Raw genomic sequence first — 55,312 nt, 5'->3', positions numbered from 1 at the left:
GCTGACCGCGGCGTTGATCGAGGACGCCCGGTCCGCGGGCATCGAGGTCCTCACCCTGGACGCCCGGGGCGACAACACCCACGCCCTGGGCCTGTACCGCTCACTGGGCTTCACCGAGTACGGCCGTCTGCGCGACTTCGTGGCCGTCGGGGACCGCCGCTACGACAAGGTGTTCCACATGCAGGACTTGCGCGGCCGGCGCGCGGCCCGCAGCGGCGCAGCCCCTTACGGGCAACGCCCCGGCTGCGCGTAGAGCGCGATCCGGGCGCCGCGGACCTCGTCCGTCGAGCAGAGGTCGAAGTGCGAGGCCAGCGTCTGGCGTTTGACCGCTTCGCGGGGGTACGGGTCCAGCGGCTGGCCCGCCGGATCCAGCAGGGCCACCACCCGGGGGGCGTCCACCAGGCGGGTCCAGATCTCCGGGGTCGCCAGCTCCGTGCCCTGGAGGCTGTGCGAAGCCGCCGGGGTGCGGGCCAGGGCCAGGTCGCGCAGGGTCCCGTACAGCTGCGGCGAGGACAGCAGCCACTCGCGCCGCCGCGACGGCATGAACAGCACCGCGTCCCCCGGCCGGGCCCGTTCGCGGACCGCGGCGGCCACCGCGAGCACGTCGTCCTTGCGGCTCTCCGGGGTCCGCAGCCACGCCGACCACCACCCGAACGGCACCAGCAGGGCCGCCACCAGCAGCCACGGCCACCACCCCCGCGCGGCCGCCAGCCGGGTCCCCGCGAGCAGGGCGAGCCCGGCCAGCGCGTAGAGCACGTACCGGTCGACGTACCAGGGGTGGACGAGCGAGACCGCCATCAGCAGCCCGGGCGGCAGCAGGGCGAGCGGCACCGCCACCCGTACGAGCTCGCGCGGCACCGAAGCGCCCCGCGCGAGCAGCAGCACCGCGACCGCGACCACCCCGTACGCCGCCCAGTCCTGCCAGCCCGGCCGGCCGAGCCAGCCCAGCTGCTGCTCCGCCTGACGGGCGCTCACCACCGCCAGCGGCAGCAGCAGGGCCGCCACCACCGCGGCGCTCCACCGCCAGCCGCGCGAGCGCCAGGCGGTGACCCCGTGCGCGAGCAGGGCCAGTACGGCGAACTCGTGCAGCCAGCAGCCGAGCAGCAGGACCGCGCAGTACGCGACCCACCGCTCGCGCAGCAGCAGGTACGTCGCCCACACCACGGCCGCCGCGACGAGGGCGTACGAGCGGCCCTCCTGGGCGTACATCTGCACGGGCGGCAGTACGGCGTAGGCCACGCCGGAGCACAGGGCGGCCCGCTCCCCCGCGAGCCGGTGGGCGACGGCGGCCACTCCGGCGGCCGCGAGGGCGGTGGCGGCGACCGAGGGCAGGCGCAGCGCCCACAGGCCGCCGGCCTCAGGCCCGCCGCCGTCCCAGACCTGGAAGACCGCGTGCATCAGCAGGTAGTACAGGCCGTGTACGGCGTCGACCTGCCCGAGCAGGTCCCAGATCCCGCCGAGCGGCCGGTGCGCGACCTGCCAGGTGACGGACTCGTCGCGCCACATGCTGCCGCGGCCGCCCGCGCCGCGCTCCAGGCCCCAGAGGCCGAGGAGGAGGGCGAGCAGCGGCGGCAACCAGCGCCAGGCGGCGGTGCGGCGGATGTCGTCCTCCTGGTGCTTTCCGTACGGGGGGTGCCGACTCCATACTCGGGGGTCCGTCCGAAAACCTGCGGGGGTGGGGTGTGCGCGCGTTACGAGCGGTGGCGGCGGTGCTGCTGGGTTCGGTGCTCCTGAGCGGGTGCGGTTCGGGGGGCGGCGGGTCGGACGCCACGCCGAGCGCGAGTCCCTCCTCCGGCGGCGGCAATACTGCGTCCGCTTCGGCGCAGGCCTCTCCCGGACCCGGTTCGAGCGCGACCGCCGAGCCGCCGGGACAGCAGCCGGCGGGCACGCCGTCGGCCTCGTCCGCGCCCGTGCCCCCGGCGCCGTCCTCGGCGCTGGAGCGCCTGGTCACGGTCACCCGGAGCGGCGGGCTCGCCGGGAGGACGAGCACTCTCCTGGTCAAGGGCGACGGCTCGTGGACCCGGCTCGACGGGCAGGCGCGCCCGGCCGGCACCGGGAAGCTGCCGGAGGACCGGGTCGAGAAGCTGCGCGCCGCGCTCCGGCAGGCGGACTTCGCGCACCTGCCCCGGGTCCCGAGGGGCGGGGCGACGATCTTCGACGGGTTCACCTACGCCTTCGTGCACGGCGGCTACGAGGTGGCCGCCGAGCAGGGGTCGCTGACGCCGGGCCTGCAGGGCGTGCTGGACGAGCTGCCCCCGTTCGAGGCGGGGTAGTCCGGCCCGGGGCGGCCGCGGCCGGGGGTGGCTGCGGCCGGGCCGGACCGCTTTGACTTTGCCCGGGCCCGGCCGTTGACTGAGGGAAGAGCGACCACGGCAACAGAGGTCCGCCGGGGCGCGCGCGAGAAAGGTCGCGGCCCATGCATCGCAGACGTTCGAATGTGGTTGCGCGCACGCTCCCCGTTCTCGCCGCGCTCGCCCTGTCCCAGGTTCTCGCCGTGGGGGGATCCACCGCCCAGGCCTCACCGCCTCCGGCCGGGGCCGCGGTGGCGGCTGGTCCGGATTTCACCTGCCCCACCGGTGACGGCCCCCATGGGCCGGGCTGCCGCAAGGAACACCGCGAGGGTTGTCCTCCGCTCCGACCGATCCCCGATGACCCGCCGGCACCGCAGGTGCCGCCCGCACCGCAGGTACCGCCCGGCGCACGAGCGCACCAGCACACCCGATGACGCAGCAGCCGGCCTAGGGGGTGGCCGGCAGGCCCGTTCCCGACGTCGAGATCCCGCGCAGCTGCCGGTCGAGGTATCCGTGCAACCGGGCCGGCATGTCCACGGCCTCGGGGGCCAGGACCCACTGGATCTGCAGGCCGTCCATGACGGCGAGGGTCTCGCGGGCGACGGCCTCGCAGTCGGTGCCGGGCAGGAGCTCGCCCCGGGCGACGCCCGCCTCCAGCAGCCGGACGTTGTGGGCGAGCACCCGGGCGTAGCGCTGGGTGAAGTACTCGTGCGCGGGGTGGCCGGGGTTGCCCGACTCGCCGACGAGCGTGTTGTACATCCGGACCAGCCCGGGCCGGCGGGCGTTGTCCGCGGCGAGGGCGACGACGGTGGCGTAGTACCCGGCCACGGACTCCTCCGGCCCGCTGAACAGCCGCTCCACGTCGTGCTGCTCGCTCTGCGCCAGTACGGACAGGAGCAGGTCCTCCTTGCTGCGGAAGTGGTGCAGCAGCCCGCCCTGGGTGATCCCGCAGTCATGGGCGATGCGGGCCAGCGAGGAGGCGTGGAAGCCCCACCGCGCGAAGTGCTCCACCGCGGTGTCGAGGATCTTCGCGCGGCGGGCGTCGCCCACCGCGTAGGTCCCGCGGCCGGCGGCCCTCGGGGCGGCCCGCTCCTTGTCCTGTGCCATGCGGCCCACCCTAGGGGGTGCCGTTTCCGGCCTCTCGGGGGCGTGATTCAGGTCACTTTTCCAAAACCTAGTGGGTACATGGTTTTCGCGCTTACGGTGAGCACCCTCCGCCGGACCGCACCCAGGAGCCGTACGCCGATGAACGCCACGCCCGACGCCGTCCCCCCGTACAAGGACGCCGCCCTCGCGGTGGACCTGCGGGTGGCGGACCTGCTCTCCCGGATGACGCTGGAGGAGAAGGCCGGCCAGCTCTTCCACTCCATGCTGATGATGAATCCGGACGGCACCCCGGTCACCGAGACCGACGGCTCGATGCTCCCGTTCACCACGCCCGAGCTGGTCGGGGAACGCTTCATCAGCCACTTCAACCTGCTCGGCACCCACGGCGCCCGCGAGATGGCGCAGTGGCAGAACGCGGTGCAGGAGATGGCCGCTGCCACCCGGCTCGGCATCCCCGTCACGCTCTCGACCGACCCGCGCCACGCCTTCACCGACAACGTCGGCGCCTCGTTCAACGCCGGCGCCTTCTCGGCCTGGCCGGAGGCGCTCGGCCTGGCCGCGATCGGCGACCCCGAGCTGGTCTTCCGCTTCGCGGACACCGTCCGCCGCGAGTACCTGGCCGTCGGCTTCCGCGTCGCCCTGCACCCGCAGATCGACCTGGCGAGCGAGCCCCGCTGGGCCCGCCAGACGGGCACGTTCGGCTCGGACGCGCAGCTGACGGGAGAGCTGGTGCAGGCGTACGTCCGCGGGCTCCAGGGCCCGCAGCTCGGTCCCGAGTCCGTCTCGGCGATGGTCAAGCACTTCCCGGGCGGCGGCCCCCAGAAGGACGGCGAGGACCCCCACTTCGCGCACGGCAAGGAGCAGGTCTACCCGGGCGGGATGCGCGAGCACCACCTGGAGCCGTTCAAGGCTGCGATCGCCGCCGGCTGCGCGCAGATGATGCCGTACTACGGCCAGCCGATCGGGACGGACTGGGAGGAGGTCGGCTTCGGCTTCAACAAGGGCGTGGTCACGGGCCTGCTGCGCGAGGAGCTCGGCTTCGAGGGGATCGTCTGCACCGACTGGGGGCTGCTCAACGACGCGTCGATCTTCGGCGAGGTCCACCCGGCGCGGGCCTGGGGCCTGGAGCACCTGACGGTCGCCGAGCGGGCGGCCCGCGCGCTGGCCGCCGGGGCCGACCAGTTCGGCGGGGAGCAGTGCCCGGAGGTGATCGTGGACCTGGTCCGCTCGGGCCGGATCGCGGAGTCACGGATCGACGTGTCGGTGGCCCGGCTCCTGCGGGAGAAGTTCGTGCTGGGCCTGTTCGAGAACCCGTACGTGGACCCGGACGCGGCGGCGCAGACGGTGGGCCGGGCCGACTTCGCGGCCGCGGGGGCGGCGGCCCAGCGCCGCTCGCTCACGGTGCTGACCAACCGCGGCGGGCTGCTGCCGGCCCCCGGGCGCCCGAAGCTGTACGTGCAGGGCGTGGACGAGGCCGTCGCCGCGGGGTACGGCGAGGTGGTGTCCGAGCCGGGGGCGGCGGATCTGGCGGTGCTGCGGCTGCGCACCCCGTACGAGCCGCGGGAGAACGTCTTCGAGTCGTACTTCCACTCGGGCTCGCTGGCCTTCGCGGAGCCGGAGCTGTCGCGGATCCTGGCGCTCCTGGACGCCGTACCGACGCTGGTCTGCATCAACCTGGAGCGGGCGGCGGTCATCCCGGAGATCGCCGAGCGGGCGGCGGCGCTGATCGCGGACTACGGCGCCGAGGACGCCGCACTGCTGGACGTGGCGTTCGGCCGGGCCGTGCCCGAGGGGCGGCTCCCCTTCGAATTGCCGCGGTCGATGGCGGCGGTGGAGGCCTCGCGGCCCGATGTGCCGAACGACACCCTCGACCCCGTGTTCGAGCACGGACACGGGCTGGCCCTGTAGGGGGTCGACAAAAGCGCGCGGTGGCCGACGATCACCGCGCACCGGGTGGCCGTGCCGTGGGGGGACGGCCACCCGGCATCACCGCCCATATCCCCATTCCCGCCATAATCGGAACCGTCGCTTCCGCCGTTTTCCCTGTCTGAACCCCGCATAGCCGCAGGCCGGTGGCTCCTCTACGCTGCACCCCTACCACGCGGATCTTCAGGGGCGGGAAATGGAACAGACACACACCACCCACAGCGGCGCCGCGGCCACCCCCGGCGCTCAACGGCGCGTGCTCGTGGTCGAGGACGACCGCACCATCGCCGACGCCATCGCTGCCCGGCTGCGCGCCGAGGGCTTCCAGGTGCAGGCCGCCTTCGACGGCCCGGCCGCCGTCGCCGCGGCCGAGAGCTGGCAGCCCGAGCTGCTGGTCCTCGACGTGATGCTGCCCGGCTTCGACGGCCTCGAGGTCTGCCGCCGGGTCCAGGCGCAGCGACCGGTGCCGGTGCTGATGCTCACCGCGCGCGACGACGAGACCGACATGCTGGTCGGGCTCGGGGTCGGCGCGGACGACTACATGACGAAGCCGTTCTCCATGCGCGAGCTCGCGGCGCGGGTCCACGTCCTGCTGCGGCGCGTGGAGCGGGCCACCCTGGCCGCCACCGCCCCGCGCGGGGCCACGCTGCGCCTGGGCGATCTGGAGATCGACCACGCGCAGCGCCGGGTCCGGGTGCAGGCCGAGGACGTACACCTGACGCCGACCGAGTTCGACCTGCTGGTGTGCCTGGCGGGCACCCCACGGGCGGTGCTCTCCCGGGAGCAGCTGCTCGCGGAGGTGTGGGACTGGGCCGACGCGTCCGGGACCCGTACGGTCGACAGCCACATCAAGGCCCTGCGGCGCAAGATCGGGGCGGAGCGGATCCGTACGGTCCACGGCGTCGGGTACGCCCTGGAGACCCCGGCCCAGGCATGAGCGGGGGGCGCCCGCCGGGAGGGCTGAGGCCGTTCTCCCCGTTCTCGATCAAGACCAAGCTGGGCACGCTCGTCGTGGTCTCGGTCTTCATCACGACGGGGCTGCTGATGGTGGCCCTGCGCACGGACACCGAGCTGCGGTTCATCACGGTGTTCTCGGTGATCGCCTCGATGCTGATCACCCAGTTCGTGGCGCACAGCCTGACGGCGCCGCTGGACGACATGACCCGGGTGGCCCGGGCGATCTCCCACGGGGACTACACGCGCCGGGTCCGCGGGGCCGGGCGCCGCGACGAGCTGGGCGACCTGGCCTCCACGATCAACCTGATGGCGGACGATCTGGAAGCCGTGGACCGGCACCGCAAGGAGCTGGTCGCCAACGTCTCGCACGAGCTGCGCACGCCGATCGCGGCGCTGCGGGCGGTGCTGGAGAACGTGGTGGACGGGGTCTCGGAGGCCGATCCGGAGACCATGCGGACGATGCTGAAGCAGACCGAACGCCTCGGCCGGCTCGTGGAGACCCTGCTGGACCTGTCCCGGGTGGACAACGGGGTCGTCCCGCTGAAGGCCCGCCGCTTCGAGGTGTGGCCGTACCTGTCGGGGGTCCTGAAGGAATCGGGCCTCGCGGCCGCCGGCCGGCCGGGCCTGCTCTCCGGCTCCGGCGGGCACACCCGCAACGACGTCCACCTGCACCTGGACGTGTTCCCGCCCGAGCTGACGGCGTACGCGGACGCCGAGCGCCTGCACCAGGTCGTGGCGAACCTGATCGACAACGCGGTCAAGCACAGCCCGCCGCACGGCCGGGTCACCGTCCGCGCCCGGTCCGGGGACGCGCCCGGCAGTCTCGCGCTGGAGGTCCGGGACGAAGGCCCCGGCATACCGGAGGCGGAGCGGCACCGGGTCTTCGAGCGGTTCAACCGGGGCAGCGCGAACGGCGGCGACGGAGGCACCGGACTGGGCCTGGCCATCGCCCGCTGGGCCGTCGGCCTGCACGGAGGGCATATCGGAGTGGCCGAATCGTCACGCGGCTGCCGGATCCTCGTCACCCTTCCGGGCAGCTCTCCGGCGTCACATTGACGTAGGGTTCGAGTGCGTAGGACATGATCTCGGCCACACGTGCCCGGGGTCCGTCAGGGGTGCGAAGCCATGGGGGCCGCAACCACGGTGCCCCCTACCCGAACCAGGCTGGTTTCCCGCCATTCAGAGCGGCGAAACCCGCCGTTCGGTGTGACCTACATGACGTAAGTCCCGCCCGGTCTGCATCCAGCGGCCGGGGAGGCGTAGCCTTTATTCCCGCTGTCCATACCTTGTGAAGCGGAAGAGGGCGGTTGCCGCCGTGTCGCCACAGTCCCCCAGTAACTCGAGCACCACGACCGAAGCAGAGGGCGGGAAGACCCCTGCCTCAGGCTTCGGCGCCAATGAGTGGCTCGTCGACGAGATCTATCAGCAGTACCTCCAGGACCCGAATTCGGTCGACCGGGCCTGGTGGGACTTCTTCGCCGACTACAAGCCGGGGGGCGCTGCGTCTCCGGTGAAGCCGGACGAGCCCAAGAAGTCCCCGACGACGGACGGCGCCTCCGCACAGGCCGCCCCTGCCGTCGCCCCGCAGGTCTCCGACGCCGCCGCCACGGGGGCGGCGAGCGCCGCCGCGCCCTCTCCTGCCGCCGCGCCCACGCCTGTGTCAGCTCCTGCCCCTGCTCCTGCCACCCCCTCTGGTGCCCCTGCTGTGACTGTCACCTCCCAGGCCCAGGCCGCCGCACCGGCCGCCGCCGCCCCCCAGGCCCCGGCTCCGGCCGCCGCCGCCCCCGTCGCCGCCCAGAAGCCCGCGCCCGCTGCCGCGCCCGCCGCCGAGGCCCCTGCGGGCCCCGAGCTGGTGACGCTCCGCGGCCCGGCCGCCGCGGTCGCCAAGAACATGAACGCCTCCCTCGACGTCCCGACGGCCACGTCCGTCCGCGCCGTCCCGGTGAAGCTGCTGTTCGACAACCGCATCGTCATCAACAACCACCTGAAGCGCGCCCGGGGCGGGAAGATCTCCTTCACGCACCTGATCGGCTACGCGATGGTGCAGGCCATCAAGGCCATGCCGTCGATGAACCACTCCTTCGCGGAGAAGGACGGCAAGCCCACCCTGGTCAAGCCGGAGCACGTGAACTTCGGCCTCGCGATCGACCTGGTGAAGCCGAACGGCGACCGCCAGCTCGTCGTCGCCGGCATCAAGAAGGCCGAGACCCTCAACTTCTTCGAGTTCTGGCAGGCGTACGAGGACATCGTCCGCCGCGCCCGCGTCGGCAAGCTGACGATGGACGACTTCACCGGCGTCACCGTCTCGCTGACCAACCCCGGCGGCCTGGGCACCGTCCACTCCGTGCCCCGCCTGATGCCCGGACAGTCGGTCATCATGGGCGTCGGCTCCATGGACTACCCCGCCGAGTTCCAGGGCACCTCCCAGGACACCCTGAACAAGCTGGGCATCTCCAAGGTCATGACCCTGACCTCGACCTACGACCACCGGGTCATCCAGGGTGCGGCCTCCGGCGAGTTCCTGCGCATCGTCGCGAACATGCTGCTCGGCGAGAACGGCTTCTACGACGACGTCTTCGAGGCCCTGCGCATCCCGTACGAGCCGGTCCGCTGGCTCCGGGACATCGACGCCTCGCACGACGACGACGTCACGAAGGCCGCCCGCGTCTTCGAGCTGATCCACTCCTACCGGGTCCGCGGCCACGTCATGGCCGACACCGACCCGCTGGAGTACAAGCAGCGCAAGCACCCCGACCTCGACATCACCGAGCACGGCCTCACCCTGTGGGACCTGGAGCGCGAGTTCGCGGTCGGCGGCTTCTCCGGCAAGTCGATGATGAAGCTCCGCGACATCCTCGGCGTCCTGCGCGACTCGTACTGCCGCACCACCGGCGTCGAGTTCATGCACATCCAGGACCCGAAGCAGCGCCGCTGGATCCAGGACCGCATCGAGCGCCCGCACTCCAAGCCGGAGCGCGAGGAGCAGCTGCGCATCCTGCGCCGCCTGAACGCGGCGGAGGCATTCGAGACCTTCCTGCAGACGAAGTACGTCGGCCAGAAGCGCTTCTCCCTGGAGGGCGGCGAGTCCGTCATCCCGCTGCTCGACGCCGTCATCGACTCGGCCGCCGAGGCCCGCCTCGACGAGGTCGTCATCGGCATGGCCCACCGCGGCCGCCTGAACGTCCTCGCGAACATCGTCGGCAAGTCGTACGCGCAGATCTTCCGCGAGTTCGAGGGCAACCTCGACCCGAAGTCCATGCACGGCTCCGGCGACGTCAAGTACCACCTGGGCGCCGAGGGCACCTTCACGGGCCTGGACGGGGAGCAGATCAAGGTCTCGCTCGTCGCCAACCCCTCGCACCTGGAGGCCGTGGACCCGGTCCTCGAGGGTGTCGCCCGCGCCAAGCAGGACGTCATCAACAAGGGCGGCACGGACTTCACCGTCCTGCCCGTCGCCCTGCACGGTGACGCGGCCTTCGCCGGCCAGGGCGTCGTCGCCGAGACGCTGAACATGTCGCAGCTGCGCGGCTACCGCACCGGCGGCACCGTCCACGTCGTGATCAACAACCAGGTCGGCTTCACCGCCGCCCCGGAGAGCTCGCGTTCCTCGATGTACGCGACCGACGTGGCCCGCATGATCGAGGCGCCGATCTTCCACGTGAACGGTGACGACCCGGAGGCCGTGGTCCGCATCGCGCGGCTCGCCTTCGAGTTCCGCCAGGCGTTCAACAAGGACGTCGTCATCGACCTCATCTGCTACCGCCGCCGCGGTCACAACGAGTCGGACAACCCGGCGTTCACGCAGCCGCTGATGTACGACCTGATCGACAAGAAGCGCTCGGTGCGCAAGCTGTACACCGAGTCCCTCATCGGTCGCGGCGACATCACGCTGGAAGAGGCGGAGCAGGCGCTCCAGGACTTCCAGGGCCAGCTGGAGAAGGTCTTCGCGGAGGTCCGCGAGGCCGCCACGCAGCCCGTCGGCGCCCCGGTGGCCCCCGCGCAGACCGCGCAGGAGTTCCCGGTCGCGGTGAACACGGCCGTCTCCCAGGACGTCGTCAAGCGGATCGCCGAGTCCCAGGTCAACGTTCCGGACCACGTCACCGTGCACCCGCGTCTGCAGCCGCAGCTTCAGCGCCGCGCGGCGATGATCGACGAGGGCACCATCGACTGGGGCATGGGCGAGACCCTCGCCTTCGGCTCGCTGCTGATGGAGGGCACCCCGGTCCGGCTGTCCGGCCAGGACTCCCGCCGCGGCACGTTCGGCCAGCGCCACGCGGTGCTGATCGACCGGGAGACCGGCGAGGACTACACCCCGCTGCAGTACCTGTCGGACGAGCAGGCCCGCTTCAACGTCTACGACTCGCTGCTCTCCGAGTACGCGGCCATGGGCTTCGAGTACGGCTACTCGCTGGCCCGCCCGGACGCGCTGGTCCTCTGGGAGGCCCAGTTCGGTGACTTCGTCAACGGCGCGCAGACCGTCGTCGACGAGTTCATCTCCTCCGCCGAGCAGAAGTGGGGCCAGACCAGCGGTGTCACGCTGCTGCTGCCGCACGGCTACGAGGGCCAGGGCCCGGACCACTCGTCCGCGCGTCCGGAGCGCTTCCTCCAGATGTGCGCGCAGGACAACATGACGGTCGCGATGCCGACCCTGCCGTCGAACTACTTCCACCTGCTGCGCTGGCAGGTCCACAACCCGCACCACAAGCCGCTCATCGTCTTCACCCCGAAGTCGATGCTGCGTCTGAAGGCGGCGGCGTCGAAGGCGGAGGAGTTCACCACCGGCGGGTTCCGTCCGGTCATCGGCGACGCGACGGTGGACCCGAACGCGGTCCGCAAGGTCGTCTTCTGCGCGGGCAAGGTCTACTACGACCTGGAGGCCGAGCGGGAGAAGCGCGGCATCACGGACACCGCCATCATCCGCATCGAGCGCCTGTACCCCCTCCCGGGTGCGGAGCTCCAGGCGGAGATCGCGAAGTTCCCGAACGCCGCGAAGTACATCTGGGCGCAGGAGGAGCCGGCGAACCAGGGTGCGTGGCCGTTCATCGCGCTGAACCTGATCGACCACCTCGACCTGGCGGTCGGCGCGGACGTCCCGGCGGGCGAGCGCCTGCGGCGCATCTCGCGCCCGCACGGCTCCTCCCCCGCGGTGGGCTCGGCGAAGCGCCACCAGGCGGAGCAGCAGCTCCTGCTGAACGAGGTCTTCGAGGCGTAAGCGCTGCGCTTGCTCGAACGACGGAAGGCCCGACCCCCTCACGGGGGCCGGGCCTTCCGGCTGTTCGGGGGGGCCTTGGCTTGTCGCGGGGTGCGGGTCTTCTTCCGCCTTGCGCTACCTGCGGGGCTCCGCTGATTCGGGACCTTCCCCCCACTCCCCACCACCGCCGAGCGGTGGTTGCCCACCCGCCCCCACCGGCGGGCCTGTTGCTCCGGGGTGCGGCATCCGATCGCCCCGGATCAGGGAGGGTTCGGGGGTTTCCCGTCAGTCCCATCGTCCTTCCGGTGCGGGCCGGCCCGTCAAGGGCGCTCCCTGCGGTCGCGTCGCTCCGCGATGGCCTGCGGCCACCCTTGACCGACCGCCCCACCCCGGAAAGACAAGGACTGCCGGGAAGCCCCCGAAAGAACGGCACGGGTCAGAGGGCAACGAGCAGGGAGATCAGGGGGCAACTGCCCGGTCCCCGCTGGCGGCAGCCGGCCAAGCACCACCCGCCCGGCAGGCCGGCGTCGGAGGCCGGGCATCGGGCAGACTCACGCCCGGGGCCCGCAAACAGGCGCGCCCCGGGTCGGTGGCGGCCCTACCCGCACGAAACAGCGGCCGGCAGCCCATCGGGAGCCGCCGATCGCATCCGATCGCTACGCGCTCCTCGCCGACGGCGTCCGGCGGCCGTCCAGGGCTGGACATGAGCCGCCACGGATCGCTACGCGGCTGAGGCGCCCTGGCGTCAATCAGCCCGCCATGGGCTGGGCGTGAATCAGGTTGCGCGCGTGGAGCTCAACCCGGGTCAGGTGACCGGCGGCTGACGGACGCGCAGTTCTGGGTGGTGTCGCATGATCAGGACGTTCATGTCGCTGACGCGCGAGCGGTCGCGGTCCACGTGGGCCTGGAAGCGGGCCAAGACGTGGGCGGCGCACTCGGCGCAGGAGTCCGGAGGGACCGGCAGTCGCGGGAACAGGTCGGTGGCCTCCATCAGAGGGCCTCGATGTTGGCCGCGGCCGTGGAGATCTCCCGGCCGGACGGGCCCCGGACGTAGGCCAGCTTCACCCAGTGCTCACGGGCGGGGATGTCGGAGACGTCCTCCCGGACCACCGCCATGAGCTCCCCCTCGACGCCGGACGCGATGTCCCGCACCCGCTTGTGGAGCAGCGCGTGAGGGACTTCCTCGAAGGGACGGGGTACTGCTTCACGCATCACGGGGTCTCGCTCCCTACCGTCGTCATCGGTGGCATGACGACGGTACGGGCGGCCCAGGATCGGCAGGGGCACAGTTTGTGCCCCGGCCTCAGGCCGTCAGCAGCCCTAGACGAGTGGCGAGTTCGGACGCCCGCCGACGGCGTGCAGGGCTCTTCGACCCGGCCTCCTCCAGAACGATCCGCTTCGCGTACCCGTTGTACTGCACGGTCTCCGGCGCTGCTTCATGAGCTTGCGCCAGCGTCGCCAGCGCCACGTCCGGCTGCGCGTCAAGGTGGTACGCGCGGGCCTGCTCGATCCGGTGCCGTGCTCGCCGCGGCCGCGACGGGATCGCCTCCGCCTCCGCCCTGGCGGCTTGGCGTGCAGACTCCCCGCCGGCGTGCAGCTCGACTGCGACGGTGACCGCGTGCGCGCCGATGACGGCATGCGAGAAGCTCGTCACAGGGTGGAAGTACCCGAGGGGCAGGGACTCGGCCAGGGCCCGGGCGTCGTCCCAGTACCGCCAGGCGGTGCCGGTCTCCCCGCGGCGAGCGGCCGTCAGTCCTGCCTCTACGGTGAGGGCCCCGGCAACCGCGCGGACGTCCGTTCCGGCGTCGGGGAGGAGGGGCTCCAGGTAGCGGAGGGTCTCCGAGGTGACGGCGTCGGCCGCGTCGAGGTGCGCACTTTCCCGGTGGGCCTGCGTGGTGAGCCACGCGGCGAGACCGATTGCATGCGGGTCCTCTGAGTCCTGCGCAGCCATCATGCCGCGCTCTGCCACCCGCCATACCAAGGGTGCGTCTGGCTGGTAGGCGCAGAAGAACTGCGCGAGGAAGTAAACCTCCGCCAGCCGCGCTTGAGCCGCTTTGCGGTCGGCCACGGTCTCGGCCTGCCGGACTGCGGACCGCGCGTCGTGGACCAGATCCGGCAGCAGGGCCCCCACGACGTCGCGGTGATTGGGCGCCGAGTGGCGGGCCGACCACGCGCGGGCGAGGCGGGCGGTCAGGTGCGCGGCCGTCGGTGCCTCCCGACTGTCACCGAGCTGAAGCGTACCGAGTGCCTCGCGGACCGCGGCGAACCGCGGGTGCCCGGGGCCGGTGAACAGGCTGACCTGCATGGACTGGTCGCCCGTGAGGTCGGACAGCTCCCGGACGCGCAATACTTCCGCGATGCGGAGAACGACGGGCAGGTGCGGGGTCCGCAGACGGCCGGTCTCGATGGCTTTGACCCATGACCCGGATCGTGCGAGGAGGCCTCCGAGTTGCTCACGGGTGAGGCCACGGCGCTGGCGGAGGATCTGCGTTCTTTGCCCGAAGACCAACGGGTCCGTATACGGGTCAGGAGTAGCATCAGGTGACATGGCGGCCTTGCCCCTCTCCTTGCAGCTCGACACTGACAGGGTATGGGGCAGGGCCGGTTCTGTGTGATCGATAGCGCACGAATGCGGCCCTGGCCCTGAGGTCCGGACTCGCGCCGAGCGAGCGTCGAGGCGTGGGAGGAGAGACAGTGGCTGACGACCTGTCCGCGGTGGCACGCCCCCTGCGGCGGCGCGGTATCGAGCGGCTGGCGCGCGAGCAGTGGGGCTCAGGGCGCTCCATCTGGTCCGCCGATACCGAGGATCGAGAGCTCGTCGTCGATCAGATCGAAGTGCGTGAGAAGGAGGCGAACGACCGGATCTCCGACGCCCTTTCCCTTCCTGCAGGGAGTCGGGTGTGGGTGCGTAGCCGCCGCTTCGTGCTTGAGGGCAAACCCGTGCTTCTCGCGACGTCGTTCCTGCCGTCGGACATCGTTGCGGACTCTGCTGTCACTCAGGTCGACACCGGTCCCGGCGGCACGTACGCGCGACTGGCCGAGCTGGGGCATGAGCCCGTCCACTTCCGTGAGGAGATCCGGTGCCGGATGCCCTCGGCCGACGAGGCCGAGCGGCTTTCGCTCGCCATGGGCACACCTGTGATCCGGATCGCCCGTACTGCTTTCACCGCAAGCGGGCGAGCCGTTGAGGTCAACGAGATGACTCTGGACTCCGCCTCCTACGTTCTGGAGTACGACTTCGACGCCTGATCCGCGCCGAGTCGGCACTGCGGTACGGCCCGTGTTGTTGGATGGAGGCACGACCTCCGCACGTGCTCGTCGAGGCATCAGAAGGAAAGACAGTGGCTGACGATCTGTCCGCGGTGGCGCGCTTCCTCTACGAGGCGGGCACACTCAAGCACACCCGCCGTACCGGCTGGTGGATGGCCGGCGTCAACGACCCCGAGAGCGTGGCCGAACACTCGTGGCGGACGTCGCTCATCGCGTCGGTCATCGCCAAGCTGGAGGGCGCCGACCCGGCACGGGCCGCCTTCCTCGCCGTGTGGCACGACACCCAGGAGACCCGTACCGGGGACGTCAACCATCTCGGGAAGAAGTACGCGCCGGCCGGCGACCCGCAGGCCGTGACGGCAGACCAGACCACGGGCATGCCCGACGTGCTCGCCTCGGCGATCCGGGAGCTGGTCGCCGAGTACGAGACGCAGGCCTCGCCGGAGGCGGTCTGCGCGCGACGCGGACAAGCTGGAGTGCATGCTCCAGGGCATCGAGTACCGGGCGCAGGGCTACGAGAGCGCGCAGCGGTGGATCGACAACAGCCGGGCCCGGCTCACCACGGGGACGGGGCGGCTGGCCGACGAGCTGCTCGCCCAGGGACCGCTGGGCTGGCTGCGCAACGCCCTCGGCGAGAAGGGCTAGCCACGAAGGCGTCCTCGCGGCCGGTGCGGCAGGTATTGCTTTGTGCAGGTCGTGGCGGGGCGGGTATCTTCGCGCCGCGCGGCGTTCCCGTGCGCACGATCCCGGATGGAGTCCCTTGCACGACGATCAGATGGCGGCCGGCATCGTCGGTCTGCTCCTCACCACCGTCGAGATCCTCGCTCCCTTGGCGGGAGCCGTCGTGGCCGCCCTGGCGATCCGGCGACGAGGCCGCAACGCCCGTCTCGCCATGGTGGGGTGCCTGGTCATGCTGCCCGCGCCGATCGTGTCCACGCTCGGCCTGACCCTGGCCCTGGAACCACTCATGCAGTCGGTCGGAACCTTCATGGCCGGGCACGTGCTCACCGCGATGACCCTGCCCTTCCACCTCGTGGGCCTCGGACTCGTCCTCGCCGGAGCGCTGTCCGAGCCGAGGCCGGCGGGACGGCCGCAAGCGCCCGCGGCCGCGGTGGTCGAGTCGCACTGACTGCCGGCCGTCAGGAGCGCGGGGCAACGAGCAACCAGGACTGGAGCAGTAGTGACCGCGCACGCATATCCCTGCATCGTCTGCGGGAACCTCACCGTCCGCGTGCCGGGGCACCACGAGATCTGCCCCGTCTGCGGATGGCAGGACGACGGCGGGGACTACCGCGATCCCGACCGGTACGTGGGCGGCCCGAACCACGTCACCCTGCGGGGGGCCCGGGAGAACTACCGGGCGTTCGGCGCCAGTGAGCGCCGGCGGATCGACCGGGTCAGGCCCCCGCTCCCGGAGGAGGCCGCGGCTCCGCAGGCGGAAGTGGTCGGACAGGCTGTCGGCTGGCTCGATTTCATTGACAACCCCGAGGCGGTGTTGGCGGCGTACGGGGCCCGGTCCGTTCCGGAGCTCGACGGGGTCCTCGTTCGGGAGGTCGTGTGGCGGGTCGAGGACGGCGTACCGGAGCTACTGGTCCGCTTCGACCTGCCCGCCGAGGACGGATGCGACGCCGTGCAGGTGCAGCTTCGGCTGGTCGGCGCGGCCACCGCGCTGGAGGCCGCCCACGACAGTGACCCGGTGGGGCGCATCACGCTCGGCCCCGGAGCCCGTACGCCCGTGGCTCTGTCCCTGGAAGCCGGACGGTTCCGCGCACGGGTGAACGCCGACCGGGCGTCGGTCCACGAGGTCACGGCCCGCCGGCCGGATCGACCGGCGGCACGGGGCTTGCTCACGACGCCGCCATCCGGCGGTGGATGATCTTACCGAATTCTGACGCCCTCTCTGGAAACGACCACAAGTCCCCTTGTACCTCTAGCGTGTTCGTACACCCCCGCATGCGACCGGTCGGCGCGAGCCGCACCGATGCCGCTTCTGATCCGGGGAAAAGCGGAATTACCACAACTGGAGGAAACATGTCTCGAACCGTCAAGCGGACCACCAGGCTGGCAACGGTCGCCGGGATGGTGGCGGCCGTCGGCGCGGGGATGCTCGTGACCGCGCCTGCCAGCCAGGCGGCACCGGTGGCGGCCTTCCGCCTCAGCAACTTCTCGGCGACCATCGCGAACATCTGCGTCCACACGGACGTCGCGACCAAGTGCTCGGGAAACATAGCGGCAGGAAAGAGCGAGGTTTACAAGGTGGAGTACAAGGGGGCCAACAACTGGTACTGCACTTCGACCGCGAAGGGACTGACCGGCACCGCCAGCACCCCCTATTTCAGCCGGGCCAACGTCAAGGAATGCGCGGAGGTCGGCAACATTTTCGGTGCCAGCATCATGCTCAAGTGAACGTCACCGTGAGCTGTGAAATACCCCTCCGCCTGATATTACGGCCGAGCGGTCCGGAGGACTCCGGCGCCCTCGTCACGCACGAAGGCTGAGGGTCCCGCCGGCGCCCGGTCTCGTGGACACCGCCACCACGAGACCGGGCGCCGGGCGCCGGACGCGGCGCGGGCGTACCGCGGCCGCCGCCTACGGCTGAGGCTCGAAGTCCCAGTACGGGCGGTTCTGCTGGCGGGCCGAGACGGTGTGGACGTGTTGGGGGCCCAGGGTGCGGGTCAGGGCCTTGAGGCCGGCGTCCTCGTGCTTCTGGGCCTCCGTGTCCTCGCGGACCGAGCGGAGGTCGGCCGCCAGGGCGATCTGGGCGCTCAGCGTCATCGGGTGGTCCGGGCCCAGGATCTGTTCGCAGCACCGGAGGGTTTCCCGGCTGAGGGACACCGCGTCCTCGAAATGCCCCGTGATGTTGCGGTGGCCGGTGGCGTTCAGGGCGCAGCCCAGGGTCCACGGGTGGCGGTCGCCGACCGCGCCGCGCATGCCGACCAGGGCCTGTTCCGCCAGGTTGAGGGCCTCGACCCGTTCGCCCTGGGCGCGCAGGACGAGGCCGAGGTTGCCGACCGTGCCGATGCTGTACGGGTGGGCCAGCCCCAGCTGGGTCTGGTAGCCCCGGACGACCTCCTCCGAGATGCGGCGGGCCTCGCCGATGTCCCCGTACTCCCGCAGGTACGTCGCGTAGTCCGAGGCCACCATCAGCGTCCACGGGAACTCCGCGCCGAAGACGCGGGTGGAGCGCTCCAGGACGCTGCGCAGCCGGGCCCCGGCGCCGGGGATGTCCCCGGAGCGGCGCAGGCACATGCCGAGGTTGTGCTCGGCGCGCAGGGTCTGGGGGTGGTTGAGGCCCAGTACCTGGGAGTTGAGTTTGAGGCCCTGTTCCTGCCGGGCGAGGGCTTCGCGGTAGCGGCCCATCAGCCGCAGTCCCATCGCGCAGCCGATGCCGGAGGACAGGGTCGCGATGTGCCGTACGCGCAGTACCCGCTCGCGCCGTCGCAGGGTGTCGAGGTCGGCTTCGTACGCCTCCTGGTAGCGGCCCAGCAGTCTCAGCGCGACGGCGACGTTGTTCTCGGCGTTGAGGGTGGTGGAGTCGTCCTCGCCGAGCAGCTCGCGGTAGCGGGCGAAGGCGTGCTCCAGCAGTTCGCGGGCCTGGTCGAACTTGGCGGTGCTGAGCAGCACCCCGGCGTACGTGCTGGTGGCGCGCAGGGTCTCCAGGTCCCGGTCGCCCCGCTCGGCGAGCAGCCGGTCGGCGACCGATTTGGCGAGGGTCTCGGCGCGCTTGAAGTGGCCGAGCATCCGCAGTGCGCCGCCGTAGTGGTAGCTGAGCTCGCGGACCTGGTCGTGGTCGTCGCCGAGCATCGTGCGCCACACCGCGTCGGTCTGCTCGGCCAGCCGCAGGCAGGTGCGGTACTCCCCGGCGAGGATCAGGTAGCGCAGGCAGTGCAGCAGGAAGGTCTGGATCCGCGGATTGCTGCTGGTCAGCACGCCGGAGCTCTCCAGGTGCGGGATCAGCTCGGCGTAGCGGGGCCACAACCGGGAGTCGGAGGGGCGCCCCGGGTCGGCGGCGGCGAGGACCTGCCGGACGGCGCGGGAGAGCGGTTCGGCCTCGTCCTCGGAGAGGTTCTCGCGGACGATCCCGTGCACCATGCGGTGCAGCTGTACGGTCTCCAGCCCGCCGCCGCCCTCCTCCACGGACAGGTCGGAGTACTCGAGGCGGACGACGGAGAACTGGACGAGCTTGTTGAGGGCGGCGTTCCACCGGATCTGGTCGTTGATCAGCCCGGCGAGCTGCTCGGGCACGTCGGCGGCGGGGAACTCGCGCAGGAGCCGCAGCGGCACCGGCCCGGGGGCGAAGAACACGAACAGCCGCAGCAGGGCGAGCGCGTCGGGGAAGTTCTCCCGGACGTTGTTCAGCAGTATCGCGAGGGCGGTCGGGAAGGGCAGCGGGTAGTCGTCGGAGACGGTGACGGCCTCCCGGGAGTCCAGTCTGCGCTGGAGCAGCGCCAGGTAGTCGCCCACCGTCAGCGGGGAGTCGGCGAGCCAGCCGGCGGTCTGGTCGAGGGCGAGGGGGTAGTCCTCCAGGGCCTCGGCGAGCTGGTCGGCCTCCTCGCCGGTGAGCCGGCGGGCCCGGCGGCGGATGAAGGTGATCGACTCGGGCCGGGCGTACAGCGGGACTTCGAGGAGGCTGGTGTGCCGGGAGGCCCATTCGCGGTTGCGGGAGGTGATGATGACGTCGCCCGCGCCGGACGGCAGGAGGTCGGTGAGGTCGTCGGGGTTGTCGCAGCCGTCGAAGACCACCAGCCAGCGGCTGTACGGGGATCCGCGGCGCAGCGCCTCCAGGACGGCCCGGATCTGCTCGCCGTAGCTGCCGGCGCCGCGCGGCAGGCCCATCGCGGGGGCCAGGTCGGCGAGCCGCTCGCGCAGGGTGGGCCGGTCCTCGGCGGGGACCCACCACACGACGTCGTACTCGGAGGCGAAGCGGTACGCGTACTCGGTGGCGACCTGCGTCTTGCCCACCCCGGACAGCCCGAGCAGGGTGACGGTCGAGGCGCCGGGCGGGGCGTCGGCGAGGGCGGCGCGCAGCCGGCCGATGACGTCGTTGCGGCCGGTGAAGCGCGGGTTGCGGCGCGGGACCCGGCCCCAGATCTCGGGCGGGTCGTTGGGGAAGCGGGGGCCGCGGCGGCCGGTCTCGGTGCCGATCCGGTCGGTGGGCAGTTCGAGCCGGCGCAGCACCCGGTACTCCGCCTCGTACGCGTCGAGGCCCCACAGGTCGGTCTTCTCCAGCACGGCAACGGCGCTGGGCAGCGGCGCGTCGGTGAGGCAGACGGCTGCGAACCGGTCGGGGTGGTGGTCGGTGACGGTGCGCAGGGCGGTGTTCCACTCCTCGTCGGTGTGGGTGCCGGCGGAGAAGTAGCGCTCGCTGAGGATGAGCAGGACCCGGCTGCCGCTGCGGGCCAGGTCGTCGAGGGCGGGGGCGAGGCCGGGGCTGGACTGCGGGTCCCAGCGCGCGAGGGCGACCCGGTGGCCGTGCTCCTCGAGGCGGTGGGCGATCCACACGGCCCAGGGCCGGTTGAACCCGGCGAAGCTGATGACGAAGCGCTGCGGCTGCGCGGCTCCGTCGCGGTCTCGGTCCTGGCGAAGTCCGGTGGTCATGCGGCCGTCTCCCTGGAATCCGGGCGATGGACGGGGTTGAAACGGTAGCGCAGCGGACGGTCCGTCACCCCTGTGCGAACGGCGCGAGTTCGGGGTGGTGCGCGCACCAGGCGTGGCGTTCCCGGTCGACGGCGCGGCGGGCGACGGCGTGCTGGTCCCCCGGCGGCGGCAGGTCGTCCATGGCCCGTTCCGCCGCGGCCATGGCGGCGGTGAACTCCCTCCCGGCGGTGGTGAGTTGCGGATGCCGGTGGAGCACGGGCAGGACGGCGGCGACCTGGGCGCGGATCCGGGCGTGCTGGGCCCAGGCGCCGCGGGCGCCGTAGAGGGCGGCGCGCTGCCAGTACCCGGCCAGGGCCAGGTGGGCGTACGCGCCGTGCAGGAGTCCCTCGAGCGGGCGGGGGTCGCTGCGCCAGGGGGCCCAGTGCCGGGGGGTGCGGTCGGCGGTGTGCAGGGTCAGGACGTCGGCGAGGGCGGTGAGCTTGCCGTGCTGGACCTCGTGGACGAGGGTCGCGGCCAGCGCGGGCGGGGCCTGGGGGCGGGCGAGCACGGACCCGGAGGCTGCGGGCAGGGTGGCGCCGCTGGAGCGGGAGCCGCCGCCCAGCGGGACGACGGAGCGCAGCAGCAGGCCGATCTCCTCGGCGCGGGCGGTGTCGTACCGGTCGAGCAGGGTGAGGGCGCCGGACCACTGGGTGTCCCAGCGCTTGTGGCCCTTGGGGGTGAGCCGGCGGGCGGGGCGCACGGGGGCCGGGTGGGCGGGGCCGGGGGCCCGGTAGGGGTCGAGGTCGTCGAGGGCGGTGCGGCCGCCGGGCAGGGTGTGCAGGGCGAGGGTGGCGGGGTCGTCGGGGTCCCAGGAGCCCTCGGTGAGCGCGAGCGGGCCGGGCCGGGCCGGGCGCAACAGCCCGAGGGTGGGCAGGGCGAGCCGGCCGTGGACGGGCCGCAGGGTGGCCTTGAAGGCGATCCCGGAGCGCAGGGCCGCGGCGACGGCGAGGGCCCCGAGGTGGCCGAGGTCGGCCGGGGGCCCGTACGGGGCGTGCAGCCGGCGCAGGGTCTCCTCGGCCCAGACTCCGGTGGCCGGGTAGTGCAGTACGTCGCGGACGGCGTCGGGGTCGTGCCGTTCGGCCTCCTCCAGCAGGGCCCAGTGGTCGGCGGCCTCCCCGGCCCGGCCGCCGGGGGCGGCGTCGAGCACTCCGCGCAGCAGGACGAGCCGCTTGGAGCGGCGGATGTCGCGGACCAGGCGGGTGCCGGCGGCGGAGGGCTCGGTGGAGGCGAGGGCGCCGAGGGTGGCCGAGGTGACGGCGAACCCGGCCAGGGGGGCGCTCATGAGGCGGCCGCCCGCGGGGCGGGCCGGCCGGCGGTGAACGGTCCGGCGCCGGAGGGGCCGGCCGCGGTCCGCCGGTCCCCCGGCGGGGCGGCGGGCCGCCCCGGGCCGGCCTCGAGCGCGGCCCGCTGGAGGGCGGCGGCGATGTGGCGGATGACGATCTGGAGGTCGGCGCAGTACACGGAGGGCCGGCGGAAGCCCTCGCCGGCGCGGTAGCGGTGCGGGTAGTGGCCGCCGCCGCAGACCTCGACGAGCTCGCAGGCGCGGCAGCCGTCGGCGAGCGCCTCCCGGCCGAGCTGGCGGGCGGCGAGCCCGGGGTGGTCGAGGAACGCGTCGAAGCTGTGGTGCTCCAGGGTCATTCCGGTGGCGGCGGCGCCCTCGTAGGCGGATTTGAGCGAGTCGGCCTGCTCGATGGCACCGTCGGTCTCGATCACGGCGGTGGTGGCGGGGGCGAGGCCGAGGGTCTCGGTGGCGGCGGGCAGTCCGAGCAGCAGGGCGATGATCTCCTCGAAGATCCGGATCCGGGTCCGCAGCACCGCGTCGTGCCACCAGCGTTCGAAGACGGCGAGGAGCCAGTCGGCGTACGGGGTGCCGGGCGGGTGGTGGCCGGGCGGCGGGGTGCTCCAGTTGGCCAGCGGCAGCAGCAGTCCGATGACCGGCGGGGCGAAGGCGAGCAGGGATTCGTACGTCTCCACGGGGTCCTGGTCGAGGTCGACGACGCAGAGCACTCCGGCGTAGCTCTCGGGGTGCCGGGCCAGGAGGCGCAGGCCCCGGGCGGCGGCGCCGAACCCGGGGCGCCCGGTGTGGTCCACGCGGCGCGCGTTGTGCGCGGGCAGACCGCCGTCGAGGCTGACGCCGATGCGTATCCCGGCGGCGGCGAGCGCCGCGAGCCGGCTGCGGGTGAGCAGGGTCCCGTTGGTCTGGACGGTGGCGGTGACCCGGGTCCGCGGCGAGGTCCGGGCGAGGGCGGCCCGTACGGCGTCGACGGGGGCGGCCAGTTCGGCGGGGGCGGTGAGCAGGGGTTCGCCGCCGTGCAGGACGAGGTCGACGCGGGCGAGGTCGTGGGCGGCGGCGTGCTCGGCGATGCGGTCGGCGGCGCGGGCGGCGGTGGCGGCGGACATCGCGGCCGGCTGGCCGCGCCAGCCCTGGTCGGCCATCTCGTACACGTAGCAGTAGGTGCAGGCGAGGTTGCAGCGGCTGCGGGTCTTGAGCACGAACTGCCGTATCGGATACGGCCGGTGCCCTGCGGCGCGCAGCGCGGGCACGTCGAGCCGGGCGTACGGCCACGGTGCGTGGATCCGATGGGAGGGCAGCACGGCATCGCTCGTGTCGGTCTGCCTCATCGTTCGTACCTCCCGCGCCGCGGACGGTGCATCCCTGCCCGGCGGACGGCACCGGCTAACGGCGGAAACGGGTCAACTGTGGCTGCTCTGCGTATCCTTGGGAATGCGGTGCGTGAGGGGGCCGCGTCAGGCCACTCCGGAGTCGAACGCGTTGAGGATCTCGGCGGGGTGGGTGACCCGCTCCACCATGCCCTCGATGACCCGGGCCAGTACGGGATGGTCGATCCCCCGCAGTGCGGCCAGGTCGAACCCGGAGAGGTCCGGTAACTGCCCGGAACAGGCGGAGCCCGCCGTTTCCGCTTCCTGCTGCCGAGTCACCATGGGCTGCCCGTCCCCCTGTTGAGTCGCATGTCTGATGGTCCACTACCCACATCCGGGGGTCACAGCCCCGCCTCCAGGGTGCGGACCCGGGACCCCAGGGCGTCCCGCCGGTCCGCGGCCGGCGGACCGAGCCGGGTCCAGAGCTCCAGTGCCGAGCGGTACGCGTCCAGCGCCGCCCGGGGCCGCGCCAGGCGCTCGAGCACCTCCCCCCGCAGCTCCTGCACCCGCGCCCCCAGTTCCACCGCCACGTCCCGCCGCTCCTCCCGGTCGGCGGCCAGCGCGGACCGCCAGGCCCGGCGGTAGGAGTCCGCGGCCCGGTCGAGCCGGTCCAGCGCCCGGGTGTGCGCGTGGATCTCCTGCTGGACGTCGCCGTGCTCGCGCCAGGCGCGGGCCTGCTCCAGCGGGCTGCGGCTCTGCCGGACGGCCAGCTCCAGCAGGTACTCCGCCTCCCGCAGGTCCACCACGTCGCCCTCGTAGCCGTGCCGCAGCCGCAGGCCCTCCGCGAGCCGCATCAGCCGCTGCGCGGAGCGGGGGTCGGACTGCGGGACCGCCGCCCGGCTGTCGCGCAGCACCCGTACGGCCGTCGAGGTGAACCGCCGGCCGTCGGCGGCCCGGGCCCGGTCCAGGAGTACGTCGCCCCACTCGGGCAGCAGCTCCCCGTAGGCCTCCCCGTCGCGGGGGATCAGCCGGCGGGCCCGGCCGTACGCCTCGGCCGCGTCCTCCAGCGCCGCCGGGTCGGCGTCGCGTGCGTACCGGGCGCGGTGCACCCGCGCCAGGCACACCAGGCCGGCCAGCCGCAGCTCCGGGTCCCCGGTGCCCTCGGCCAGGGCCAGGTCCAGCTGCCCGGCCGCATCCTCCAGCCGCCCGGGCAGGTACCGCAGGGCCGTGGCCAGCTCCACCCGTACGCGGGCGGCGCCCGCTCCCGACGGCTCGGCGGCCAGGCCGGCCGCCAGGTGCTCGGCGGCCTGCCCGGCCAGGGCGGTGCGTTCCTCCGGGTCGGGGGTGCGGGGCAGCAGGGCGAGCAGGACCCGGCCGAGGGCCGGCCGCACCGCCGGGTCGCAGGCGGGGCCGCCGGTCACCGCCTCGAGTGCGGACCGCGCCTCGCGCAGCGCGCCCGTGTCCTCGCGGAGCTCGCCGAGGCGGACCAGGGTCTGCGCCCGCCGCACCACGCAGTCGAGGCGCAGCCGCGGGTCCAGGTCCGGGTCGGCGGCGGCGCCGACGGCCGCGAACTCCCGTTCCGCCGCGGCCAGCAGTTCCGCGTCCGGCTCGGCCGCCAGGGCCTGCTCGTACAGCACCCGGCCGAGCACGGCCCGGGCCGGCGGCGTCCCGATCCCGGTCACCGCCCGCTCGGCCTCTGCGAGGAGCTCCGGGTCCCGCTGCCCGGCCCACAGCCGCAGCAGTACCCCGGCCAGCTCGCACTCCGCCTCGCCCGGCGGGTCCTCGGGCCCGGCGGGTGCGGCCACGGCCCGGCGCAGGACGGCGGCGGCCTCGTACAGTCCGCGCTGCCCGCCGTCGCCTCCCTGGCGGTCCTGGGCGGCGAGCCGGTCGCGGGCCGTGCGCACCGCCCAGGCCCGGCCGGGCGGGGGTGCGGCGGGCTCGGCGACGGCCGGGTCCCCGGCGGGCGGCCCGGGCAGGTAGCGCCGTACGACGCGGGCCGAGACCTCGGCGAAGGCCTGCGGGAGCCGCCCGGCCGGGACCCGTTCCTCGCCGCCCTCCTCGACCACGGGCGCCCCGGTCAGCTGGGAGACGGCCAGCGCGGGGAAGTTCCGTACGCCGCGCCCGAAGTGCGCGAGCACGTACTCGGAGCAGTGCTTGAGCACGAGCGCGGCCTCGTCCCGGCCGAGCGGGCCGAGCAGGACGTCCTGGACGCCGGGCACGAACTCGTACCACTGCCCGGCGGAGCGGCCGCGCCGCAGCAGCCCGCTCAGCAGTACCTCCGCCAGGTCGGAGGGCTCGGAGTCCGGCAGCATCGTGCGCTGCACCAGCCGCATCACGGGCAGGGTCAGCGGCGCCGCCGACAGGTACACGGCGAGCTGTACGGCGCGGGGCGAGGCGGAGGCGCGGAAGCGGCGCACCAGCTCGCGCGGCGGGCGGACGGCGCGCGGCGGCGGGAGGGGCGCGGCGGGGTGGTCGGCGAGCACCCGGCCCACCTCGGCGGGGACGGGCCCGGTGCCGAGCCCGGCGACGAGGCGGGCCCAGGCGCCGAGCGCGGTGGCGCTGGGCGGCAGGACGGGGATGGTCAGCCCGCCGGTGGGCCGCCCGTGGCGGGCCGGCCGGTCGGGCCGGAACCGCAGCCGGCCGGCGTTGCCCTCGGCGCGGGTGAGGGCGCCCCGCTCGGTCGGCAGCCAGCTGCGGCTCCACAGCCGCTGCGGCAGCGGCTGGACGACGACGCAGGGGGTGCACTCGGCCCAGCGGTGGAGCAGCCGCTGGGCCTCGCCCTCGCGCCAGAGCGGTCCGGCGCAGTCGGAGACGACCATGGTCAGGGCCCGTCCGGTCGGGTCGCGCAGCTGGTCCCCGGACCGCAGCCGGGTGCCGGGGCCGGGTCCGCGCCCGACGGCGGCCCGGCCGTCGCCGAGCCGGTGCAGGTAGTGCACCTGTACGTCCCGGAAGGCGCCGAGGCGCTCGCACACGGACCGCAGTTCCTCGAACATGTCGTGCCACACGGCCATCGAGGGTGAGGCGTCCATGACCAGCCGTACGGTCGCCTCGCGCCGGCTCTCGGGCCGCAGGACGGGAATGACCAGCCCGAGGGCCCGGGCGCTGGCCTCGGCGGTGGCCGGTTCGTCGAGGACGAGGCGGGCGGGCGGGCCGGGCGGGCGGTGCCGCTGGAGGGCGCGCAGGGCCCGCTGGATCTCCAGGATCCGGGGCAGCGCGGCCGCTCCGGGGACCCGTACGGGCACTCCGGCGCCCGCCGGGAACTCGGCCGCCTCCTCCGCGACGGTTCCCAGGACCCGGGAGGCGTAGAGCCTGACCGGGTCCTCGGGTTCGGGTTCGGGGCGTACGGGCTCCTCCTCGGGCGGCGGCGCATCGCCGGCGGTCCGCGGCCGCCGGGGCGGGGCCGTCCGGTCCCGCCCCGGGGCGGCGGGGCCGGCCGGGCCGATCCGCCCGGCCAGCCACAGCGCGTCGGCGAGCTCCTCGGCGGTGGGGTCGAGGCCGGCGGCGCGCAGCAGTCCGGCGAGGTCGCGCAGGGCAGCGGGGACGGGCGGCGGGCCGAAGGAGCCGGGAACGGGGACGGGGTCGGGGGGGCCGGGAACGGGGGGCCGGTCAGGGACCGGAGGCTGCTCGGGGACGGTGGGCCGGTCGGGGGGCACGGGCGCTCACCTCGGGCGGTCGAGGCGCTGGATGAGCAGGTCGGCGAGGTCCTCCCGGGTGGGCGGGGCGGCGTAGTGGGTGAGGTAGATGGCGTTCAGCAGCTGGTCGGCGGCGACGAGTTCGGACTGGGAGCGGCTGAGGAACTCCCGGATCAGGTCGGCGCCGAGCTGGGCGGCCTCCTCGCCGAGGTGCGCGCGGACCATGGTGGCGAGCCGTTTCTCGCCGGGCTGCCCGAGTTTGAGCTGGATGCAGCGGCGCAGCAGGGCGGCCGGGAAGTCCCGTTCGCCGTTGCTGGTCAGGATGATGAAGGGGAAGGCCCTGCAGCGCACCCGGCCGCCGTGGACGGTGACCTTCGCCCCGTCGTCGGTGAGCACCTGCACCGCGGGCTCGGTGTCGGCGACCCGTTCCAGCTCGGGCAGGGCGAACTCGCCCTCCTCCAGCACGTTCAGGAGGTCGTTGGGCAGGTCGATGTCGCTCTTGTCGAGCTCGTCGATGAGCAGCACGCGGGGCCGTTCGGTGGGCAGCAGGGCCGTCCCCAGCGGTCCGAGCCGGATGTACTTCCCGATGCCCGGGGCCTTGCCGATGCCGGGCGGGGTGCCGGCGGGGGCTGCGGGGGCCGCGCCGGGGAAGCCGCCGCTCGCCGCGATCTGGACGTCCTGGAGCCGGGCGATGGCGTCGTAGCGGTACAGGCCCTCCTGGAGCACGGTCCGCGAGACCACGGGCCAGCGCAGCACCCGGCCGAGTTTCAGCTCGTGGGCGACGGCGTGGGCGAGGGTGGACTTCCCGGTTCCGGGGTAGCCGGTCACGAGCAGGGGCCGCCGCAGGTACAGGGCCGCGTTGATGGCCTCGAGCTCCTCGGGCTCGGGCCGGTGCAGCTCGGCGGCCTGCCGGTGCGCCCCGAGGCGGCGCGCCACGTTCCCGTCGGCCGTGTCCGCGAGTCCGCCGGGCTCGCCGACGGGGCCGCCGTCGAAGTCCCGCCACGGCGGCGGATCGGGCAGGGCCTCGATCCCGTCGTGGGGTTCGCCGACCCCCCGGTAGATGAGCCATTCCTCGTTCACGGCTGCTCCCTCCCCCTCCCGCCCGTCACAGGTCGCCCTGCAGCGGCTCGTCTTCGGGCAGCGCGCGGGCCGGGTCGTCCCATACGAGGGCCATCCCGTCCGCCCAGTACGCGTCGGGGTCGGCCCCGTGCGCGCGGGCCCGCAGTGCCTGGAGCCGGACCGGCAGCGGCGCTCCCCGCCCCGCCTCGGTCAGCTCCTCGCGCAGTCCGCGGTGGAACGGCGCGCAGTCGGCCGCCGGATCGGCCGGGGGCCGCCGGGTGACGGCCACCCCGTATCCGGCGTCGTGGACCGCGTGGAGGGAGCCGCGGGTGGGCTCCGCGTCGGCGGCCCGGCAGTGCACGGGCACGGTGTTGTCCGGCAGGGCGTCGAGCCATTCGGGCGCCGGGGTCCGGGGGCGCCCGCGCGCGCAGTCGGCCCGCTCGTCGGCCAGCGGCCCGGCCTGGACGCGTGCCCAGCGGTCGGCCCGGCGGTGGACGGCCTCGTCGTCGGGCGGGGTGTCGCCGCTGCCGGGCGGATGGCGGAACACCACCGGCCGCTGGACGCCCAGCGGCACCCGGCCCGCCACGGTCCAGGTGTCGACGGGCAGGCCGAACAGCTCGGGTGCCACGGCGACTTCGAGGAGGGCTGCCGCCTCGTGCGTGTCGCAGCGCCGGAAGGCCTCGGCGAGCGGGACCCGCAGCGCCTCCGCGAGGCCCGCGCGGGTGACCCGTACGCCGGAGTCCACCGGGGTCAGCCGCCCCGGGTGGGCGGGCCCGGCCAGCACCGAGACGCGCCAGTCGTAGACGTCCTCCCAGCCGTGCGCCCACGCCTCGAGCAGCACCGACGGCCCGCGGGTCAGTCCGTCGGCGGGGCGGGCGTGCCCGTTCGTGTGACCGGCGGCGCGGGCGCGCCGGCGCCGGTCCCGCTGCACCAGGCCCTGTTCGTGGCGCTCGCCCAACTCCCGCCGCAGGGGCCGCCACAGCCGCTCGGCCGTCGCCCGTACCCAGTCCCACAGCTCTTCGTCGGAGCCCGGGGAGGGCGGTTCGCGGTGGTCGGCCACGCTGACGTCGGTCGCGTAGCGGAGCATCGCGGCGGCCTCGCCGGCGCCGGCCGGCGGGTCGTGCAGCATGCCGAGCCCGTCGCGCCAGCTGAGCGGGGCCGGCAGGCCCGGGTCCGGCTCCTCGCCGCGGGCCGCCTCGACCAGGGCGCGGACGGTCTCCGAGGAGCGCGGCGGGGGCAGTTCGGCGAGCAGCCCGCACAGGGTGGTGCGTTCGGCGGCGGTGAGCCGTCTGCGGCCCTCGGACGGGTCGCCGGCGGCCGGGAGCTCGTCGTGGACGTCGGTCCAGGTGCGGCGGCTGCCCAGGTCGCTCAGGTGCTGGTCGTAGTGGTAGAGGTCGTGGGCCTGCATGACGCGGCGGTAGAGCCCGACCTGGCCGGTGGCGGCCAGCGGCAGGGTGCGTAACTGGACGACGGACACGGCGAGTCCGCCGCCGCCGGTGTGCCGGCGGGCCTTGACCACGCCGACGACCTCGCCGCGGGCCAGGTCCACGACCGGGCCGCCGGACATGCCGGGTTCGATCTCGTCGTCGCCGCCGAGGCGCAGGGCGGCGCCGCCGCCGGCGGTGCCGCGCAGGCGGGTGGTGCGGCCGGTGATCTCGGGGGTGCCGAGGTCCTCGGTGCAGCCGAAGTAGGCGACCTCGTCGAGGCGGGGTCTGGCCCGGTCGGTGAGCCGTACGCAGGCGTGGGTGATCGGTGCGAGGACCCGGACCAGCGCCAGGTCGGGCAGGTCCCACAGGGCGTGCCGGGCGGGGCGGCGCTCCTCGAGCCGCTCGGGCAGGACGCACTCGACGCGGCCGGTGACGGTCCCGGTGGCGCCGTCGGCGCCGGAGGAGAAGGTGATGCCGAGCTCACGCCCCGCGAGACGCACCGCTGCACCCCCTTCACCGACGACGTGCGCGCACGTCAGGACCCAGCCCGGGGCGATGAAGAAGCCGCTGCCCCAGGTGGGACCGGTCCCATGGGGTGCATACCCGTCCGGGGCCGCGTGGACGCGCACGGTGGCCGCCTGGACGAGGGGTTCGAGGAGCTCGTAGGCGCGCGCGGTGCCGCCCGTGCGCCCGTCCTGCATCCCCTGCCCCCTCAGGTGTCTGGCAGTCCAGGCTAGCGCCGGGTCCGGTAGGGCGGGAGGTCTCGCCGGGCATGCGGATTATCCTGGCGGGAAACATCCCCTGCACACCTTCATCACGGCACGGAGCCCGACTTGTACTTCACCGATCGCGGCATCGAGGAGCTGGAGAAGCGGCGCGGCGAGGAGGAGGTCACCTTCGAGTGGCTCGCCGAGCAGCTGCGCACCTTCGTCGACCTGAACCCGGACTTCGAGGTCCCGGTGGAGCGCCTGGCCACGTGGCTGGCGCGGCTGGACGACGAGGACGACGAGGACGAGTAGTCCCACCAGCGCACGAGCGCGCCCACGAACGGACGAGTGGGCCGCGCGCAGTCCCTGCACGGCGAAGGGGCCCGACCGGTGACGGTCGGGCCCCTTCGTGCAGGAGAGCGGGCCTGGATCAGGCGGCCTTGGTCTCCCAGAAGATGCGGTCGATCTCGGCGATGAGCTCGAGCGCCTTCTGGCCGGTCGCCGGGTCGTTCGACGCCTTGGCGGCCGAGAGGGCCTTCAGGGTGTCGTTGACCAGGGTGTGCAGCTGCGGGTACTTCTCGAAGTGCGGGGGCTTGAAGTAGTCGCTCCACAGCACCGAGACGTGGTGCTTGGCGAGCTCGGCGCGCTGCTCCTTGATGGTGATGGCGCGCGCGCGGAAGTCGGCGTCCTCGTTGGCCTGGTACTTCTCCTGTACGGCCTTGACGGACTCGGCCTCGATGCGGGCCTGGGCAGGGTCGTACACGCCGCACGGAAGATCGCAGTGGGCGGAGACCTTCGCCTTGGGGGCGAAGAGGCGGGAAAGCATGGAGTTTGTCCTCCTCGTGATCGTCTTCTCAAGAGGGGAGATTACTCCGTGGGAAAGGGGATTTCGCGAGCGGCCCCGTGGGCTTAGGACAAAAGTCCAGGGTGGCGTACGGACCGGTGAGCGAACGTACGGGAGTGTGCGGCAGCATGCGCAGTGAGGCGAGAGCGGGCGAGGAGGTCGGGCACGGTGGAGAGAAGGCGCTCGCGGGCGGCGTTCGAGGTGCTGGAGGTGGCGGGGCCCTCGATGGTGCCGACGCTGCTGCACGGCGACCGGCTGGTGGTCCGCTACGGGGCCGTCGTCCGCCCGGGTGACGTGGTGGTGCTGCGCCATCCGTTCCAGCAGGACCTGCTGGTGGTCAAGCGGGCGGTGGAGCGGCGACCGGGCGGTTGGTGGGTGCTCGGGGACAACCCGTACAACGAGACCGGCGACAGCACCGACTACGGGACGGTGCCCGAGGAGCTGGTGCTGGCGACGGCGGTGCTGCGCTTCCGGCCGCGCGCGGCGGATCAGAGTTCGCTGAGGGCGCGGCTGTCCTGGGCGGTGTCGGCGCTGCGGCCGCTCTGGCCGGACGCCTCGGCTTCCAGCCGTTTGCGGGCCCGGTAGGCGGCGACGTTGGCCCGGGTGGCGCAGCGGTCGGAGCAGTAGCGCCGGGAGCGGTTGGTGGAGGTGTCGAGGTAGGCGTTGCGGCAGGGCGCGGCCTGGCACAGGCCGAGGCGGTCGGGGCCGTGCTCGGTGAGGTGGAAGGCCAGGCCGAAGGACGCGAGCGCGGCGTAGCCGGCGGAGGCGTTCGAGGGATGGTCGGCGAGGTGGATGTGCCAGTTCGGGCGGCCCTCGTCGTCGAGGTACTCGTGGCCGGAGACCTGCGGGCTGACGGGGAACTCCATGAGCAGGGAGTTCAGCAGGTCGACCGCGAGGACGTGGTCGCCGCCGTCGGCGGCCTCGAAGACGGCGCGCAGCCGGCCGCGGACGTTGCGGAAGCGGGTGACGTCGGCGTCGGTGACCCGGCGGGCGGCCTGGACCCCGGTGCCGAAGAGGCCCCGGACGGCGTCCACGGAGGTGAGCGAATCCTTGTTGCGGGCCGGCTCCTCGGTGTTGACCAGGCGCACGGCATAGTCCGAGTAATGGGCCAGTTCCACTTGTAGTCCTTACGGCTGCGGATTAATGTCTCGGGTAACAGCTGAGACGTATTCGAGGGTATTACGACTGGAGGGGTCAGTGATGGCGGAGACCACGACCGACTGGCAGGCCTGGCAGGAGAGCTGGGACCGGCAGCAGGAGTGGTACATGCCCGACCGCGAGGAGCGTTTCCGGGTCATGCTGGACATGGTCGAGGCACTGGTGGGCCCCACCCCCCGGGTGCTCGATCTGGCGTGCGGTACGGGAAGTATTACGGACCGCGTCCTCAAGCGGTTCCCGGAATCCACCTCCACGGGCGTCGATCTCGACCCGGCGCTGTTGACCATCGCCCGGGGCCACTTCGACGGCGACCGCCGCGTCACGTTCGTCACCGCCGACCTCAAGGACCCCGCCTGGACCGCGGCGCTCCCGTACGACACGTACGACGCCGTCCTCACGGCCACCGCGCTGCACTGGCTGCACAGCCCGGCCCTCGCGGCGCTCTACGGGCAGCTCGCCCCGCTGGTGCGGCCGGGCGGGGTCTTCATGAACGCCGACCACATGCCCGACCCCGCGACCCCGCGGATCAACGCCGCCGAGCGCGCCCACCGGCACGCCGGGATGGACCGGGCCCGGGAGGCCGGCGCGCTGGACTGGGCGGACTGGTGGGCCCTCGCGGCCGCCGACCCGGTGCTCGCCGAGCCGACGAAACGCCGGTTCGAGATCTACGGCGAGCACGCCGACGGGGACACCCCCGACGACGCCTGGCACGCCCGGACCCTGCGCGAGGCGGGCTTCGCGGAGGCCCGGACGATCTGGCGCTCGCCCTCCGACGGACTGGTCCTGGGCCTGAAGTAGGACCTTTGTAGGAAAGTGAGAACTTTCCGCGTCGTGCCGTGACGCGGGAGAGGGGCGGTACGGGATTCCCGTACCGCCCCTCTCGACCGTTCTGCGCGGTTACAGCACCTTGGACAGGAACGCCTTCGTCCGGTCGTGCTGCGGGTTGCCCAGCACCTCGCGCGGGTGGCCGGACTCGACCACGACGCCGCCGTCCATGAAGACGAGGTTGTCGCCGACCTCGCGGGCGAAGCCCATCTCGTGGGTCACCACGATCATGGTCATGCCCGACTCGGCAAGGTCCCGCATGACGTCGAGGACGTCGCCGACGAGCTCCGGGTCGAGCGCCGAGGTGGGCTCGTCGAAGAGCATCAGCTTCGGCTCCATGGCCAGCGCGCGGGCGATCGCCACACGCTGCTGCTGGCCGCCGGAGAGCTGCGTGGGGTAGTTCCCGCCCTTGTCGCCCAGGCCCACGCGGTCGAGGAGGCGCACGGCGCGCTCGCGCGCCACCGCCTTGCTCTCGCCCTTGACCATGACCGGGGCTTCCATGACGTTCTCTATGGCCGTCATGTGCGGGAACAGGTTGAAGCGCTGGAAGACCATGCCGATCTCGCGGCGCTGGGCCGCGACCTCGCTGTCCTTCAGCTCGTAGAGCTTGTCGCCCTTCTGCTTGTACCCGACCAGCTGGCCGTCCACCGAGAGCCGCCCGGAGTTGATCCGCTCCAGGTGGTTGATGCACCGCAGGAAGGTCGACTTGCCGGAGCCGGACGGGCCGACCAGGCAGAAGACCTCGCGCGGGGCGACCTCGAGGTCGATGCCCCGGAGGATGTGGGCGGCGCCGTACGACTTGTGGACGCCCTCGGCCTTGACCATCGGCTGAGCGGTCATCGCGCGACCTCCGTACGGCGGAACATGTTCAGGTTGGCCTTCAGACGCTGGAACGGCGTCGGCGGCAGGTTCCGCGTGGAACCACGGGCGAAGCGGCGCTCCAGGTAGTACTGGCCGACGCTGAACACACTGGTCAGAGCCAGGTACCAGAAGGAGGCCACGAACAGCATCTCCATGATGGCACCGGCCGTGTTGCCGATGTTCGACGAGGCCCGCAGGAGTTCCGTGTACTGAACCGCCGAGACCAGGGAGGAGGTCTTCAGCATGTTGATGAACTCGTTGCCCGTGGGCGGGATGATCACGCGCATCGCCTGCGGCAGCACGATCCGGCGCATGGTCTTCGTCTGCGGCATACCGAGCGCGTGCGCGGCCTCGGTCTGGCCCTCGTCGACCGACTGGATGCCGGCACGGACGATCTCCGCCATGTACGCGCCCTCGTTCAGGCCGAGGCCCAGGAGGGCGACCATGAACGGGGTCATGACGTCGACGGTCTCGTTCTTGTAGATCGGACCCAGGTTGATGTACTGGAAGATCAGCGACAGGTTGAACCACACCAGCAGCTGCACGTACACCGGGGTACCGCGGAAGAACCAGATGTAGAGCCAGGAGACGGCGCCCGTCACCGGGTTCTTCGAGAGGCGCATCACCGCGAAGACGATGCCGAGCACGAGGCCCAGCGCCATGGCGGAGACGCTGATGATCACGGTGTTGCCGAGACCGCTCAGGACCGCCGGGTCGAACAGCTTGTCGCCGACCGTCGCCCAGATGACGTTGCCGTTGGCGAACGCGTAGACGAGCCAGGCGAGCAGCGCGACGACCACGACGCCGCTGACCCAGCGGCCGTAGTGCCGCACCGGGATGGCCTTGATGGCCTCGTACGGGAGGCCCGAGGCACCGGGTCCGGCCGGCGGGTTGTCGGCCGGACCCTTTTCGATCTTGTCAGTCACAATGACTGCCCTTCAGTGGAGCGTGGAGCGCGGGACTTACTGACCTGCATTGACCGTCGCGGACTTGACGGCACTGTCCTGCACGTTCCACTTCTCCAGCGCCTTGGCGTAGGAGCCGTCCTTGATGATGGCGTCGAGGGCCTGCTTGAGCGCGTCGCGGAGCTGGGTGTTCTCCTTGCTCACGCCGATGCCGAAGAGGCCGACGTCGCTCTGCTGGCCGGCGACCTCGAAGTCGTTGCCGCCACCGGAGGTCTTCACCGTGTAGGCGGCGACCGGGTAGTCGTTCAGGTCGGCGACGGCGCCGCCGGCCTTGACGCGGGTCTGCGCCTCGGCGTCGGTGTCGAAGGCCTGGATGGTGAGCTTCTTGTCACCGCACTTCTCGGCCTGGGCCTTGAAGGTGTCCTCGTAGATCGTGCCGCGCTGGACGGCCACGGTCTTGCCGCAGAGGTCGTCCATCGACTTGATGCCCTCGGGGTTGCCCTTCTTGACGAGGAGCGAGAGGCCGGAGGAGAAGTAGTCGACGAAGTCGATCCCCTTGCCGATCTTCTGGCCCTTGTCGTCCAGGCCCTCCTGGCGCTTCTTGTTGTCGGTGATCGACGACATGATCGCGTCTTCGCGGCCGGTGTAGATCGAGGTGATCAGGCCGTCGAAGGTGCCCGCGGTGAACTGCATCTTCACACCGAGCTGCTTGCCGAGCGCCTCGGCGATGTCGGGGTCGACACCGACGATCTTGCCACCCTCGACGAATTCCATCGGGGCGTAGGCGGAGTCCGTGCCGATCTTGATGACGCCGGCGTCCTGGATCTTCTTCGGCAGGGCCGAGAAGAGCGGGGCGCTGCTGTCCTTCGCCGCACCGCCGGAGGGGGTCGACGCGGAGCCCTTCTCCGTCTGGTCGCCACAGCCGGTGAGAATCAGGGCGCCGGCGACCGCGATCGCGCCGACCGCGGCGATCCGGGACCGGGCGGCGGTCGTACGACGGGTGGTGCTTGCGGTCATGAGCTGGTTCCTCCGGGTGGCTGGGGAAAGCATCCGAGAGCGGTCGGGCACGCACCTTCGAGTGTCGCGACCTCGTGTGATTACGGCATCTTGCCATTCGGACTGACGCATTCAGGCAGTTCGTCAGGTCAAAATCGGATAACGGGTGGGTGGGGGTACCCAACAGGACTGCGGAATGGCGGCTTCACGGCCGCAGGAACCGCTGTGACCTGGCCCTTTTGACGGACTATTTGCGGTCCGTCTCGCCCGTTGGACAGAGGTCTTTGGACCTTTCGCCGAAAACAGGACAAGAGGTCTGCAGTCGAGTCGGAATCGACTCGTCTGGGTGAGCGTTCTTCGGGTACAACGGATCCTTACACCCCTCATCCGGGGCTCAGGGCGCGCGTGCGGCGCGCCCGCGCGTACGAACCTCCCCTTCGCGGAGACGGGCCAACCGTCGATGCGGAGTACGGACGCGGTGCCCGCCCACCCCTTAACCAGGTGTGGTCACCCTCAACGATTCAAAGACTTAAGGGGCCAAGAAAGTGGCAGCGGAGATCGTCAATCCTCGCAGCGACAGCGCGACGGACAACAACCCGGACGCGGTGTTCGCGCTGCACCGGGGCGGCAAGATGGCCATCCAGGCCACGGTGCCGGTCCAGAACAAGGATGACCTGTCCCTCGCGTACACGCCCGGCGTGGCGAAGGTCTGCAGCGCCATCGCGGAGCAGCCCGAGCTGGTGAACGAGTACACCTGGAAGTCCAACGTGGTCGCCGTCGTCACCGACGGCACGGCGGTGCTCGGACTCGGTGACATCGGTCCCGAGGCCTCCCTCCCCGTGATGGAGGGCAAGGCCATCCTGTTCAAGCAGTTCGGCGGTGTGGACGCGGTGCCGATCGCGCTCGCGACCAAGGACACGGACGAGATCGTCGAGACGGTCATCCGCCTCGCGCCGTCCTTCGGCGGGGTCAACCTGGAGGACATCTCCGCCCCCCGCTGCTTCGAGATCGAGCGCCGGCTCCAGGAAGCCCTGGACATCCCGATCTTCCACGACGACCAGCACGGCACGGCGATCGTGACCCTGGCCGCCCTGCGCAACGCCGCGAAGCTGACCGGGCGCACGCTCGGCGACCTGCGCGCCGTGATCTCGGGTGCGGGCGCGGCGGGCATCGCCATCGCCAAGATCCTCGTGGACGCCGGCATCGGCGACGTCTGCGTCACCGACCGCAAGGGCGTCGTCTCGGCGGACCGCTCCGACCTGACGGACGTCAAGGCGGAGATCGCGGGCCTGACGAACAAGACGGGCCAGACCGGCTCCCTGGAAGCGGCTCTGAACGGCGCGGACGTGTTCATCGGCGTCTCCGGCGGCACGGTGCCCGAGGAGGCCGTGGCCTCGATGGCGAAGGACGCCTTCGTCTTCGCCATGGCCAACCCGAACCCGGAGGTCCACCCGGACGTCGCGCACAAGTACGCGGCGGTCGTGGCCACGGGCCGCTCGGACTTCCCGAACCAGATCAACAACGTGCTGGCGTTCCCGGGCATCTTCGCGGGCGCCCTGAAGGTTCGCGCCAGCCGGATCACCGAGGGCATGAAGATCGCCGCCGCCGACGCCATCGCCGGTGTCGTGGGTGACGAGCTCGCCGCCGACTACGTGATCCCCTCGCCGTTCGACGCGCGCGTCGCCGAGGCCGTTGCGGCCGCGGTCGCCGCGGCGGCCAAGGCCGACGGCGTGGCCCGCCTGGTCTGACCCGGCGGCAGCACGGAAGAGGGGCCCGGCCGGATGTTCATCCGGCCGGGCCCCTCTTCCGTTGGGCACACCCTCCCCGCCCCCGAACCGGGAGGGGATGCTCCGCCTCAGCGCCTCGATGAAGCTGACGCTCCGTCAATGACCATGCGGCCACAAGGTGGCAGGCTCATGACGAGCCGGGCGGCATGGCGTGAATATTACCGCCACCCGAGGCTTGATCCTGACGTTCCACTTCGCCCATCCGGCCACACAAGACCGCACGTGGCCCGCTTAGTTGAGCGCGCAACGAACAATTCCGGTCGCCCCCCGGACGGCCCAGTACGGACGCAGGAACACCCCCGTCCGGTTCCCGCCGAGGTGCACCGATCCGTCCGGCGGCCGTGCGACGAAGGCCTCACCGACAGTGCCCCGACAGGGCTGGCCCGTCGCGCTACCGGGCGGTAGCGTCGCGGCATGTTCGCTGCCTACGCCGCCCGAATCGACCGTGACCAGCCGCTGAGCGGCCTTGTGCTGGGCGAGCGCCCGGCCCCCGAGGCCCGCCCCGGCTGGGTGACCGTGAACGTCAAGGCCGCCTCCCTCAACCACCACGACCTGTGGTCGCTGCGCGGAGTCGGCCTCGGCGAGGACAAACTCCCGATGATCCTCGGCTGCGACGCCGCCGGCATCGACCAGGACGGCAACGAGGTCGTCCTGCACTCCGTGATCGGCCAGAGCGGCCACGGGGTCGGCCCCGACGAGCCGCGCTCGATCCTGACCGAGCGCTACCAGGGCACCTTCGCGGAGCAGGTGACCGTCCCCGCCTGGAACGTGCTGCGCAAGCCCGCCGAGCTGTCGTTCGAGGAGGCCGCCTGCCTGCCGACGGCGTGGCTGACGGCGTACCGGATGCTGTTCACGAACGCGGGCGTGCGCCCCGGTGACTCGGTGCTGGTGCAGGGCGCCGGCGGCGGGGTCGCGACGGCCGCGATCGTCCTCGGCAAGGCGGCGGGCCTGCGGGTCTTCGCCACCAGCCGGGACGAGGCCAAGCGCAAGCGGGCGGTGGAGCTGGGCGCGGTGGAGGCGTACGAGCCGGGCGCGCGGCTGCCGCAGCGCGTGGACGCGGTGATCGAGACGGTCGGCGCGGCCACCTGGTCGCACTCGGTCAAGTCGCTGCGCCCGGGCGGCACCCTGGTCATCTCGGGCGCCACGAGCGGGGACCGCCCCGCGCACGCCGAGCTGACCCGGATCTTCTTCCTGGAGCTCAAGGTGGTCGGCTCGACGATGGGATCGAAGGACGAGCTGGAGGACCTCCTCGCCTTCTGCGCGGCGACCGGGGTGCGGCCGGTGATCGACGAGGTCCTGCCGCTCGACCGGGCACGGGAGGGCTTCGAGAAGCTGGAGGCCGGCGACCTGTTCGGGAAGATCGTCCTGACGGTGTAGCCGGAGACCCTCCCGTCGCGTCAACGGTGGTTGACACCGTCCGCTCGTCAACCTAAATTGACAGGCATGACAGAAGCGACCGATCTCGCCGAGCGGGCCGGGGACCGCGACCCGCGCGTGGGCCTGCGTGCCGTGGCCGCGCTCCGCAGACTGCTGGAGCAGCTGGAGTCCGTACAGGTACGCAGCGCCCGTGCGCAGGGGTGGTCCTGGCAGGAGATCGCGGCCGAACTGGGCGTCAGCCGGCAGGCCGTACACAAGAAGCACGGGAGGGTCTGATGTTCGAACGCTTCACGCAGGACGCCCGCAGCACCGTGACCGGCGCCGTGGCCGAGGCCCACCGGGTCGGGGCGGCCACCGTCACCGAGGAGCACCTGCTCCAGGCCCTGCTGGACCGGGGTGCACTGGATCCGCTGGGCGTGGACCGCGCCGCGGTCACGGCCGACCTCGCCGCGGCCCGCCGCCGGGGCGGCATGTCCCGGGCGGACGAGGAGGCCCTCGCGGGCCTCGGCATCGACCTCACCGAGATCGTCTCCCGGGTCGAGGAGACCCACGGCGAGGGCGCACTCGCCTCGGCGACCCCGCGGCGCCGGACCCTTGGCTCCTCGCTCCGCTCGGCGCTGGGCCGCCCGGAACCGGAGAGCCGCCACGTCCCCTTCACCCAGGGTGCGAAGAAGGTCCTGGAGCAGTCCCTGCGCATCGCGCTGGGCCGCCACGACCGCCACATCGCCACCCTGCACCTGCTGCTCGCGCTGATCTCCCGACCGGGCACGGCCGCCGAGGTCCTGGCGGACCACGGCGTCACGTACGCGGCGGCCGAGGCGGGCCTGGCGGCCTGATCGGCGGCCTGATCCGCCGCCGGATCCGCGACCTATCGCGACGGGCGGAACGTCTCGGCGAGGCGGTCCGCCGCCGCCGCGAGGTGGGCGCGGGCCTCGGCCAGCCGGGCCGGGGTGACGCCGTGGTCGCGGGCCGCGTCGCGGACGTCGTCGCGGAAGCGGTCGAGCAGGCGGTCCAGGTCGCGGGCCGGGTCGCCGGTGGGGGCGAGGTCCTCGGCCCAGTCCGAGTCCGCCGCCGCGGCGCCGGTGGCACCCGTACCGGCACCCGCGCTGCCCGCACCGCCAGCGCCGCCCGCGCTGCCCGTGCCGCCCGCGCTTCCGCCGAGCCAGGTGCCGGCCAGATTGCCCAGCACCCCGCCGGACTTCGCGAACTGCTCCTGCAGCTGGCCCGCGATCCGCATGACCTCCTCGCGCGCCCGCTCCTGCGCCTCCTTGGCCTGGCGGCGGGCCTGCTGGGCCTCCTCGCGGGCCCGGCGGCTCTCGTCCTTAGCCCGGCGCGCCTGTTCCTTCCACTCCTGCCTGGCCTTGCGCAGCTCCTCCTTGGCCGCCGCCCAGGACGCGTCCTCGACCGGGGTCGCCGTCGCGGAGGCCGCGGCCCGCATCTCGCGCCGCAGGGCACCCGCCGCGCCCCGTACGTCGTCACGGATCTCGGCGGCCAGCTCGGACACCGAATCGCGGATCTCCAGCTCCAGGTCGGCGAGTTCACCGCCCCGGTCGGCCAGTTCGGCGCGGCCCGCCTCGGTGATGGAGTACACCTTGCGCCCGCCTTCGGTGGCGTGCGTGACCAGGCCCTCGGCCTCCAGCTTGGCCAGCCGGGGGTACACCGTGCCCGCGGAGGGCGCGTACAGGCCCTGGAAACGCTCCTCCAGCATCCGGATCACCTCGTAGCCGTGACGCGGTGCCTCGTCCAGCAGCTTGAGCAGGTAGAGGCGGAGGCGGCCGTGGGCGAAGACGGGCGGCATGTCAGAGCACCTTCTTGTCGAGCACGAGGGGGGCGCCCGGGGCGTCGGCGGCCGGGCGGCGCAGCAGGGCGATGGAACCCGAGACGGTGGTGGCCCGCAGGGTGCCGGTGCCGGCGCCCAGCGTGCCGGTGATCCGCTTGGCGGCGAACTGGCCGGAGACGAGCAGGTCCTCGAAGGCGTTGGAGACTCCGCCGGTGGCCGTGTTGGCCTCCACCCGCGCGTCGGCCGGGTGCGGAAGGCGGATCGCCACCTGCCCGGACACGGAGTTGAGGGAGATGTCCACCGGTCGCGGCTCGGCCGCGTCGAGGGCCAGGTCGATGAGCATGTCGCCGCTGACGGAGTCGGCGCGTACCGTGCCGCCGGCGCCGTCGACCACCGTCAGGCCGCCGGAGACGGAGTGGAAGCCGAGCCCGCCGGTGAGGGACTGGGCCTCGACGCTGCCGGAGACGGTCTTCGCGTTGACCTTGCCGGCCAGGCCGACCAGCGTGACGTCGCCGGAGACCCCGTTGACGTCGGTGTCGCCGCCGATGCCGGAGATGACGGAGGTGGCGCTGACCGTGGCCAGCTGCATACGGGTGGCGGCGGGGACGGTGAGGGTGACGGTGGCCCTGCGCTCCCAGGCCTTGCGGCCCGAGCCGGAGCGGGACCAGGCCTTCCAGGGCTTGCCCTCGAACCACTTCTTGAGGTCCTGGGAACCGTTCCAGGGGAGGTCTTCGTAGGACACGGTGAGGGTGCCGCCCTCCTGGACGACGTACAGCGGCGGTCCGTCGACGGCGGCCACCTCGAGGCGGGCCGGACCCTCGTCGGCGACGACGTTCACCGTGCCGCCGACGAGGCGGACGCGGAGCTCGGTCACCGGCTCCTCGAAGGTGAGCTTCTGCGGTTCGGCGACCGACCACGTCTTCTGCTCTGCCATGGTGCTGATCCTCCTCGGCGTACGGACACGGCACGCAACATATCGCGTCTTCTGGCTAACACGATATATCGCGGATGCCCGAAGTCAAGCCTGCTCCGGAGCTCAGGACGCGATGGGGTGACGTTCGAGGAACCGGGCCATGGCTCCGGCGACCGCCGGGGACCGCTCCATGTGGAGGAGGTGGCCCACGCCGTCGACGACGCACTCCTCCAGGTCGGGCACGTTCGAACGGAGGAACGCGGCGACCTCGACCCACAGCGGCCTGGTGTCGCTGCCGAGAACGGAGAGCACCGGCCGGCGGATCGCCGCGGCCTGATCAGGGCCGAACCGCCACTCGGCCAGGGCCGGGAGCTCGACCCCGAAGAACGTGTCGGCGTCCTTGACCGCCTGTGCGACGCTGCCGGGTACCCGCTCGTCGAGCAGTGTCAGGCAGCGGTCCCGGTCCATCCCGCCGACGACGGGCATGAACAGCTGCACGGCCCGTTCGGCGTCCCCCTCGGCGTACGCCCGGAACGCCGGCGCCACCTGCTCGAAGAAGGCCGCGCCCGCGGGTACCGACAGCAGGGAGAGCTCCAGCAGGGAGACCGTGGCGATCCGGTCGCAGTGGTCCTGGGCGAGCTGGGCGGCGACGGCCGCGCCGCTGGAGTGCCCGGCCACGTGCACCCGGCCGATGCCGAGCCGGTCGAGCAGGGCGATGGCGTCGGCCGCGTGGTCGGCGACGGTGACCGGCCCGGGGGTGTGGGTGCTGCCGCCCCAGCCCCGCTTGTGGTAGCGGATGAGCTGGTGGCGTCCGGCCAGTGCCGGCTCGGCGACGAGCGGCAGGAACCCGTCGGCGATGACCGGGCTGATGAGCAGCACCGGCTCCCCGGATCCGCGGATTTCGTACTCCAACCGGATGCCGTTCACGGTGACGGTGTCCATGGTGTCCTCCTCGGTGCCTCTTCCTCGGTGGTCATTGCTCACTCTGGAGGCGTAAGCGGGACGGTTACCGCCGTAACCACCCCGACCCCGGATCGAGGGACATGGTCGTGACCGATACCACGGGCGACGGGACCACCGCGCTGGAGCAGGCCAGGAGCGCTGCGGCACGAGGCGCGTGGGCGGAGGCCCACGCCGGCTATGCCACGGCACGGGCGGCGGGCGCACTCGGCCCGGCGGAACTCGCCGAGTTCGCCGGCGTCGCGTATGCCGCGGGCCATCTCGACGTCGCGGTCGAGACGTGGGAGCGCCTGCACGACGAGCTGGCCGGCCTGGGCGAGGACAACGGCGCGGCCGGCGCCGCCGTGCGGGTGGCCATGCACCTGCTGTTCGACACCGCGCTCATGGCGCCGGTACGGGGGTGGCTCGGGCGTGCCGAACGCCTCCTCGACCCCGCCTCGGCGACCCCCGTGCACGCATGGTTCGCGGCGGTGCGCGCCTACGAGCGGCTCCTCAGCGGCCACCTCGACGCCGCTCGCGACTGGGCCGGGCAGGCGGTCGCGATCGGCCTGGACACCGATCCGGCGGCAGCCGCGATCGGGCGGGTGGCCCTGGCGCGGCTGGTGATCTTCGACGGCGACGTCGAACGCGGTCTGGCCCTGCTCGACGACGCCGGGGCGGCGACGATGTCCGGCGACCTCGACCCGCTCTCGACCGGGGTCGTCTACTGCGAGCTGGTGTGCGCGCTGCAGGGCCTTGCCCAGTACGACCTGGCCGAGCAGTGGACCGAGGCCATGGAGCGGTGGGCGCGCACGAACGCGATCGGCAGCATCCACGGCCGGTGCCGCGTGCACCGGGCGGAGATCCTGCGCCTGCGGGGTCGCTGCGCGGCCGCCGAGGAGCAGGTGCTCCTCGCGTGCGACGAGCTGCGTCCCTATGTGCGGCGGGAGCTGGGCTGGCCGCTGGCGGAGCTGGGCCGCATCCGGCTGCGGCGCGGGGATCCGGCCGGTGCGCAGGAGGCGCTGCTCGCCGCCCACCGCCTCGGCTGGGACCCCGAGCCCGGGCTCTCGCTGGTCCGGCTCGCCGATGGCGACGTCGGCGCGGCGGCCGCCACGATCCGGGAGGCACTGCTCCGGCCCCTGCCGGTTCCGTCGAAGGAGCTTCCCCCCACCACCGGGCTGCGCAGGGCGCCGCTGCTGGCCGCGCAGGTCGAGATCGCCGTGGCCGGCGCTGACCTGGAGACGGCGCAGGAGGCGGCCCGCGAGCTCGAGGAAGTGGCCGACCGCTTCGCGAGCAGCGCGCTCAGCGCCTCGGCACGGCAGGCGCGCGGTGCGGTCCTGCTCGCGGCGGGCGACGCGGTCGGCGCGTCGGCGCTGCTCGCCGACGCCGTCCGCTCCTGGAACGAGATCGGGGCGCCGTACGAGGCGGCCCAGTGCCGGATCCGGCTGGCGGACGCCCACCGCGCCCTCGGTCACCTCCAGGCCGAGGCCCTCGAGCGGGAAGCGGCGCGCATCGAGTTCGAGCGGATCGCCGGCGCCCCCGCCGTCGATCCGTCGCAGCCGGCCCCGGCGGAGCCGGACACCTTCGTCCGGGAAGGGGATTACTGGAAGGTCGTCTTCGACGGCAGGTCCATGAACATCCGCGACAGCAAGGGCATGCACCACCTCGCCCGCCTGCTCGCCGCGCCGGGACGGGAGTTCCACGTCCTCGACCTCGTCGCCGCCGACAGCGACGACCCCGCCGCCGTCGGCGGGCTGCTCCGCGCCGACGACGCCGGTCCCCTCCTGGACGACCGGGCCAAGCACATGTACCGGCGGCGGCTCACCGAGATCGAGGACGACATCGAGGAGGCCCGGTCCGACCACGACATCGGCAGGCAGGCGCAGGCCGAGTTCGAACGCGATTTCCTGGTCGCCGAACTGGCCCGTGCGGTCGGCCTCGGCGGACGCGGCCGGCGCGCCGGAGCGGCATCCGAACGGGCCCGGGCTGCGGTGACCCAGGCCGTGCGCAAGGCCGTCGGCCGTCTCGGCGATGCCTCTCCGGCGCTCGGTGACCACCTCGACCGCACCATCCGCACGGGGACCTACTGCGTGTACTCGCCCGACCCGCGCTCTCCTTCGCCGTGGTCCGCCTGACGCGCAGGGGCGCAGGTCTCCCCGCCGCCGGCGGCTACGCCGCCAGGAGGGGGCTGGCGTGGTGGTGGAGCCAGGCGCGGTACGGCGGCGTGCGCAGGGCGGCCTCGCGGTAGGCCGCCCGGAGGTCGTCGAAGACCTCGGCATGCGCACCGGGCCGCGTGGCCAGCAGCAGCCTGACCGCGAGGGGGTCGCCGGACAGCGGCCGTATCGCCATGTCGTCGCGCGGCCCGGAGGTCGGCTGGCAGGGGGCCACCGCCTCGCCGGAGACGATCAGCGAGGTCGCGGTGTGGTAGTCGGCGTGCAGGACGGGCGGGTCCAGCCCGGCCCCGGCGAACACCCGGCGCAGGCCGTCCCATTCGCCGTCCACGGAGGGGTCGACCGTCCACCGGTCGGCCGCCAGGTCCTGTAACTCCACCACCGGTCGGCGGGCCGCCGGATGGTCCCGGGACATCGACACGAACTGCGGCTCCCGGTCCATCAGGACCCGCAGCTCCAGCCCGGCCGGCACCCGCAGCGGGCAGCCCTCCACCTCGTGGACGAACGCCACGTCCAGCTGCCCCGAAGCCACCATCCGCAGCAGGGCGTTGGCGGACACGTCCACCACCAGCGAGGTCTCGAAGTCCGGCATCCGGCGGTGGATCCGGCGCAGCCAGCCCGGTATCGCCCGGCTGGCCGTGGAGCCGATGTTCAGCCGCGGCCCGCGGGCCAGCGCCCGGGCCTCGGCGACGAGGGCGGCCATCTCGGCCAGCAGCGGGCGGGCCCGGCCCAGGACCGTGCGGCCGAACGGGGTGGGCCGGCAGCCGGTGCGCTCACGCAGGAACAGCTCGCCGTCCAGGGCGCGTTCGATGCGGCGCAGCTGGGTCGTCAGGGAGGGCTGGCTCACGCCGAGCTGCCGCGCGGCCTTGTGCAGACTGCCGGCGTCGGCAATGGCGCACAGTGCGCGCAGGTGCCTCACCTCGAGCTCCATGAACCGAGAGTAGGCCGGTCCCAGCGGACCGCACCAGCCACTGATACCCCACCGAATCACGCCATTCTCACGGAAGTTGACCTTCCGAAATCTCCCCGATAGGCCGGCGCTATCGGTGGCTGACATCATCCGCCGGCCGCTCCCGCTCCCGCAGACTCCGGTACCGAACGACCCACCCCCCACCGGATCGAGTAGGAGCCCCCCCACATGCGCCACTCCCGTATGTCCCGAAAGGCCGTACTGGCCACCACCGTCGGCCTCGGCCTCGCGGCCGCCCTCGGCGTGGTCCCCACCGCCAGCGCCGCCTCCGCCACCGCGCCCGCCGGCAATGCCGCCACTTACGCGGCGTACGAGAACTCGCAGGAGAACCAGGACGCCAACCGCGCCTTCTTCGAGGCCGTGCAGCGCTCGGTCGCCGAGCAGCGCGCCGCGAACCCGGCCGCCCTCGCGGTGACCGTCACCTACAACACGCGCAACGCGCCGAGCTTCCGCAGCCAGATATCCCGCTCCACGCAGATATGGAACAGCTCGGTCTCGAACGTGAAGCTCCAGGAGGTCTCCTCCGGCGGGAACTTCTCGTACTACGAGGGCAACGACTCGCGCGGTTCGTACGCGAGCACCGACGGCCACGGCCGGGGCTACATCTTCCTCGACTACCGGCAGAACCAGCAGTACAACTCCACCCGGGTGACCGCGCACGAGACCGGCCACGTGCTGGGTCTGCCGGACCACTACTCGGGTCCCTGCTCCGAGCTGATGTCGGGCGGCGGCCCGGGCACCTCGTGCCAGAACGCCAACCCGAACAGCGCGGAGCGCTCGCGCGTGGACCAGCTGTGGCGCAACGGGCTGGCCGCGTCGGGGCTGGGCTCGAAGAGCTGACGAGCTAGGGCAGCTTTCCCACCTCGGGTACGTATTCCGCGCAGTCCGGGTTCCGGCAGGGACCCGGTACCCACTCGGGAATGAAGATCCCCAGCGCCTTCCGCCGCCGGATGACGGTTTCGACGGGGCGCCCGCAGACCGGGCACGCGAGCTGTTCGTGCGCGGTCTGCGGGGCCACGGCCTCGGGCGGGTGCGGGTGGCGCCGATCCTGCTGTTGGTGCTGTTCACCGGCCATACCTCCACGGTAGGCCGGTTCCGTGCGTTCGGCCGGTTCCGGCGCTTGCGAAAGTGCTGCGCCCGCCGTGGTCAGCGCGAACGGGACGACGTCGTCCCCTGCGGCTTGCGCCACATCGGCCACATCAGCGGCCCCTGCGGCAGCTGCACCGCCTCGCCCGTGAACTCCCAGCCGAGCCGCTCGTACAGCCCCTTGCTGCGCTCGCTGCTGGCCTCCAGGTACGCCGGCACGCCCTCGCGGTCGCAGCGCTCGAGCACCGGCCGCATCAGCTCGGTCCCGAGCCCCTCGCCCTGCCGGCCCGGGGCGACCGCGATCATCAGCAGGTACTCGTGCTCCTCGGCGGTCGGGTGCACCGCGCCCGTCAGCCGGCCGACCAGCTCGCACCGCTCGTTGTCGGGGTCGGCGACCGCGCGCATCTTCGCCGGGACGTCGTCCTCGGCGGCTTCCCCTTCCGGCTCCCCGGCCGGGATCCGCAGCCACAGCGCCGCCGCCGAGCCGTCCACCGCGTAGTCGATCCGGCCCTCGGCCAGCGCCACGTCCACGAAGACGCCCAGGAACTTTCCGTGCACCGCGGCCCGGTGCTCCGGGTCCGGGAAGACCCAGCTGCTCACCGGGTCGGTGCGGAAGGCCTCGTCGAGCAGCCGCGCCACCGCGTCCCGGTCCGACTGATCCGCCTGACGTATCTCCAGCGCCACTGGTCACACCCTTCGCTCACGTTTCAACTGCCGCGGGCGATCCTAGAGTTGGCGCCGGAACGGCGGAAAGCCCCGTTCCGGCACGATGCAGTGCCGGAACGGGGCTTGCGCACGGGGCTTGCGCACGGGGCTTGCGCACGGGGCTTGCGCACGGGGCCCGGGTACGGAGCGCGGGTACGGCCTTCGCCGCGCTACGGGCTCACCGGGTCCGCCGGGTGACGAACTCCGCCAGCGCCAGCAGCCCGCCCGCCGCCCCGAGGTCCGGCACGGCCCGGGACAGCAGCTGCACCGCCCGGCCCATCCGGTCCGCGGCATGGGCCTGCGCCCAGTCGCGCCCGCCGGCCCGGTCCACCGCGTCTGCGGCCTTCCGCACGTCGTCCTCGGCCATGGGACCCGCGTACAGGGCCGCCAGCTCCTCGCCGGCCGCGGTGCCCGAGGTGAGGGCGGCCACGACCGGGAGGGACTTCTTGCGGGCGATCAGATCGGCCCCGGCGGGTTTGCCCGTGTGGCCCGGATCCCCCCAGATGCCGATCAGGTCGTCGATCAGCTGGAAGGCCAGCCCGGCCTCCCGCCCGAAGGCGTCCATCGCGTCGACCTCGTCCGGCCCGGCGCCGGCGTAGAGCGCGCCGAGCGCGCAGGCGCAGCCCAGCAGGGCCCCGGTCTTGGCCGTCGCCATGGTCAGGCACTCGTCGAGCGAGACGTACGCCCGCTGCTCGAAGGCGCAGTCCGCCTGCTGACCGGCGCACAGCTCGATGACGCAGGCCGCGAGCCGCGCCGAGGCCTGCGCCGAGGCCGGGTGCGGATCCTCCGCGAGCAGCCGCAGCGCGAGCGCCATCATGGCGTCGCCGGTGATGATCGCGTCCGGCATCCCGAAGACGGTCCAGGCGGTGGGCCTGCCCCGGCGCTTCGTGTCCTTGTCGATGACGTCGTCGTGCAGCAGCGTGAAGTTGTGCGCGAGCTCCACGGCCACCGCCGCCCGTACCGCGCCTGCGGCCGTCTTGGCGTCCGGGCCCCGCAGGGCCTGGGCCGCGGCGAGCACGAGGGCGGGGCGGATGGCCTTGCCCGCATTGCCCGCGGCCGGGGTGCCGTCCGCGTGCTCCCAGCCGAAGTGGTACATCGCCACGCGCCGCATCGCCCCCGGGAGGTTCCCGACGGTGCGGCGCAGTTCCGGGTTGACCGTTTCTCTTGTCCGCTCCAGCAGGGCCGCGGCCTCCTGCCCCTCGCCGGTCGTGATCGCCTCAGTGGTGCCCATGGCGTGTCCCCCGATCCCGGGTGTCGTGCTCGGCCGGCCGCTCAGCGCCAGCGGGCGATCTCGACGTTCTCCAGGACGCCGAGCGCGTCCGGCACGAGCACCGCGGCGGAGAAGTAGGCGGTGACCAGGTACGAGATGATCGCCTGCTCGCTGATGCCCATGAAGCGCACCGACATGCTCGGCTCGATCTCGTCCGGGATCCCCGGCTGGTGGAGGCCGATGACGCCGGAGTCGTCCTCGCCGGTGCGCATGCAGAGGATGGACGTGGTGCGGGCGTCGCTGATCGGGATCTTGTTGGACGGGAAGATCGGCACCCCGCGCCAGGACGGCACCCGGTGCCCGTCGACGTCGATCGACTCCGGGTACAGGCCGCGCTTGTTGCACTCGCGGCCGAAGGCGGCGATGGCCTTGGGGTGGGCGAGGAACAGCTTGGAGCCGCGCCGCATGCTGAGCAGCTGGTCCATGTCGTCGGGGCTGGGCCCGCCGTCGTGCGGCTGGATGCGCTGGTCGTAGTCGGCGTTGTGGAGCAGGCCGAAGTCGCGGTTGTTGAGCATCTCGTGCTCCTGGCGCTCGCGCAGCGCCTCGACCGTGAGCCGCAACTGCTGCTCGGTCTGGTTCATCGGCTGGTTGTAGAGGTCGGCGACGCGCGTGTGCACCCGCAGGACCGTTTGTGCAATGGAGAGTTCGTACTCGCGCGGCTTGGCCTCGTAGTCCACGAAGGTGCCGGGCAGGACGGCCTCGCCCCGGTGGCCGGCGGAGAGGTCGATCGCGGCCTCGCCGTACTTGTTGGTGCGCTGGGCCGGCAGGGACCGCTGGGCCTCCACGTGCGCGCGCAGCGAGTCGACGCGGTCGGCGAGGAGCCGGAAGTCCTGGCGGGACAGGACAAGCGCGGTGCCGGAGGTGGCGGCGCGGGCGGTGTACTCCCAGATCGCCTCCTCGTCGACGAGGGCGTCCTCGCCGAAGTAGGCGCCGTCCGCGACGGTCCGCAGGACCGCGTCCTCGCCGTAGGGACCGGGGCCGACCTGGTCGATGCGTCCATGGGCGAGCAGGACCACCTGGTCGCAGGCGCTCCCGAAGGAGGTCAGCTCCTGGCCGGCCTCGAAGTCGACCTGCCGGCACCGCTGGGCGAGCTCGGAGAGCACGTCCTGGTCCTCGTAGGTGCGCAGCAGCGGGAGCTCGCCGAGCTCGGCCGGGATGACCTGGACCTGGGTCCCGGTCTTGATGAACTCCACGCGTCCGTCGCCGACCGAGTAGCTCAGCCGCCGGTTCACCCTGTACGTGCCGCCCTGGACGGACACCCACGGGAGCATCTTCAGGAGCCACCGCGAGGTGATCTCCTGCATCTGCGGCGCGGACTTGGTCGTGGTTGCCAAGTTCCGCGCGGCCGATGTCGCAAGACTCCGCTGCGGTGTCTGGACCTCGGGATCGGAACCTGCCTGGACCGACATGTGTTTCCCTTTCGATCACTCCATGGATCTGCGGGGTCAGCCTTCCAGTGCGGAACGTGATGGGACCATTACACAAAAGGGTGGGACTACTCCGTCAGGGCGTGGGCACTCTTTGGGGTTCACCTCCTTCACTCGAGACCTCTCCCATCCCACCGGTTCCGGCCATCCGCCCTCCAGACCGCCTTTAATTTGCATACAAGATGCGAGTTTCCTAGGCTGCGGCCATGCGGCTGACCCGATTCACCGACCTGGCACTGCGCGTCCTGATGCGCCTGGCGGTCGCGGAGGCGGACCTTCCGACCACGCGCGACGTGGCGGCGACCATGGAGGTCCCGTACACGCACACCGCGAAAGTGGTCGCCAGGCTGCAGCACCTCGGCCTGGTCGAGGCGCGGCGCGGCCGCGGCGGCGGGCTCGCCCTGACCGCCGCCGGGCGGGCCGCCTCGGTGGGCGGGGTGGTCCGCGAACTGGAGGGTGCGGGCGACGTCGTGGACTGTGACGGCACCACCCCCTGCCCGCTGCGCGGGGCCTGCCTCCTGCGGGGCGCACTGCGCCGCGCCCAGGAGGCCTTCTTCGCCGCACTGGACCCGCTCACGGTGAACGACCTGGTCGCGGCGCCCACCGGCCCGCTGCTGCTGGGCATTGCGGGTGGCCCGCCGGGACGGACCGGAAGTCCGCCCCAAAGCCCCTGAGCCGGGGGCCCGATGGCCGATTCCCGCCGCGGCAACCCGCGGCTCGAACGGGTGTACCCGTAGCAAAAAATACGCATCTCATATACCAATTAATCGAGAACGACCGACGAGGAGCCCCGCATGCTGTCCGAGAAGTCGACCGAGACCGTACGTGCCACCCTGCCCGCCGTGGGCGCGGCCATAGGCGACATCGCGGAGCTCTTCTACGCGAAGCTGTTCGCGGCCCACCCGGAGCTGCTGCGCGACCTGTTCAACCGCGGCAACCAGAACGCCGGCCTCCAGAAGCAGGCCCTCGCCGGCTCCGTCGCGGCCTTCGCGAGCCATCTCCTCGCCCACCCGGACACCCGCCCCGACGTGATGCTGCACCGCATCGCGCACAAGCACGCCTCCCTCGGCGTCACCCGCGAGCAGTACCCCGTCGTCCACCGCCACCTCTTCGCGGCGATCGCCGAGGTCCTCGGCGAGGCGGTCACCCCCGAGGTGGCCGAGGCCTGGGACGAGGTCTACTGGCTGATGGCCAACGCCCTCATCTCCATCGAGGAGCGGCTCCACGCCGAGCAGCGGGTCCTCGCCGGCGACGTCTGGCGCAGCTGGACGGTCGCCGCCCGCGTCGAGGAGACCGCCGACTGCACCACCTTCCACCTGGCCCCGGCGGACGGCTCCCCGGCCCCCTCCTTCAGGCCCGGCCAGTACGTCTCGGTCCAGGTCGAGCTGCCCGACGGAGCCCGCCAGATACGCCAGTACAGCCTCTCCGGCGCGCCCGGTGCGCCGGTGCACTCGATCACCGTCAAGCGGGTCCACGGCCCGGCCGCCGCGGGCCCGGGGGGCGCAGGCCCCGACGGCGAGGTCTCGAACCACCTCCACGCGCGGATCGCGCCCGGCGACACCCTGCGGGTCTCGGCCCCGTACGGCGACCTGGTCCTGCGCGACCTCGCCGCCCCGGTCCTGCTCGCCTCGGCCGGGATCGGCTGCACCCCGATGCTGTCGATGCTGGCGCACCTCGCCGACACCGGGCACGCGGCCCCGGTGACCGTCCTGCACGCCGACCGCTCCCCCGCCGACCACGCGCTGCGGGCCGACCACCGGGCACTGACGCACAAGCTGCCCGACGCCTCGGCCCGTTTCTGGTACGAGGCCGACGCCGAGCCGGGTGACGGAGAGGGCTTCCTCGACCTCTCGGACGTCCCGGTGGCTCCGGGCACCACGGCATACCTGTGCGGGCCGCTCCCCTTCATGCGGGCGGTACGCGCGCAGCTGCTGGCCAAGGGGATCCCCGCCGCGGACATCCACTACGAGGTGTTCGGACCGGACCTGTGGCTGGCCTCCGTGTAACTCCCGTGACGGGTGGGCCGGTCGGTACGAGTGTCCGGATCGGCTCGCTCACTGTACGAAGGCACTAGCCCGGAGGAACCGCCTCCACTACACCGGAGTGCAACGAGGTGGACACGCAAGGTGACCACCGCGCACCCGGAGAGGAGGCGGCCATGTCCGCACCCATGTCCGCGGACCGGTTCATCGGCGCCCTGCGGAACGAGGGCCTGACCGTCGTCGAGGTCGGCGCCTGGCGCACCCACAACCGCAACCACAAGGGCCCGTGGGGCCCGGTGAACGGTGTGATGATCCACCACACCGTCACGCACGGCACGAGGTTCACCGTCGACCTCTGCCGCGACGGCGACGACGACCTCCCCGGCCCGCTCTGCCACGGCGTGATCACCAAGGACGGCCGGGTCCACCTGGTCGGCTACGGCCGCGCCAACCACGCCGGGAAGGGCGACTCGGACGTCCTGGCGGCGGTGATCGCCGAGAAGCGGCTCCCGCCGGACCGCCGCGCGAACACCGACGGCAATCCGCACTTCTACGGCTTCGAGTGCGAGAACCTCGGCGACGGCGCCGACCCCTGGCCGGAGGTCCAGCTCGACGCCATGGCCCGCGCGGCGGCAGCCGTCTGCCGCGTCCACGGCTGGACCGAACGCTCGGTGATCGGCCACCTCGAATGGCAGCCGGGCAAGCCCGACCCGAGGGGCTTCACGATGGACGCGTTCCGCGCCCGCGTCGGCGAACGCCTGAAGTAGCCGCCCCGCGACCGGCACCCCGCCGACCCCTGCCCGCGCCCGGCGGGCAGGACGTCGCCGGTCCGGCCGCAAGCCGGCGGGCGTCGGACAATGGGCGGGTGAACCGCTCCCCCGACCCCGCCGTCGTCCTGCAGCCCCGGCCGCCCTCCCCGCTGCTGGAGGTTCGCGACGAGCGGTTCGGGCAGTACGGGGTGCGGCTGCTGCTGAAGCGGGACGACCTCGTGCATCCCGAGCTGCCCGGCAACAAGTGGCGCAAGCTCGCGCCGAATCTGCGGGCCGCCGTCGACGGGGGCTTCCCGGGGGTGGCGACCTTCGGCGGGGCGTACTCGAACCACCTGCGGGCCACCGCGGCCGCCGGGCGGCTGCTCGGGATGCCGACCGTCGGGATCGTCCGCGGGGACGAGCTCGCCGGCCTTCCCCTCAACGACTCCCTGGCCCGGTGCGCGGCGGACGGGATGCGGCTGCACTTCGTCACGCGCTCGGAGTACCGCCGCAAGGCCGAGCCCGAGGTGCTGGCCCGGCTGCTGGCGGGAGCCGGCGCGACCGGTTCGTACGTCGTCCCCGAGGGCGGCAGCAACGCCCTCGCCCTGCGGGGGTGCGCGGAGCTCGGGCGGGAGCTGCACGGCATGTCCGACGTGGTCGCGGTGGCCTGCGGTACGGGCGGCACGCTAGCCGGCCTGGCGGCGGGGCTGGCCCCGGGCCAGCGGGCGCTGGGCGTTCCCGTCCTGGCGGGCGAGTTCCTGGGGGCGGAGATACGTTCCCTCCAGCAGGCGGCCTTCGGGGGTCCGGCCGGGCTCTGGAGCCTGGCGGAGGGCTTCCACCACGGCGGCTACGCACGCGTCCCCGCCGTACTGGACGAGTTCGCCGCCGACTTCGGGGAGCGCCACGGGTTCCGGGTCGAGCGGATCTACGTGGCCAAGCTGCTGTGGGCCCTGGCGGCCCTGACGGAATCGGGCGCCTTCCCGCCGGGGACGACCCTGACCGCCGTCGTCACGGGCCGTCCGTGACGACGGACGTGCGGCGCCGGCACCAGCGGGTGGCCGACGACAGGGCCACCCCGCGGCCCGCGGCCCCGCACGAGGGGGATCAGGCCGCGTCCTCGCGGTAGGCCGCCGCCTCCTCCAGGTCCAGTCTGCGGAGCAGGCCCCGGAGCATCTCGTCGTCGATCCGGCGGTGGTCCCGCAGGGTCACGAAGACCTCGCGCTCGGCCGCGATCATCTCCCGCGCGAGACGCCGGTAGACGTCGTCCGCCGATTCGCCGGTGACCGGGTTGACCTCCCCCAGCCGCTCCCACACCGCGTTGCGCCGCCGCTCCATGACCGTACGCAGCCGCTCCGCCAGCGGCGGCGGCAGCGCGTTCTCCGGCTCCGCCAGCAGCTCCGCCAGCCGGTCCTCCGCCGACCGCGAGGCCTCGCTCTGGGCCTGTGCCTCCGCCAGCGTCTCCGCGTGCAGGTCCCGCGGCGGCAGCCGCAGCAGCCGGATCAGCGGCGGCAGCGTCAGGCCCTGCACCACCAGCGTGCCGATCACCGTCGTGAAGGTCAGGAAGAGGATCAGGTTGCGGTGCGGCACGCTGATCGGGACCGAGAAGGCGATCGCCAGCGAGACCACCCCGCGCATCCCGGCCCAGCCCACGATCACCGGCGCCTTCCAGTTGGTGTCCGGCTCCCGGCTGCGGATCCGCTCCGACAGCCGCGGTACGAACGTCGCCGGGAACACCCACACGAAGCGGGCCACCACCACTGCCAGGAACACCGCCAGCGCGTACCAGGCCGCGTCCCAGCCCTCGTACTGCGCGAGCCCCTTCAGGACCACCGGCAGCTGGAGGCCGATCAGCGCGAAGACCACCGACTCGAGGATGAAGGCGACCATCTTCCACACCGCCTCCTCCTGGAGCCGGGTCGCGAAGTCGACCTGCCAGTTGCGGTGCCCGAGGTACAGCGCCACCACGACCACCGCCAGCACGCCCGAGGCGTGCACCCGCTCGGCCGCCGCGTACGCCACGAACGGGATGAGCAGCGACAGCGTGTTCTGGAGCAGCGGCTCCCGCAGCCGCTTGCGCAGGTGGTGGATCGGCACCATCAGCACCAGGCCCACCCCGACGCCGCCCACCGAGGCCAGCAGGAACTCCGCGATCCCGCCCGCCCAGCCGGCGCTCGTCCCGATCACCGCAGCCAGCGCCACCTTGTACGCGGTGATCGCGGTGGCGTCGTTCACCAGGGACTCGCCCTGCAGGATGGTGGTGATCCGGTTCGGCAGCCCGAGCTTGCGGGCGATCGCCGTCGCGGCCACCGCGTCGGGCGGCGCGATCACCGCGCCCAGCACCAGCGCCACCGGCAGCGACAGCCCCGGCACCACCAGGTACGCCGCGTACCCGACGGCGACCGTCGCGAAGAGCACGTAGCCGACCGACAGCAGCGCGACGGGCCGTACGTTCGCCCTCAGATCCAGGTACGAGCTGTCCACCGCGGCCGTGTACAGCAGCGGCGGGAGCAGCAGCGGCAGCACGATGTGCGGGTCGAGCGCGTACGAGGGCACGCCCGGGACGTACGCGGCCATCAGGCCTGCGGCGACCAGCAGCAGCGGCGCGGGGACCCGGGTCCAGCGGGCGGCCCCCGCAACGATCGCGCTGCCCGCCACCAGCGCCACCAGCGGCAATACCTCCATCGAAGATCCACCCTCGCTCGTCGTCGCTGATCGGCATTCGTCCTGCGGCGCCCGCACGTCAGTACGCTGGCCATCATGAG

At 72.9% G+C, this 55,312-nt stretch carries 49 protein-coding genes and 2 pseudogenes (2 of these 51 cut by a window edge); 25 read left to right on the top strand and 26 right to left on the bottom strand.

Annotated elements, in window-relative coordinates; genetic code table 11:
* A protein-coding gene (locus tag ACFYXK_RS05645; RefSeq protein ID WP_389409958.1) for a GNAT family N-acetyltransferase crosses the window boundary here: on the top strand, positions 1–253 show its 3' end. Its footprint begins 329 nt before the window's first position; the window shows 253 of its 582 coding nt (coding positions 330–582); its start codon lies beyond the left edge, outside the window; the stop codon is at positions 251–253.
* Here ACFYXK_RS05645 and ACFYXK_RS05640 read toward each other — a convergent pair.
* A complete protein-coding gene (locus tag ACFYXK_RS05640) occupies positions 226–1,575 on the bottom strand; it encodes a hypothetical protein (protein WP_389409957.1) in 1,350 nt (449 codons plus the stop codon). The genes ACFYXK_RS05645 and ACFYXK_RS05640 overlap by 28 nt on opposite strands.
* A 107-nt stretch (positions 1,576–1,682) precedes the next feature.
* On the opposite strand from ACFYXK_RS05640, the gene ACFYXK_RS05635 reads away from it, so the two are divergent.
* Positions 1,683–2,273: a hypothetical protein gene (locus ACFYXK_RS05635; protein WP_389409956.1), complete on the top strand. Its 591-nt coding sequence runs from the start codon at positions 1,683–1,685 to the stop codon at positions 2,271–2,273.
* A gap of 465 nt (positions 2,274–2,738) precedes the next feature.
* On the opposite strand, the gene ACFYXK_RS05630 is transcribed toward ACFYXK_RS05635, so the two are convergent.
* Positions 2,739–3,398, bottom strand: coding sequence for a TetR/AcrR family transcriptional regulator (locus ACFYXK_RS05630; protein ID WP_389409955.1), 660 nt, complete (start codon positions 3,396–3,398; stop codon positions 2,739–2,741).
* A gap of 138 nt (positions 3,399–3,536) precedes the next feature.
* Between ACFYXK_RS05630 and ACFYXK_RS05625 the strand changes: the two genes are divergently transcribed.
* The 4 genes from ACFYXK_RS05625 (at position 3,537) to ACFYXK_RS05610 (ending at position 11,493) form a co-directional block, all read left to right on the top strand.
* On the top strand, positions 3,537–5,306 hold the full coding sequence (locus ACFYXK_RS05625; RefSeq protein WP_389409954.1) for a glycoside hydrolase family 3 protein: 1,770 nt from the start codon (positions 3,537–3,539) through the stop codon (positions 5,304–5,306).
* A 214-nt stretch (positions 5,307–5,520) separates the two neighbouring features.
* The gene (locus ACFYXK_RS05620; protein ID WP_030303523.1) at positions 5,521–6,261 is read left to right on the top strand and encodes a response regulator transcription factor; all 741 of its coding nucleotides are present in this window, start codon (positions 5,521–5,523) and stop codon (positions 6,259–6,261) included.
* A complete protein-coding gene (locus tag ACFYXK_RS05615; protein WP_383504489.1) occupies positions 6,258–7,337 on the top strand; it encodes an ATP-binding protein in 1,080 nt (359 codons plus the stop codon). The genes ACFYXK_RS05620 and ACFYXK_RS05615 overlap by 4 nt, the downstream gene beginning before the upstream one ends.
* A gap of 259 nt (positions 7,338–7,596) precedes the next feature.
* Positions 7,597–11,493 (top strand): multifunctional oxoglutarate decarboxylase/oxoglutarate dehydrogenase thiamine pyrophosphate-binding subunit/dihydrolipoyllysine-residue succinyltransferase subunit, encoded by a 3,897-nt coding sequence (locus tag ACFYXK_RS05610; RefSeq protein ID WP_389409953.1) that lies wholly within the window; start codon positions 7,597–7,599, stop codon positions 11,491–11,493.
* 784 nt (positions 11,494–12,277) lie between these two features.
* Here the strand turns inward: ACFYXK_RS05610 and ACFYXK_RS05605 are convergent.
* From ACFYXK_RS05605 to ACFYXK_RS05595, 3 genes are all read right to left on the bottom strand, one after another.
* Positions 12,278–12,463, bottom strand: a complete 186-nt coding sequence (locus tag ACFYXK_RS05605; RefSeq protein ID WP_389409952.1) for a hypothetical protein — start codon at positions 12,461–12,463, stop codon at positions 12,278–12,280.
* Positions 12,463–12,684 (bottom strand): hypothetical protein, encoded by a 222-nt coding sequence (locus ACFYXK_RS05600; RefSeq protein WP_389409951.1) that lies wholly within the window; start codon positions 12,682–12,684, stop codon positions 12,463–12,465. The genes ACFYXK_RS05605 and ACFYXK_RS05600 overlap by 1 nt, the downstream gene beginning before the upstream one ends.
* Before the next feature lie 91 nt (positions 12,685–12,775).
* A complete protein-coding gene (locus ACFYXK_RS05595; RefSeq protein ID WP_389410239.1) occupies positions 12,776–14,020 on the bottom strand; it encodes a helix-turn-helix domain-containing protein in 1,245 nt (414 codons plus the stop codon).
* Between the two features lie 173 nt (positions 14,021–14,193).
* On the opposite strand from ACFYXK_RS05595, the pseudogene ACFYXK_RS05590 reads away from it, so the two are divergent.
* From ACFYXK_RS05590 to ACFYXK_RS05570, 5 genes and pseudogenes are all read left to right on the top strand, one after another.
* Positions 14,194–14,721 (top strand): annotated as a pseudogene (locus tag ACFYXK_RS05590) (GntR family transcriptional regulator); the annotation flags it as partial.
* A gap of 92 nt (positions 14,722–14,813) precedes the next feature.
* Positions 14,814–15,387, top strand: a pseudogene (locus tag ACFYXK_RS05585) (HD family hydrolase).
* Positions 15,388–15,502: 115 nt separating this feature from the next.
* Positions 15,503–15,871, top strand: a complete 369-nt coding sequence (locus ACFYXK_RS05580) for a hypothetical protein (RefSeq protein WP_389409950.1) — start codon at positions 15,503–15,505, stop codon at positions 15,869–15,871.
* Positions 15,872–15,922: 51 nt separating this feature from the next.
* Complete coding sequence (locus tag ACFYXK_RS05575) at positions 15,923–16,618, top strand: CPCC family cysteine-rich protein (protein WP_389409949.1); 696 nt, start codon at positions 15,923–15,925, stop codon at positions 16,616–16,618.
* Positions 16,619–16,773: 155 nt separating this feature from the next.
* The gene (locus ACFYXK_RS05570) at positions 16,774–17,148 is read left to right on the top strand and encodes a hypothetical protein (protein WP_389409948.1); all 375 of its coding nucleotides are present in this window, start codon (positions 16,774–16,776) and stop codon (positions 17,146–17,148) included.
* 183 nt (positions 17,149–17,331) lie between these two features.
* Here ACFYXK_RS05570 and fxsT read toward each other — a convergent pair whose 3' ends face one another.
* From fxsT to ACFYXK_RS05535, 7 genes are all read right to left on the bottom strand, one after another.
* Positions 17,332–20,340 (bottom strand): FxSxx-COOH system tetratricopeptide repeat protein, encoded by a 3,009-nt coding sequence (fxsT, locus tag ACFYXK_RS05565; RefSeq protein ID WP_389409947.1) that lies wholly within the window; start codon positions 20,338–20,340, stop codon positions 17,332–17,334.
* 64 nt (positions 20,341–20,404) lie between these two features.
* Complete coding sequence (locus tag ACFYXK_RS05560) at positions 20,405–21,661, bottom strand: HEXXH motif domain-containing protein (protein ID WP_389409946.1); 1,257 nt, start codon at positions 21,659–21,661, stop codon at positions 20,405–20,407.
* The gene (locus tag ACFYXK_RS05555; protein ID WP_389409945.1) at positions 21,658–23,001 is read right to left on the bottom strand and encodes an FxsB family cyclophane-forming radical SAM/SPASM peptide maturase; all 1,344 of its coding nucleotides are present in this window, start codon (positions 22,999–23,001) and stop codon (positions 21,658–21,660) included. The genes ACFYXK_RS05560 and ACFYXK_RS05555 overlap by 4 nt, the downstream gene beginning before the upstream one ends.
* 126 nt (positions 23,002–23,127) lie before the next feature.
* Positions 23,128–23,322: an FxSxx-COOH cyclophane-containing RiPP peptide gene (gene fxsA / locus ACFYXK_RS05550; protein ID WP_383504527.1), complete on the bottom strand. Its 195-nt coding sequence runs from the start codon at positions 23,320–23,322 to the stop codon at positions 23,128–23,130.
* A gap of 59 nt (positions 23,323–23,381) precedes the next feature.
* Complete coding sequence (locus tag ACFYXK_RS05545; protein ID WP_389409944.1) at positions 23,382–26,633, bottom strand: SAV_2336 N-terminal domain-related protein; 3,252 nt, start codon at positions 26,631–26,633, stop codon at positions 23,382–23,384.
* A 6-nt stretch (positions 26,634–26,639) separates the two neighbouring features.
* Complete coding sequence (locus ACFYXK_RS05540; RefSeq protein WP_389409943.1) at positions 26,640–27,692, bottom strand: AAA family ATPase; 1,053 nt, start codon at positions 27,690–27,692, stop codon at positions 26,640–26,642.
* A gap of 25 nt (positions 27,693–27,717) precedes the next feature.
* The gene (locus ACFYXK_RS05535) at positions 27,718–29,799 is read right to left on the bottom strand and encodes a trypsin-like peptidase domain-containing protein (RefSeq protein WP_389409942.1); all 2,082 of its coding nucleotides are present in this window, start codon (positions 29,797–29,799) and stop codon (positions 27,718–27,720) included.
* A 132-nt stretch (positions 29,800–29,931) separates the two neighbouring features.
* Here ACFYXK_RS05535 and ACFYXK_RS05530 point away from each other — a divergent pair, with 132 nt between their 5' ends.
* Positions 29,932–30,117, top strand: coding sequence for a DUF6104 family protein (locus ACFYXK_RS05530; RefSeq protein ID WP_010061466.1), 186 nt, complete (start codon positions 29,932–29,934; stop codon positions 30,115–30,117).
* A gap of 118 nt (positions 30,118–30,235) precedes the next feature.
* On the opposite strand, the gene sodN is transcribed toward ACFYXK_RS05530, so the two are convergent.
* Positions 30,236–30,631: a superoxide dismutase, Ni gene (gene sodN, locus ACFYXK_RS05525; protein ID WP_008741558.1), complete on the bottom strand. Its 396-nt coding sequence runs from the start codon at positions 30,629–30,631 to the stop codon at positions 30,236–30,238.
* Positions 30,632–30,874: 243 nt separating this feature from the next.
* Here sodN and ACFYXK_RS05520 point away from each other — a divergent pair, with 243 nt between their 5' ends.
* Entirely contained in the window at positions 30,875–31,234 is a 360-nt protein-coding gene (locus ACFYXK_RS05520) for a S24 family peptidase (protein WP_106974973.1), read from the top strand.
* Here ACFYXK_RS05520 and ACFYXK_RS05515 read toward each other — a convergent pair.
* Positions 31,138–31,767, bottom strand: coding sequence for a CGNR zinc finger domain-containing protein (locus tag ACFYXK_RS05515; protein ID WP_053784645.1), 630 nt, complete (start codon positions 31,765–31,767; stop codon positions 31,138–31,140). The genes ACFYXK_RS05520 and ACFYXK_RS05515 overlap by 97 nt on opposite strands.
* Before the next feature lie 82 nt (positions 31,768–31,849).
* On the opposite strand from ACFYXK_RS05515, the gene ACFYXK_RS05510 reads away from it, so the two are divergent.
* The gene (locus tag ACFYXK_RS05510) at positions 31,850–32,605 is read left to right on the top strand and encodes a class I SAM-dependent methyltransferase (RefSeq protein WP_389409941.1); all 756 of its coding nucleotides are present in this window, start codon (positions 31,850–31,852) and stop codon (positions 32,603–32,605) included.
* 99 nt (positions 32,606–32,704) lie between these two features.
* On the opposite strand, the gene ACFYXK_RS05505 is transcribed toward ACFYXK_RS05510, so the two are convergent.
* The 3 genes from ACFYXK_RS05505 to ACFYXK_RS05495 are packed head-to-tail and all read right to left on the bottom strand — an operon-like array spanning position 32,705 to position 35,415.
* Entirely contained in the window at positions 32,705–33,472 is a 768-nt protein-coding gene (locus tag ACFYXK_RS05505; protein WP_030859290.1) for an amino acid ABC transporter ATP-binding protein, read from the bottom strand.
* Entirely contained in the window at positions 33,469–34,419 is a 951-nt protein-coding gene (locus tag ACFYXK_RS05500) for an amino acid ABC transporter permease (protein WP_389005678.1), read from the bottom strand. Before ACFYXK_RS05500 ends, ACFYXK_RS05505 begins: the two co-directional genes overlap by 4 nt.
* A gap of 36 nt (positions 34,420–34,455) precedes the next feature.
* Positions 34,456–35,415, bottom strand: a complete 960-nt coding sequence (locus ACFYXK_RS05495; protein WP_389409940.1) for an ABC transporter substrate-binding protein — start codon at positions 35,413–35,415, stop codon at positions 34,456–34,458.
* Between the two features lie 524 nt (positions 35,416–35,939).
* On the opposite strand from ACFYXK_RS05495, the gene ACFYXK_RS05490 reads away from it, so the two are divergent.
* From ACFYXK_RS05490 to ACFYXK_RS05475, 4 genes are all read left to right on the top strand, one after another.
* Complete coding sequence (locus ACFYXK_RS05490; protein ID WP_376203321.1) at positions 35,940–37,142, top strand: NADP-dependent malic enzyme; 1,203 nt, start codon at positions 35,940–35,942, stop codon at positions 37,140–37,142.
* Between the two features lie 453 nt (positions 37,143–37,595).
* Positions 37,596–38,558 carry a zinc-binding dehydrogenase gene (locus tag ACFYXK_RS05485; RefSeq protein ID WP_053691791.1) on the top strand — a complete coding sequence of 321 codons (963 nt, stop codon included), beginning with the start codon at positions 37,596–37,598 and terminating at the stop codon, positions 38,556–38,558.
* A 66-nt stretch (positions 38,559–38,624) separates the two neighbouring features.
* Entirely contained in the window at positions 38,625–38,834 is a 210-nt protein-coding gene (locus ACFYXK_RS05480) for a helix-turn-helix domain-containing protein (RefSeq protein WP_383504553.1), read from the top strand.
* A complete protein-coding gene (locus ACFYXK_RS05475) occupies positions 38,834–39,394 on the top strand; it encodes a Clp protease N-terminal domain-containing protein (protein WP_389409939.1) in 561 nt (186 codons plus the stop codon). The genes ACFYXK_RS05480 and ACFYXK_RS05475 overlap by 1 nt, the downstream gene beginning before the upstream one ends.
* A 32-nt stretch (positions 39,395–39,426) precedes the next feature.
* Here the strand turns inward: ACFYXK_RS05475 and ACFYXK_RS05470 are convergent, their stop codons facing one another.
* The 3 genes from ACFYXK_RS05470 to ACFYXK_RS05460 all read right to left on the bottom strand — a co-directional run bounded on the left by ACFYXK_RS05470 (position 39,427) and on the right by ACFYXK_RS05460 (position 42,193).
* On the bottom strand, positions 39,427–40,356 hold the full coding sequence (locus tag ACFYXK_RS05470; protein WP_389409938.1) for a helix-turn-helix transcriptional regulator: 930 nt from the start codon (positions 40,354–40,356) through the stop codon (positions 39,427–39,429).
* 1 nt (position 40,357) lies between these two features.
* Positions 40,358–41,272, bottom strand: coding sequence for a DUF4097 domain-containing protein (locus ACFYXK_RS05465; protein ID WP_389409937.1), 915 nt, complete (start codon positions 41,270–41,272; stop codon positions 40,358–40,360).
* 102 nt (positions 41,273–41,374) lie between these two features.
* Positions 41,375–42,193, bottom strand: coding sequence for an alpha/beta fold hydrolase (locus tag ACFYXK_RS05460; protein WP_389409936.1), 819 nt, complete (start codon positions 42,191–42,193; stop codon positions 41,375–41,377).
* Between the two features lie 107 nt (positions 42,194–42,300).
* Here ACFYXK_RS05460 and ACFYXK_RS05455 point away from each other — a divergent pair, with 107 nt between their 5' ends.
* Positions 42,301–44,325, top strand: a complete 2,025-nt coding sequence (locus ACFYXK_RS05455; protein WP_389409935.1) for a transcriptional regulator — start codon at positions 42,301–42,303, stop codon at positions 44,323–44,325.
* 34 nt (positions 44,326–44,359) lie between these two features.
* Here ACFYXK_RS05455 and ACFYXK_RS05450 read toward each other — a convergent pair whose 3' ends face one another.
* Positions 44,360–45,292: a LysR substrate-binding domain-containing protein gene (locus tag ACFYXK_RS05450; protein WP_389409934.1), complete on the bottom strand. Its 933-nt coding sequence runs from the start codon at positions 45,290–45,292 to the stop codon at positions 44,360–44,362.
* 207 nt (positions 45,293–45,499) lie between these two features.
* Here ACFYXK_RS05450 and snpA point away from each other — a divergent pair, with 207 nt between their 5' ends.
* Complete coding sequence (snpA, locus tag ACFYXK_RS05445; protein ID WP_389409933.1) at positions 45,500–46,171, top strand: snapalysin; 672 nt, start codon at positions 45,500–45,502, stop codon at positions 46,169–46,171.
* Positions 46,172–46,175: 4 nt separating this feature from the next.
* Here the strand turns inward: snpA and ACFYXK_RS05440 are convergent, their stop codons facing one another.
* The 4 genes from ACFYXK_RS05440 to ACFYXK_RS05425 all read right to left on the bottom strand — a co-directional run bounded on the left by ACFYXK_RS05440 (position 46,176) and on the right by ACFYXK_RS05425 (position 49,801).
* The gene (locus ACFYXK_RS05440) at positions 46,176–46,406 is read right to left on the bottom strand and encodes a hypothetical protein (RefSeq protein ID WP_383504574.1); all 231 of its coding nucleotides are present in this window, start codon (positions 46,404–46,406) and stop codon (positions 46,176–46,178) included.
* A gap of 71 nt (positions 46,407–46,477) precedes the next feature.
* A complete protein-coding gene (locus ACFYXK_RS05435) occupies positions 46,478–47,101 on the bottom strand; it encodes a GNAT family N-acetyltransferase (RefSeq protein ID WP_389409932.1) in 624 nt (207 codons plus the stop codon).
* 199 nt (positions 47,102–47,300) lie between these two features.
* On the bottom strand, positions 47,301–48,353 hold the full coding sequence (locus tag ACFYXK_RS05430; protein WP_383504579.1) for a family 2 encapsulin nanocompartment cargo protein polyprenyl transferase: 1,053 nt from the start codon (positions 48,351–48,353) through the stop codon (positions 47,301–47,303).
* A gap of 41 nt (positions 48,354–48,394) precedes the next feature.
* Positions 48,395–49,801 carry a family 2B encapsulin nanocompartment shell protein gene (locus ACFYXK_RS05425; protein ID WP_389409931.1) on the bottom strand — a complete coding sequence of 469 codons (1,407 nt, stop codon included), beginning with the start codon at positions 49,799–49,801 and terminating at the stop codon, positions 48,395–48,397.
* A 224-nt stretch (positions 49,802–50,025) separates the two neighbouring features.
* Here ACFYXK_RS05425 and ACFYXK_RS05420 point away from each other — a divergent pair, with 224 nt between their 5' ends.
* The 4 genes from ACFYXK_RS05420 (at position 50,026) to ACFYXK_RS05405 (ending at position 53,575) form a co-directional block, all read left to right on the top strand.
* Positions 50,026–50,493 (top strand): RrF2 family transcriptional regulator, encoded by a 468-nt coding sequence (locus tag ACFYXK_RS05420; RefSeq protein ID WP_389409930.1) that lies wholly within the window; start codon positions 50,026–50,028, stop codon positions 50,491–50,493.
* Between the two features lie 120 nt (positions 50,494–50,613).
* Positions 50,614–51,825: a globin domain-containing protein gene (locus tag ACFYXK_RS05415; protein ID WP_389409929.1), complete on the top strand. Its 1,212-nt coding sequence runs from the start codon at positions 50,614–50,616 to the stop codon at positions 51,823–51,825.
* Positions 51,826–51,977: 152 nt separating this feature from the next.
* Complete coding sequence (locus tag ACFYXK_RS05410) at positions 51,978–52,568, top strand: N-acetylmuramoyl-L-alanine amidase (RefSeq protein ID WP_389409928.1); 591 nt, start codon at positions 51,978–51,980, stop codon at positions 52,566–52,568.
* Between the two features lie 98 nt (positions 52,569–52,666).
* Positions 52,667–53,575, top strand: a complete 909-nt coding sequence (locus ACFYXK_RS05405) for a 1-aminocyclopropane-1-carboxylate deaminase/D-cysteine desulfhydrase (protein ID WP_389409927.1) — start codon at positions 52,667–52,669, stop codon at positions 53,573–53,575.
* A gap of 79 nt (positions 53,576–53,654) precedes the next feature.
* On the opposite strand, the gene ACFYXK_RS05400 is transcribed toward ACFYXK_RS05405, so the two are convergent.
* Positions 53,655–55,232 (bottom strand): Na+/H+ antiporter, encoded by a 1,578-nt coding sequence (locus ACFYXK_RS05400; protein ID WP_389409926.1) that lies wholly within the window; start codon positions 55,230–55,232, stop codon positions 53,655–53,657.
* A gap of 75 nt (positions 55,233–55,307) precedes the next feature.
* Here ACFYXK_RS05400 and ACFYXK_RS05395 point away from each other — a divergent pair, with 75 nt between their 5' ends.
* Positions 55,308–55,312, top strand: partial view of a UBP-type zinc finger domain-containing protein gene (locus ACFYXK_RS05395; protein ID WP_389409925.1) — the 5' end (the start) only. Its footprint extends 256 nt past the window's final position; only the first 5 of its 261 coding nucleotides appear in the window; the start codon lies at positions 55,308–55,310; its stop codon lies beyond the right edge, outside the window.

Origin of the sequence: Streptomyces sp. NPDC002209 (assembly GCF_042890265.1) — a bacterium.
Taxonomy (GTDB): domain Bacteria; phylum Actinomycetota; class Actinomycetes; order Streptomycetales; family Streptomycetaceae; genus Streptomyces.
This window is presented reverse-complemented; position numbering and strand designations above follow the sequence as displayed.

Excerpts from the sequence above, each read along its gene's own strand:
- ACFYXK_RS05630 (WP_389409955.1), bottom strand. The coding sequence starts at position 3,398 with ATGGCACAGGACAAGGAGCGGGCCGCCCCGAGGGCCGCCGGCCGCGGG.
- ACFYXK_RS05625 (WP_389409954.1), top strand. The coding sequence starts at position 3,537 with ATGAACGCCACGCCCGACGCCGTCCCCCCGTACAAGGACGCCGCCCTC.
- ACFYXK_RS05620 (WP_030303523.1), top strand. The coding sequence starts at position 5,521 with ATGGAACAGACACACACCACCCACAGCGGCGCCGCGGCCACCCCCGGC.
- ACFYXK_RS05615 (WP_383504489.1), top strand. The coding sequence starts at position 6,258 with ATGAGCGGGGGGCGCCCGCCGGGAGGGCTGAGGCCGTTCTCCCCGTTC.
- ACFYXK_RS05605 (WP_389409952.1), bottom strand. The coding sequence starts at position 12,463 with ATGGAGGCCACCGACCTGTTCCCGCGACTGCCGGTCCCTCCGGACTCC.
- ACFYXK_RS05600 (WP_389409951.1), bottom strand. The coding sequence starts at position 12,684 with ATGCGTGAAGCAGTACCCCGTCCCTTCGAGGAAGTCCCTCACGCGCTG.
- ACFYXK_RS05595 (WP_389410239.1), bottom strand. The coding sequence starts at position 14,020 with ATGTCACCTGATGCTACTCCTGACCCGTATACGGACCCGTTGGTCTTC.
- ACFYXK_RS05570 (WP_389409948.1), top strand. The coding sequence starts at position 16,774 with ATGTCTCGAACCGTCAAGCGGACCACCAGGCTGGCAACGGTCGCCGGG.
- fxsT (WP_389409947.1), bottom strand. The coding sequence starts at position 20,340 with ATGACCACCGGACTTCGCCAGGACCGAGACCGCGACGGAGCCGCGCAG.
- ACFYXK_RS05560 (WP_389409946.1), bottom strand. The coding sequence starts at position 21,661 with ATGAGCGCCCCCCTGGCCGGGTTCGCCGTCACCTCGGCCACCCTCGGC.
- ACFYXK_RS05555 (WP_389409945.1), bottom strand. The coding sequence starts at position 23,001 with ATGAGGCAGACCGACACGAGCGATGCCGTGCTGCCCTCCCATCGGATC.
- fxsA (WP_383504527.1), bottom strand. The coding sequence starts at position 23,322 with ATGGTGACTCGGCAGCAGGAAGCGGAAACGGCGGGCTCCGCCTGTTCC.
- ACFYXK_RS05535 (WP_389409942.1), bottom strand. The coding sequence starts at position 29,799 with ATGCAGGACGGGCGCACGGGCGGCACCGCGCGCGCCTACGAGCTCCTC.
- sodN (WP_008741558.1), bottom strand. The coding sequence starts at position 30,631 with ATGCTTTCCCGCCTCTTCGCCCCCAAGGCGAAGGTCTCCGCCCACTGC.
- ACFYXK_RS05520 (WP_106974973.1), top strand. The coding sequence starts at position 30,875 with ATGGTGCCGACGCTGCTGCACGGCGACCGGCTGGTGGTCCGCTACGGG.
- ACFYXK_RS05510 (WP_389409941.1), top strand. The coding sequence starts at position 31,850 with ATGGCGGAGACCACGACCGACTGGCAGGCCTGGCAGGAGAGCTGGGAC.
- ACFYXK_RS05505 (WP_030859290.1), bottom strand. The coding sequence starts at position 33,472 with ATGACCGCTCAGCCGATGGTCAAGGCCGAGGGCGTCCACAAGTCGTAC.
- ACFYXK_RS05495 (WP_389409940.1), bottom strand. The coding sequence starts at position 35,415 with ATGACCGCAAGCACCACCCGTCGTACGACCGCCGCCCGGTCCCGGATC.
- ACFYXK_RS05485 (WP_053691791.1), top strand. The coding sequence starts at position 37,596 with ATGTTCGCTGCCTACGCCGCCCGAATCGACCGTGACCAGCCGCTGAGC.
- ACFYXK_RS05480 (WP_383504553.1), top strand. The coding sequence starts at position 38,625 with ATGACAGAAGCGACCGATCTCGCCGAGCGGGCCGGGGACCGCGACCCG.
- ACFYXK_RS05475 (WP_389409939.1), top strand. The coding sequence starts at position 38,834 with ATGTTCGAACGCTTCACGCAGGACGCCCGCAGCACCGTGACCGGCGCC.
- ACFYXK_RS05470 (WP_389409938.1), bottom strand. The coding sequence starts at position 40,356 with ATGCCGCCCGTCTTCGCCCACGGCCGCCTCCGCCTCTACCTGCTCAAG.
- ACFYXK_RS05465 (WP_389409937.1), bottom strand. The coding sequence starts at position 41,272 with ATGGCAGAGCAGAAGACGTGGTCGGTCGCCGAACCGCAGAAGCTCACC.
- ACFYXK_RS05460 (WP_389409936.1), bottom strand. The coding sequence starts at position 42,193 with ATGGACACCGTCACCGTGAACGGCATCCGGTTGGAGTACGAAATCCGC.
- ACFYXK_RS05450 (WP_389409934.1), bottom strand. The coding sequence starts at position 45,292 with ATGGAGCTCGAGGTGAGGCACCTGCGCGCACTGTGCGCCATTGCCGAC.
- snpA (WP_389409933.1), top strand. The coding sequence starts at position 45,500 with ATGCGCCACTCCCGTATGTCCCGAAAGGCCGTACTGGCCACCACCGTC.
- ACFYXK_RS05440 (WP_383504574.1), bottom strand. The coding sequence starts at position 46,406 with ATGGCCGGTGAACAGCACCAACAGCAGGATCGGCGCCACCCGCACCCG.
- ACFYXK_RS05430 (WP_383504579.1), bottom strand. The coding sequence starts at position 48,353 with ATGGGCACCACTGAGGCGATCACGACCGGCGAGGGGCAGGAGGCCGCG.
- ACFYXK_RS05425 (WP_389409931.1), bottom strand. The coding sequence starts at position 49,801 with ATGTCGGTCCAGGCAGGTTCCGATCCCGAGGTCCAGACACCGCAGCGG.
- ACFYXK_RS05420 (WP_389409930.1), top strand. The coding sequence starts at position 50,026 with ATGCGGCTGACCCGATTCACCGACCTGGCACTGCGCGTCCTGATGCGC.
- ACFYXK_RS05415 (WP_389409929.1), top strand. The coding sequence starts at position 50,614 with ATGCTGTCCGAGAAGTCGACCGAGACCGTACGTGCCACCCTGCCCGCC.
- ACFYXK_RS05410 (WP_389409928.1), top strand. The coding sequence starts at position 51,978 with ATGTCCGCACCCATGTCCGCGGACCGGTTCATCGGCGCCCTGCGGAAC.
- ACFYXK_RS05400 (WP_389409926.1), bottom strand. The coding sequence starts at position 55,232 with ATGGAGGTATTGCCGCTGGTGGCGCTGGTGGCGGGCAGCGCGATCGTT.